At 65.4% G+C, this 57671-nt stretch carries 44 protein-coding genes, 1 other RNA gene and 1 pseudogene (1 of these 46 running past the window's edge); 19 read left to right on the top strand and 27 right to left on the bottom strand.

The annotated features are described in order from the left end of the window. The 3 genes from nrfD to AC5IJH_RS11050 all read right to left on the bottom strand — a co-directional run. On the bottom strand, window positions 1-750 hold the 5' portion of the coding sequence (gene nrfD / locus AC5IJH_RS11060; RefSeq protein ID WP_491902874.1) for an NrfD/PsrC family molybdoenzyme membrane anchor subunit. It extends 672 nt beyond the left edge of the window; 750 of the gene's 1422 nt are visible here — the first part of the coding sequence; the start codon lies at window positions 748-750; its stop codon lies off the left edge, out of view. Between the two features lie 15 nt (window positions 751-765). Beyond that, window positions 766-3909, bottom strand: coding sequence for a TAT-variant-translocated molybdopterin oxidoreductase (locus AC5IJH_RS11055; protein ID WP_491902873.1), 3144 nt, complete (start codon window positions 3907-3909; stop codon window positions 766-768). Window positions 3910-3976: 67 nt separating this feature from the next. Next, complete coding sequence (locus AC5IJH_RS11050; RefSeq protein ID WP_491902872.1) at window positions 3977-4867, bottom strand: cytochrome c3 family protein; 891 nt, start codon at window positions 4865-4867, stop codon at window positions 3977-3979. 274 nt (window positions 4868-5141) lie between these two features. Here AC5IJH_RS11050 and AC5IJH_RS11045 point away from each other — a divergent pair, with 274 nt between their 5' ends. From AC5IJH_RS11045 to AC5IJH_RS11035, 3 genes are all read left to right on the top strand, one after another. Next, complete coding sequence (locus AC5IJH_RS11045; protein WP_491902885.1) at window positions 5142-5831, top strand: DNA-3-methyladenine glycosylase family protein; 690 nt, start codon at window positions 5142-5144, stop codon at window positions 5829-5831. A gap of 103 nt (window positions 5832-5934) precedes the next feature. Further along, window positions 5935-8475, top strand: a complete 2541-nt coding sequence (locus tag AC5IJH_RS11040; RefSeq protein WP_491902871.1) for a DUF3536 domain-containing protein — start codon at window positions 5935-5937, stop codon at window positions 8473-8475. A 202-nt stretch (window positions 8476-8677) separates the two neighbouring features. Beyond that, window positions 8678-9277 (top strand): hypothetical protein, encoded by a 600-nt coding sequence (locus AC5IJH_RS11035; protein WP_491902870.1) that lies wholly within the window; start codon window positions 8678-8680, stop codon window positions 9275-9277. A 13-nt stretch (window positions 9278-9290) separates the two neighbouring features. Here AC5IJH_RS11035 and AC5IJH_RS11030 read toward each other — a convergent pair whose 3' ends face one another. Both AC5IJH_RS11030 and AC5IJH_RS11025 read right to left on the bottom strand, forming a co-directional pair. Continuing rightward, window positions 9291-9722, bottom strand: a complete 432-nt coding sequence (locus AC5IJH_RS11030; RefSeq protein WP_491902869.1) for a nuclear transport factor 2 family protein — start codon at window positions 9720-9722, stop codon at window positions 9291-9293. A 20-nt stretch (window positions 9723-9742) separates the two neighbouring features. Continuing rightward, window positions 9743-10849 (bottom strand): Rieske 2Fe-2S domain-containing protein, encoded by a 1107-nt coding sequence (locus tag AC5IJH_RS11025; protein ID WP_491902868.1) that lies wholly within the window; start codon window positions 10847-10849, stop codon window positions 9743-9745. A 135-nt stretch (window positions 10850-10984) separates the two neighbouring features. Between AC5IJH_RS11025 and AC5IJH_RS11020 the strand changes: the two genes are divergently transcribed. The 3 genes from AC5IJH_RS11020 to AC5IJH_RS11010 are packed head-to-tail and all read left to right on the top strand — an operon-like array spanning window position 10985 to window position 14349. Next, a complete protein-coding gene (locus AC5IJH_RS11020) occupies window positions 10985-12853 on the top strand; it encodes an ArnT family glycosyltransferase (RefSeq protein WP_491902867.1) in 1869 nt (622 codons plus the stop codon). Window positions 12854-12895: 42 nt separating this feature from the next. Next, on the top strand, window positions 12896-13444 hold the full coding sequence (locus AC5IJH_RS11015) for a GbsR/MarR family transcriptional regulator (protein ID WP_491902866.1): 549 nt from the start codon (window positions 12896-12898) through the stop codon (window positions 13442-13444). After that, a complete protein-coding gene (locus tag AC5IJH_RS11010; protein WP_491902865.1) occupies window positions 13441-14349 on the top strand; it encodes an SAM-dependent methyltransferase in 909 nt (302 codons plus the stop codon). The genes AC5IJH_RS11015 and AC5IJH_RS11010 overlap by 4 nt, the downstream gene beginning before the upstream one ends. On the opposite strand, the gene hpnI is transcribed toward AC5IJH_RS11010, so the two are convergent. The 5 genes from hpnI to rnpB all read right to left on the bottom strand — a co-directional run bounded on the left by hpnI (window position 14346) and on the right by rnpB (window position 19111). Next, window positions 14346-15587 carry a bacteriohopanetetrol glucosamine biosynthesis glycosyltransferase HpnI gene (gene hpnI, locus AC5IJH_RS11005; RefSeq protein WP_491902864.1) on the bottom strand — a complete coding sequence of 414 codons (1242 nt, stop codon included), beginning with the start codon at window positions 15585-15587 and terminating at the stop codon, window positions 14346-14348. The two genes, AC5IJH_RS11010 and hpnI, sit on opposite strands and share 4 nt — an antisense overlap. Before the next feature lie 63 nt (window positions 15588-15650). Further along, a complete protein-coding gene (locus AC5IJH_RS11000) occupies window positions 15651-16910 on the bottom strand; it encodes an ABC transporter permease (RefSeq protein WP_491902863.1) in 1260 nt (419 codons plus the stop codon). Window positions 16911-16920: 10 nt separating this feature from the next. After that, complete coding sequence (locus tag AC5IJH_RS10995) at window positions 16921-18147, bottom strand: ABC transporter permease (protein WP_491902862.1); 1227 nt, start codon at window positions 18145-18147, stop codon at window positions 16921-16923. A gap of 146 nt (window positions 18148-18293) precedes the next feature. Continuing rightward, complete coding sequence (locus AC5IJH_RS10990; protein WP_491902861.1) at window positions 18294-18554, bottom strand: GlsB/YeaQ/YmgE family stress response membrane protein; 261 nt, start codon at window positions 18552-18554, stop codon at window positions 18294-18296. A gap of 117 nt (window positions 18555-18671) precedes the next feature. After that, window positions 18672-19111, bottom strand: an RNA gene (gene rnpB, locus AC5IJH_RS10985) — RNase P RNA component class A. 88 nt (window positions 19112-19199) lie between these two features. Between rnpB and AC5IJH_RS10980 the strand changes: the two genes are divergently transcribed. The 3 genes from AC5IJH_RS10980 to AC5IJH_RS10970 are packed head-to-tail and all read left to right on the top strand — an operon-like array spanning window position 19200 to window position 20823. Next, window positions 19200-19535 (top strand): PadR family transcriptional regulator, encoded by a 336-nt coding sequence (locus AC5IJH_RS10980; protein ID WP_491902860.1) that lies wholly within the window; start codon window positions 19200-19202, stop codon window positions 19533-19535. Then, window positions 19532-20020 (top strand): hypothetical protein, encoded by a 489-nt coding sequence (locus AC5IJH_RS10975; protein WP_491902859.1) that lies wholly within the window; start codon window positions 19532-19534, stop codon window positions 20018-20020. The genes AC5IJH_RS10980 and AC5IJH_RS10975 overlap by 4 nt, the downstream gene beginning before the upstream one ends. Continuing rightward, a complete protein-coding gene (locus tag AC5IJH_RS10970; protein WP_491902858.1) occupies window positions 20017-20823 on the top strand; it encodes an alpha/beta hydrolase in 807 nt (268 codons plus the stop codon). Before AC5IJH_RS10975 ends, AC5IJH_RS10970 begins: the two co-directional genes overlap by 4 nt. Window positions 20824-20844: 21 nt before the next feature. Here the strand turns inward: AC5IJH_RS10970 and glyA are convergent, their stop codons facing one another. The 4 genes from glyA to AC5IJH_RS10950 form a co-directional block, all read right to left on the bottom strand. Next, window positions 20845-22134, bottom strand: a complete 1290-nt coding sequence (gene glyA / locus AC5IJH_RS10965; RefSeq protein WP_491902857.1) for a serine hydroxymethyltransferase — start codon at window positions 22132-22134, stop codon at window positions 20845-20847. A gap of 104 nt (window positions 22135-22238) precedes the next feature. After that, window positions 22239-23141 (bottom strand): reverse transcriptase family protein, encoded by a 903-nt coding sequence (locus AC5IJH_RS10960; RefSeq protein WP_491902856.1) that lies wholly within the window; start codon window positions 23139-23141, stop codon window positions 22239-22241. A 16-nt stretch (window positions 23142-23157) separates the two neighbouring features. Beyond that, window positions 23158-23574 (bottom strand): helix-turn-helix transcriptional regulator, encoded by a 417-nt coding sequence (locus tag AC5IJH_RS10955; RefSeq protein WP_491902855.1) that lies wholly within the window; start codon window positions 23572-23574, stop codon window positions 23158-23160. Window positions 23575-24305: 731 nt separating this feature from the next. Next, window positions 24306-25541, bottom strand: coding sequence for an alpha/beta hydrolase family protein (locus AC5IJH_RS10950; RefSeq protein ID WP_491902854.1), 1236 nt, complete (start codon window positions 25539-25541; stop codon window positions 24306-24308). A 184-nt stretch (window positions 25542-25725) separates the two neighbouring features. On the opposite strand from AC5IJH_RS10950, the gene AC5IJH_RS10945 reads away from it, so the two are divergent. Together AC5IJH_RS10945 and AC5IJH_RS10940 are read left to right on the top strand one after the other, a co-directional pair. Further along, window positions 25726-28650 carry a TonB-dependent receptor gene (locus AC5IJH_RS10945; protein ID WP_491902853.1) on the top strand — a complete coding sequence of 975 codons (2925 nt, stop codon included), beginning with the start codon at window positions 25726-25728 and terminating at the stop codon, window positions 28648-28650. A gap of 191 nt (window positions 28651-28841) precedes the next feature. Beyond that, the gene (locus tag AC5IJH_RS10940) at window positions 28842-30641 is read left to right on the top strand and encodes a pectate lyase-like domain-containing protein (protein ID WP_491902852.1); all 1800 of its coding nucleotides are present in this window, start codon (window positions 28842-28844) and stop codon (window positions 30639-30641) included. 66 nt (window positions 30642-30707) lie between these two features. Here AC5IJH_RS10940 and alr read toward each other — a convergent pair whose 3' ends face one another. Together alr and dnaB are read right to left on the bottom strand one after the other, a co-directional pair. Further along, window positions 30708-31880, bottom strand: coding sequence for an alanine racemase (gene alr / locus AC5IJH_RS10935; RefSeq protein WP_491902851.1), 1173 nt, complete (start codon window positions 31878-31880; stop codon window positions 30708-30710). Next, complete coding sequence (gene dnaB / locus AC5IJH_RS10930; RefSeq protein ID WP_491902850.1) at window positions 31877-33286, bottom strand: replicative DNA helicase; 1410 nt, start codon at window positions 33284-33286, stop codon at window positions 31877-31879. Before dnaB ends, alr begins: the two co-directional genes overlap by 4 nt. Before the next feature lie 119 nt (window positions 33287-33405). On the opposite strand from dnaB, the gene AC5IJH_RS10925 reads away from it, so the two are divergent. Then, window positions 33406-34008 carry a nuclear transport factor 2 family protein gene (locus AC5IJH_RS10925; protein WP_491902849.1) on the top strand — a complete coding sequence of 201 codons (603 nt, stop codon included), beginning with the start codon at window positions 33406-33408 and terminating at the stop codon, window positions 34006-34008. A gap of 3 nt (window positions 34009-34011) precedes the next feature. Here the strand turns inward: AC5IJH_RS10925 and mnmG are convergent, their stop codons facing one another. Both mnmG and AC5IJH_RS10915 read right to left on the bottom strand, forming a co-directional pair. Further along, window positions 34012-36003 carry a tRNA uridine-5-carboxymethylaminomethyl(34) synthesis enzyme MnmG gene (mnmG, locus tag AC5IJH_RS10920; RefSeq protein WP_491902848.1) on the bottom strand — a complete coding sequence of 664 codons (1992 nt, stop codon included), beginning with the start codon at window positions 36001-36003 and terminating at the stop codon, window positions 34012-34014. Window positions 36004-36079: 76 nt separating this feature from the next. Next, entirely contained in the window at window positions 36080-39322 is a 3243-nt protein-coding gene (locus AC5IJH_RS10915; RefSeq protein WP_491902847.1) for a TonB-dependent receptor, read from the bottom strand. A 205-nt stretch (window positions 39323-39527) separates the two neighbouring features. On the opposite strand from AC5IJH_RS10915, the gene obgE reads away from it, so the two are divergent. Further along, on the top strand, window positions 39528-40589 hold the full coding sequence (gene obgE / locus AC5IJH_RS10910; RefSeq protein WP_491902846.1) for a GTPase ObgE: 1062 nt from the start codon (window positions 39528-39530) through the stop codon (window positions 40587-40589). 4 nt (window positions 40590-40593) lie between these two features. Here the strand turns inward: obgE and lpxC are convergent, their stop codons facing one another. Beyond that, the gene (gene lpxC, locus AC5IJH_RS10905; RefSeq protein WP_491902845.1) at window positions 40594-41505 is read right to left on the bottom strand and encodes a UDP-3-O-acyl-N-acetylglucosamine deacetylase; all 912 of its coding nucleotides are present in this window, start codon (window positions 41503-41505) and stop codon (window positions 40594-40596) included. Between the two features lie 146 nt (window positions 41506-41651). Here lpxC and AC5IJH_RS10900 point away from each other — a divergent pair, with 146 nt between their 5' ends. Continuing rightward, on the top strand, window positions 41652-42815 hold the full coding sequence (locus AC5IJH_RS10900; RefSeq protein ID WP_491902844.1) for a M20 family metallopeptidase: 1164 nt from the start codon (window positions 41652-41654) through the stop codon (window positions 42813-42815). Here the strand turns inward: AC5IJH_RS10900 and AC5IJH_RS10895 are convergent. The 3 genes from AC5IJH_RS10895 to AC5IJH_RS10885 all read right to left on the bottom strand — a co-directional run bounded on the left by AC5IJH_RS10895 (window position 42812) and on the right by AC5IJH_RS10885 (window position 45430). Continuing rightward, entirely contained in the window at window positions 42812-43411 is a 600-nt protein-coding gene (locus AC5IJH_RS10895) for a Maf family protein (protein WP_491902843.1), read from the bottom strand. The two genes, AC5IJH_RS10900 and AC5IJH_RS10895, sit on opposite strands and share 4 nt — an antisense overlap. Then, window positions 43408-44352 (bottom strand): isoaspartyl peptidase/L-asparaginase, encoded by a 945-nt coding sequence (locus AC5IJH_RS10890; protein ID WP_491902842.1) that lies wholly within the window; start codon window positions 44350-44352, stop codon window positions 43408-43410. The genes AC5IJH_RS10895 and AC5IJH_RS10890 overlap by 4 nt, the downstream gene beginning before the upstream one ends. 91 nt (window positions 44353-44443) lie before the next feature. Beyond that, window positions 44444-45430 carry an energy transducer TonB gene (locus AC5IJH_RS10885; protein ID WP_491902841.1) on the bottom strand — a complete coding sequence of 329 codons (987 nt, stop codon included), beginning with the start codon at window positions 45428-45430 and terminating at the stop codon, window positions 44444-44446. Between the two features lie 207 nt (window positions 45431-45637). Between AC5IJH_RS10885 and AC5IJH_RS10880 the strand changes: the two are divergent. Next, window positions 45638-46402, top strand: a pseudogene (locus AC5IJH_RS10880) (manganese catalase family protein); the annotation flags it as partial. A gap of 121 nt (window positions 46403-46523) precedes the next feature. Here the strand turns inward: AC5IJH_RS10880 and AC5IJH_RS10875 are convergent. Then, on the bottom strand, window positions 46524-47102 hold the full coding sequence (locus AC5IJH_RS10875; protein WP_491902840.1) for a GNAT family N-acetyltransferase: 579 nt from the start codon (window positions 47100-47102) through the stop codon (window positions 46524-46526). Window positions 47103-47175: 73 nt separating this feature from the next. Here AC5IJH_RS10875 and msrA point away from each other — a divergent pair, with 73 nt between their 5' ends. After that, the gene (gene msrA, locus AC5IJH_RS10870; protein WP_491902839.1) at window positions 47176-47904 is read left to right on the top strand and encodes a peptide-methionine (S)-S-oxide reductase MsrA; all 729 of its coding nucleotides are present in this window, start codon (window positions 47176-47178) and stop codon (window positions 47902-47904) included. 136 nt (window positions 47905-48040) lie between these two features. Beyond that, window positions 48041-48736, top strand: a complete 696-nt coding sequence (locus AC5IJH_RS10865; protein WP_491902838.1) for a hypothetical protein — start codon at window positions 48041-48043, stop codon at window positions 48734-48736. 24 nt (window positions 48737-48760) lie between these two features. Here AC5IJH_RS10865 and AC5IJH_RS10860 read toward each other — a convergent pair whose 3' ends face one another. Then, window positions 48761-49081: a hypothetical protein gene (locus AC5IJH_RS10860; protein WP_491902837.1), complete on the bottom strand. Its 321-nt coding sequence runs from the start codon at window positions 49079-49081 to the stop codon at window positions 48761-48763. A gap of 286 nt (window positions 49082-49367) precedes the next feature. On the opposite strand from AC5IJH_RS10860, the gene AC5IJH_RS10855 reads away from it, so the two are divergent. Further along, window positions 49368-50669 carry a YXWGXW repeat-containing protein gene (locus AC5IJH_RS10855; RefSeq protein WP_491902836.1) on the top strand — a complete coding sequence of 434 codons (1302 nt, stop codon included), beginning with the start codon at window positions 49368-49370 and terminating at the stop codon, window positions 50667-50669. 68 nt (window positions 50670-50737) lie between these two features. On the opposite strand, the gene AC5IJH_RS10850 is transcribed toward AC5IJH_RS10855, so the two are convergent. Next, window positions 50738-51406, bottom strand: coding sequence for a cytidylate kinase-like family protein (locus AC5IJH_RS10850; RefSeq protein WP_491902835.1), 669 nt, complete (start codon window positions 51404-51406; stop codon window positions 50738-50740). Between the two features lie 67 nt (window positions 51407-51473). After that, window positions 51474-53948 (bottom strand): endonuclease MutS2, encoded by a 2475-nt coding sequence (locus AC5IJH_RS10845; RefSeq protein WP_491902834.1) that lies wholly within the window; start codon window positions 53946-53948, stop codon window positions 51474-51476. Between the two features lie 65 nt (window positions 53949-54013). On the opposite strand from AC5IJH_RS10845, the gene hemB reads away from it, so the two are divergent. Then, window positions 54014-55003 carry a porphobilinogen synthase gene (gene hemB / locus AC5IJH_RS10840; RefSeq protein WP_491902833.1) on the top strand — a complete coding sequence of 330 codons (990 nt, stop codon included), beginning with the start codon at window positions 54014-54016 and terminating at the stop codon, window positions 55001-55003. On the opposite strand, the gene AC5IJH_RS10835 is transcribed toward hemB, so the two are convergent. Then, window positions 54957-57554, bottom strand: coding sequence for an AMP-binding protein (locus AC5IJH_RS10835; RefSeq protein WP_491902832.1), 2598 nt, complete (start codon window positions 57552-57554; stop codon window positions 54957-54959). The genes hemB and AC5IJH_RS10835 overlap by 47 nt on opposite strands. Window positions 57555-57671: the final 117 nt, after the last annotated feature.

Here is a 57671-nt window from a genome sequence, read left to right as displayed (position 1 = left end):
AACCGTGTGCACCGAGAGCACCAGCGGCGTGGCCAGACCGGCCAGCAGCAGCGAGGCCGTCTCATAGCGCATCCAGTGGCGGACCGAGCCGCGCCAGCCAAGGGCCGCCAGCCCGAACATGTACTGCGCAAACGGCGTCTTCGCGCGATCGCGCATGGTCCCGAGATCGGGAATCATGCCGATATACCAGAACACGACCGAGATGGTGGCGTAGGTCGACACCGCGAACACGTCCCAGAGCAGCGGCGAGCGGAACTGCGGCCACACGTTCATCGTGTTCGGGTACGGGAACAGCCAGTACCCCAGCCACGGACGGCCGACGTGGATCAGCGGGAACATGCCGGCGCAGACCACGGCGAAGATCGTCATCGCCTCGGCGAACCGGTTGATCGAGTTGCGCCAGGTCTGCTTGAACAGCAGCAGGATGGCCGAGATCAGGGTGCCGGCGTGGCCGATACCGATCCACCAGACAAAGTTGATGATCGCGAAGCCCCACGCGACCGGGATGTCGAGACCCCAGATGCCGACGCCGCGCAGCACCAGCCAGGTGAGCGCGGTCATCAGGATGCTGACGCCGCCAGCCGCTACCAGCAGGCCAAGAAACCAGCCAACCGGGGTATACGGGGTGAGCACGATCCGGGAGATTTTCTCCGTGACCGATTTGAAGGTATGTCCCGGCGCAATGACCCGCACCTCGCCGGTGATCGGGTCGAGCATCGGATCGTTCGTCGCTAGATCTCTGGTCGCCATCTGATCTGCTTCTCCCTAGCTGCGCTCGGGCGCGTGTTCCACCGCCTCGGGCGTGAGCGCTGGGTTCGGGTTGGTGACTTCTGCGATGTAGGTGGTGCGCGGGCGGGTGTTCAGATCGGCGAGCACGCTGTAGTTCCGCGACTGCGCCTTGATCTTGGACACCTTGGCATTGGGGTCGTTGATGTTGCCGAAGACGATCGCCTCCGTCGGGCACGCCTGCTGGCAGGCGGTGACGATCTCGCCGTCCCGGATGTTGCGGTTTTCCTTGTCCGCCTCGATGCGCGCAGCCATGATGCGCTGCACACAGTAGGTGCACTTCTCCATGACGCCGCGGCTGCGCACCGAGACATCCGGGTTGCGCATCAGCTTCAGGCTCTCCGTCTCGTAGTCGGAGAAGAGCAGGAAGTTGAAGCGGCGCACCTTGTACGGGCAGTTGTTCGAGCAGTAGCGGGTGCCCACGCAGCGGTTGTAGACCATGGTGTTCAGGCCTTCCGGCGTGTGCACCGTGGCCGCCACCGGGCAGACCTGCTCGCAGGGCGCGTTCTCGCAATGCTGGCAGGTCATGGGCTGGAAGTGAGCCCGCGGCGCCTGCAGATCACCCTCGAAGTAGGTATCGATGCGGATCCACTGCATGTCGCGGCCGGTCTTCACATTGTGCTTGCCGACCACCGCGATGTTGTTCTCCGCATAGCAGCTCACGATGCACGCGTTGCAGCCGATGCAGGAGTTCTGATCGATCGCCATGCCCCAGGCGTTGTGCTCATACGTCCAGTTGGGGAACATGGTGGTGCTGCGATCCGGCGACTCGGGAGCGACACCCTCTTCCTGCGCGAAGTTCGGCTCCTTGCGGAACTCCTCGAGCGTGGTCGAGCGCACAATGCCGCGCGTGATAGCCTCGTCGCCTTCGAGCGAATGCGAGCGCATGTCGCCACCCGAGAAGCCGGTGCCGGCACGGGCGCGTTCACCGCGCTCATCCGAGTAGTGGCTCTTCGTGACAGCGACCTCGTAGGTCTCGCCCGTCTTCTTCACCTGCGCGCCCGTGACGACCGACGGCGCGTTCGAGGTGCGCAGCGGGAAGGCGTTGAAGCCCATCCCAGAGCCGACGCGACCCGCGTGCTGGCGGCCGTAGCCGAGGTGCAGCGTGAACGAGTTGTCCGGGTGGCCGGGAACCGAGAGCACCGGGCCACGCACCGTCGCGCCGTTGAGCGCGATCTCAATCACATCGCCCTCTTCGACACCGAGCTTGGTCTTGGTCGGGCCACTCATCAGGACGGCGTTGTCCCACGAGTTGTTGATGAGCGGCTTCGGCAGCTCCTGGAGCCAGCCGATGTTGGCGAAGCGGCCGTCATAGATCGACGGATCGGGGCGGAAGATCAGCTCGATCTGGTCGTCGGAGACAACGGGCGCCGCCGCTGCGCTGAGTGCGGAGGTGTTTGCGTTGAGCGACTTGGCCGGGAACGCCGTGTTTGCGGCGAAGCCATCGTGCAGCACCTTGCGCCAGGCCGACTCGAAGTCGCCCTTGAGGACGGGCTGCCAGGTGGCCTGCACTGCCGCAAACGGCGAGCGCTGCGGATTGTCGGTGAGCAGCTGCACGATGTCGTGCGCGCTCTTGCCCGCGTAGAGCGGCTCGATCATGGGCTGCACGACCGAGAGCGTGCCGTCATATGCGCGAGCGTCAGACCAGTTCTCGAGGTAGTGCGTGCCGTTGACGTGCCAGGTGGCGTACTGGGCGGTTTCGTCGACGTAATCGCCCAGGTGCACGCTGGTCGGCACCTTGCCCAGCGCCTCGAGGAACTTGAGATCCGCCGGCGCCGAGTAGACCGGGTTAACGTTCAGCATGAGCAGCCACTGCACCTTGCCGGCATTCATGTCGGCAACGAGCGATTTCAGATCGTCCGTCTGGATGGACGGCAGGGGGTCGATGGCTTCGGTGTAGACGACCGTCTTGCCTACGTTGCCGAGCGCCTGATTGATGGCGATGGCGGCCAGGTGGACGTCCGGGGTCTGATCCTCGCCCGGGATGACGACGGACTTGCCGCCGTGCGCCTTCAGATCGGCCACCACTGCCTGGAGGTACTGCTGCTGCTCACCAGTCCAGTTCGGCTGTGCGCCACCGCCGCCCGGAGCGCCCAGCGCCTGCGCCAGCGCGCGGGAGAAGGCGCCAACCTGGCTGGCACGCAGCTTGAGGCGGTGATCGGCCTTGAAGCCGGTGGTGCGGGGCGTGCTCTCGACTGCGTAGAGCCGGTTCATCTCGACCGACTTGTCCATCAGCTTGCGGCGGCCAATGAAGTCGTTCGCCAGCTTGTTGAAGCCGGGCTGCCGGATGCCGGAGAGGAAGTCCGAATCGAGCGAGACGACGACGTCCGCATTCGCGAGCATGTACTGCGCGTCGTAGAAGTCGCCGAAGGCCGCCTTCGAGGCGCGGCGTGCCGCATCCCGGTTGACCGGCTCGTACTGCACCAGCCGGGCCTGCGGGAAGCGCTTCTGCACGTCCTTCCACTGCGCGGCAAGGGTCGGCGAGGTGATGGTGGCGCTCAGGATGTAGAGGCCCTGGCCGCCGTTGAGCTTCGACGTATCGCGCTGCACCGCCTTCTGGAAGTCAGCCCAGGCGGTCGTCTCCAGGTGGTAGAGGATGCGCTGCGAGCGGTCCGGATCGTAGAGGCCAAGCAGCGAGCCCTGGCTGAGCGGATCGGAGCCGCCCTTCGACATCGGGTGCTCGGGATTGCCGTCGATCTTGATCGGGCGGTAGGCGTCGCTCTTGACCAGCAGCGGCAGCGCGCCGGTCGGAAACGGGAAGGCGGTCGCGAAGTAGTTGGGCTGGCCGAGGATCAGGTCTTCGGGCTGCTTGATGTACGGGTAGATCGGCTCGTCGGGCTGCTTGGTGCAGCCGGCAAGGCCGGCCATGGTGAGCGAGGCGCCCATCAGCTTCATGAAGCCGCGGCGCGAGACCGGGTCGACCCACTCGCTGGCATGCTCCGGGAACTCGCGCTCCACGCGCAGGCCGAACGCGGGGTCCTTGGCTGCCTCATCCACGCCCTGCCAGGCGTGGCTGCTGGTTTCGTCAAGCTCGGCGCGGGCGGCCGCGAGCGTGATGCCCTTCGCTGACTCAAGCACGGTCAGCTGCCCATCCTTCGCCACCATTCGATCTTCTGTGTCCATCGTTCCGCTTCTGCTCTCGTTCTGGTTCGTGTTGCCGGCTCTCACCCGTGGCTCCCGACGCCTGCCGCTAGCGATGGCAGGTCTCGCAACTGCTGATGTCGTTGGGATTCTTGATGTGGTACTGGCTGACCAGGTACTTGCCCAGGCCGTCCTGAGTGGTGAACTTGGTGTAGCTCACGTGGTCGGCGCCCGTTGGCCCGCTGGCCCCGTTCGGATGGGCGGCCACGTCGAGCAGGTGCCCCTCAGGCGTCGCCGTCGGCGGCAACATGTCGAGCGCTGCCGTCCTTGCACCCACCTGCTGCGGATCGACCGTCGTGCAGCTGACCGACTGGGCAGTCGGCGTGCCGTCCTTGTCGCCGAGGCTGCCGCACCACACTGGCTTATCCGTCGACGGGCCGGTCCAGGCCATGTTGTAGATCTCGTTCGCCGGGCGGATGTTCTTCACCGGGTTGCGATGGCAGTTCAGACACCACTCCATCTGCAGCGAGCCTTCCTGGTACATGATCGGCATCAGGTCGACGCGGCCGTGGCAGGAGGAGCAGCCCATGCCCTTGTTCACGTGGACGGAGTGGTTGAAGTAGACGTAGTCCGGCAGATCGTGCACCCGGATCCAGCGAATGGACTCGCCCGTCGCCCAGCTCTCACGCACCGGCTCAAGCAGCTGCGCATTGGTCCAGATCTGCGCATGGCAGTTGATGCAGGTCTTGGTCGGAGGAATGCCGGCATAGCTCGAGCGCTCGACCGAGGTGTGACAGTACTGGCACTGGATGCCGAGGCCCATCACGTGATGCTTGTGGCTGAAGGGTACCGGCTGATCCGCGCGCTGGCCTTGCCGGGTGACCCAGGGGGAGCGCTGCAGCTGGTCCAGCGTCACTCCCAAGGCAATGACGATCAATCCCGTGAGGATCAGGCTCATACGCGCCAAAGCGTTTGAGCTGCGGTCAAAAATCTGCGCCATCGATCCGTTCCTGCTTCCCGTGCTACGGCAATGAAGGGGGTTAGAGGTCCACTGCTTTCAACGATTTGCGACTACTCTGGTCGGGGTTTGTCGACGTGAGTAGGGGGCAAAGAAGGACTATAGCAGCAATTCTCGCGTGCTCCATAACGCGAGCCCGCAGGACGCCGTGATGTTGTCGAACGTGACACGCAACAAGCCGTTTAGCAGGCGCTTCGCGCGGCCGTTGACACTCCAGATACGCGCTCAATCCGTCGCCGCAGCTACACTCACCAGCATGCAGGATGGCCGCCGTGGGGTCCGTTACGACGTCGACGAAGCCGTGCGCGCGCTGAGCGCCGCCGACCCGAAGCTGGGCGAGCTGATCCGCCGCGCGGGGCCGTTCACGATGCGGCTGAAGAGCCAGCACTCACCCTTCGAAGCGCTGCTCGAGTCGATCATCTATCAGCAACTGCATGGCAAGGCGGCGTTCGCGATCCTCCATCGCCTGCTCGCGGCATTCGGCGATCTGCACCCACAGCCGGAGCACCTGCTCGCCGTGCCCGATGAGTTCCTGCGCGGGTGCGGTCTCTCTGCCAACAAGGCGCGGGCGCTGCGCGACCTCGCCGCGAAGACACTCGATGGCACGGTGCCGACGCTCGCCGCGATCCGCCGCATGCCGGATGACGAGATCGTGAAGCGGTTGACCGCTGTGCGCGGCATCGGCGTGTGGACGGTCGAGATGGTGCTGATGTTCCGGCTGGGACGCCCCGATGTGTTCCCGGTCACCGACTATGGCGTACGCAAGGGCTTCCTGCTGACCTTCGGGCGTCCCCCGAAGACGAAGCCGATCACGCCCGAACTGCTGCCCAAGCCCGACGTCATGCTGCGGCGGGCGCGGCACTGGGAGCCCTGGCGCTCGGTCGCGAGCTGGTACCTGTGGCGCGCCTGCGATCTTGCAGGGAGCGCGTCGCCGCCGCCCGAGTGAACGGGACCGCCAATGAACAGCCCGGGAGTGAGCCGGCGTGGGTGATCCGCCGGACCTTCGCGGCATGGCGCCGAACGGCCGGGCGCATAGACTGAAGATCAGCATGTCTGTTTCTCCAGCCCCGCCCTCGGCGGCCCCTCGCTACATCTGCATTCACGGGCACTTCTACCAGCCGCCGCGCGAGAATCCGTGGCTGGAGACGGTGGAGACGCAGGACTCGGCTGCCCCGTATCACGACTGGAATGCGCGCATCACAGCGGAGTGCTACGCGACCAACGGCGCGGCCCGGATCGTGGACAGCAAGAACCGCATTCTGCGGATCACCAACAACTACTCGCGGATCAGCTTCAACATCGGGCCGACGCTGCTCTCCTGGATGGAGGAGACGTCGCCGCTCACGTATCGCATGATCCTCGACGCGGACCGGGTGAGCCAGAAGCAGTTCGGCGGCCATGGCTCTGCGCTGGCACAGGCCTACAACCACATCATCCTGCCGCTGGCCTCGACGCGGGACCGCGAGACGCAGGTCGTGTGGGGCATCCGCGACTTCGAACACCGCTTCGGACGGAAGCCGGAAGGTATGTGGCTGGCCGAGACAGCCGCGGATCGCGAATCGCTCGATCTGCTGGCGAAGCATGGCATCAAGTTCACGATTCTCGCTCCCAACCAGTGTGCGCGCGTACGCCGCATCGAGGAGCTGGCGGGCGACACCGCGGCTGCGGAGAACGGACCGGCGACAAGCAGCAGGACGACTGCTGACGAGGAGGAGGCCGGCTGGACGCCGACGCCCGATGGCTCCGTCGACTCGACCCAGCCCTACCTGGTGCGCACCAGCCCCGGCCGCTCGATCGCGGTGTTCTTTTACAACGGCCCCGTATCGCGAGCGATCGCGTTCGATGGCCTGCTGAACAGCGGCGACGCGTTCTTCGACCGGCTGAGCAGCGGCTTCCACGACAGTGACATGCCGCAACTGGTGCATGTGGCGACGGATGGTGAAAGCTACGGACACCACCATCGCCACGGCGAGATGGCCCTGGCGTACACGCTGCAGCTGATCGACGAGAGCGCGGCGACGCTGACCAACTACGGCCAATTCCTGGAACTGCATCCGCCGTCCTGCGAGGCAGAGATCGTCGAAGGGAGCTCGTGGAGCTGCTTCCACGGGGTGGAGCGCTGGCGTGCCGACTGCGGCTGCAACGGCGGCAAGGCAGGCTGGAACCAGAAGTGGCGCGCGCCGCTGCGGGAGGCGCTGGACTGGCTGCGGGATACGCTTGCCCCCCAGGTGGAAGCGGCCACAAGCGCCCTGCTGGGCGATGCCGACGCGGCACGCAACGACTTCATCAAGGTGATCCTCGACCGGTCGCCGGCCACCGTCGACCGCTTCCTGGGCCGCCATGCCAGCCGCACGCTGAGCAAGGCGGAGCGCACGCGCGCCCTCCAGCTGATGGAGCTGGAACGGAACGCGATGCTGATGTATACGAGCTGCGGCTGGTTCTTCGACGACATCTCGGGTATCGAGACAGTGCAGATCATGACCTACGCGGCGCGTGTCATCGAGCTTGCCGGCATGCTCTTTCCCGAGACGAAGGGCCTGCTCGAGCGCAGCTTCACCGAGCGGCTGGCCGACGCGAAGAGCAACGATCCCGAATGGCACGATGGCCGCTTCATCTATGACGAGGCGATCCGTCCCATGGCGGTCGACCTCGAACAGGTGGTTGCGCACTACGCGATCAGTTGCGTGTTTCCGCACGCCGGCGATGCCGCGCCGTGGAAGCGTGACCGGCTGTTTTGCTACCGGCTCACGCACCTTTGGGAGACGCAGCTGCCGTATGGACTGGGTCAGCTACGGCTGGGGCGCGTGCGCATCTGCTCCGTGCTGACCGAGGAGTGCGAGGAGGCAGCCTACGGGCTGCTGCACTTCGGCGATCAGAACGTATCCGCGGCAGTGCGCCGGATCACGGCGGAGGACGAGACCGGTCTGGCCGGACTGGCGCGCGAGATCGAAGATGCGGTGGACGCGAGCAATCTGCCTGAGGTCGTCCGGCTGATGGATGACTACTTCGGTGAGAGCCGGTTCTCGCTCACGTCGCTGTTTGCCGACGAGCAGCGCCGCATTGTGAAGAGCATCCTCGACCCGGCGATGCGCTCGCTCGAGGGCTCCATGATGGAGCTCTATTCGAGCCATGCCTCGCTGTTTCATTTCCTGGGGCGCAACGGGCTGGCGCGTCCGGCGGCGATGCGGGTGGCGGCCCAGTTTGCAACCCATGCCCAGTTGCGGCATGCCCTTGAATCCAACCCGATCGACGTCCCAACGATTGAGCGGCTGCTGGCCCAGGCTCGAAACGATGGCACCGTGGTGGACGAGGCGACGCTGGGCTATCTGGCCGAGGAGCGGATGCACAGCGCGATGGAGCGGCTGGCGCACGCGGCCACTGACCCGGACGCGGTCCGCCATGCGCTGACCCTGGCGCAGGCTCTGCGTTCCCTGCCATTTCCGGTCGACCTGTGGCAGGCACAGAACATCTGGTACGAGCTGTCGCCGCGCATGATGGGGCAGGGCGAGGCGGTGCGGAACGACTTCAGCGAACTGGGCTCCGCGCTGAACATCCGGGTGGAGCGGACGGTGCGTGGTGCGGCTGACTAGTGAAAAGGAAGTGGGTCGCGGTTGGCAACAGGTGGTGGCCGGGCTGACGTCTCAACGCGAGTGGGATGCGGGTAGGCCCGTTTCGGACATCCCGATGGGCGCCGGGCAATCCGCTCTGGTTACTGCTCAGCGGATTACTCCCGACGCGCTTTCGAGCGCTTCCCGTCTTTGCCTGTGCGCGCTCCAGTGCGATGATCGTGGCATGAATCGTCTTCGGCAACTCGTCTCTGTCCCCGTCGCTGCGGCACTCGTCTCCCTGCTGGCCGCCGGAGCCTCGGCCTGCCTGGCGCAGAGCGTGAGCGCGAACGAGATGCGCGCGATGACGTCCACGGATTTCCGCCGCCACATCAAGGAAGAAGGCGCGGAGAACTTTGTCCGCCGGTTCGTCAAGGACGTCGATCCGCATAGCCCCGAGGAGCCGAACTACGACATCGTGCTCGAGCATGTGGCGGAGGGCAGCCCGGGGTGGCTCGAGGCCGCCGCCGAGATTGCGCCGTTTACCGATTCCACCTTCAGCCAGGGGCTGAGCGTCGCGATCGCCGATGCACTGGTCGTAAACCCGGCAGCCGTCCTGAAGCTGATCGGCAGCGAAGAGCACTTCAACGAAGCGTGCGGCTATCCATTCGTGCACCAGACGGATACGTACATGCTGCGGCACAAGCGCGAGGCGCTCGCCGCGCTGATGCGTGTGCACCAGCCGGCCCTCGCAGAGAAGAAGGAACAGTGCCGCAAGCAGTTACAGAATGTGCCGACGGCGACTGCAAGTGGGGCCAGCCGGCCACTGTTCGATTCGCGCGAGTAGTCTCGCCCGCTGGCTAATGACCCGGTCGCAGCGGTGTGTACTGGACGTGGACGAGCTTCCAGCCACCGCGCTCGTGGTGCGCGATATACGACGACCGCAGGGCGTTGCTCTGACCCGCCATGGTGTACGTCAGCCTCGCGATCACGGCGGCGGAATCGCCAAACGTGCGCACCTCAATTTCGTCCAGGGTCATGGGCGGCGCGGGCACTTTCTTATCGGGTGCGTAGTAGCCCAGCATCTTGTCATGCGGATCGACTTCGCCGAGCGGCGAGATCTCGACGTAATCGCTCGCAACCATGGATGTGATCGCCGGCAGATCGAACTCATGCCGCGCCTGCTCGAACCGCTGGACCAGTTCCTGGACCTGCTGGTTGGGGGTGGAGTGCGCCTTGGCGCCGCCGAACAGCAGCAGGACCGGCAGAAGAGCGAGGGTGAGCCTGCGCATGCCGAGCATCATACGACAGCCTAACTACGCCAGTGCAATGTCACCGGTCCGCTGAGCGGGTGCGTGTCTTCCCCGTTCAGCCGTGCCTGCTTCAGCGCGAAGTACCACTTGGCGGGCCGGTCTGCGTCGTCGATCAGCATCAGCGTCGGATTGTGGCGCAGGCCCTCCGCCTGCTCGATCATGGTCTGCTGATCCTGCCGCACGAAGCGCGCACCGAAGAACCGCGCCGCCATTGTGACAAATGGCACATGGTAGAAGACGTTCCACGCCGCCGCCACATCGATGCGGCAGGTCGACGCCGTGACGGGCGTGACAGTGGTCAGGCTGGAGAACCACTTCTCCCCGCAGCGGATCGTCTCGTAGCGCCGGTTCGGCAGAACGAAGTCGATGGTGGTGAGAATCGGCTCGCCGTAGACCCCGAGCAATTTGTATGGCGCGCTGTTGCCTGAAGGCGCGTGCGCCGACATGCGGAAGCCCTGCGGGATGGGCTCGAACTGCTTCTGCTTTTCATGGATGCTGGCCCGCGAGCGCCACCACCAGGCCTGGTGCACGAACGGCCCATGCGCCGGGTCCATCAGCCCGATGATGCCGTGATCGACGTTGCAGGGCAGGTCAGCCGCGAGGTGGGCGGCGCGGAATCGAGGGCTGAAGTGCGGCACCGCGGGCGGTGGTGGCAGATCTTCCGTGCGGACGCGCCCGCGCCCGGCGCTCGGAATGTAGACCCAGGCGTAGCCATCCTGCTCGAGGCACGGATACGCAGTGGCGTAGATGCGCGTGGGATCGAGCGTGTCCACGCCGGTGAGCGAAGGGATGTCGCGGCACTGGCCGCTGCCCGGCTCAAAGGCCCAGCCGTGGTATTTGCAGGTGACCGCATCACCATCGAACCAGCCGCACGAGAGCGGAATGCCGCGATGCGGACAGCTATCGCGCAGCGCGAAGATGGCGCCGTCGCTGCGACGGCCGAGCACGAGCGGAATGCCAAGCAGCATCGCGGTGTGCATGCGGCGCGGGCGCAACTGATCGGTGCGCAGCGCGGGATACCAGTCGTCAAAGATGAGCGTGGCGGCGGACCCGCTCCCGGCGGACGCCGGAGCAAGCGGCACGAGTTGTGAGGCGACCGGAGCCATTGGCTTGGGTCTACTTTAGTTCATCCCGGGTCTCGTCTTGGATCTCGTCTTGGGTCTGATCTTGGGTCAGATCGATTGCGCGCCAGGTCGCTCGCACGTCGGACGGATCGTGCTGTCGATGCGACAATCGCGTCGATGCTGTCCATCGCAGAGCCAACCGGACCTGGAACGCAGCGGCAACATGCGCGCATCCGCGGCTACGTGCTGATCATCGCGGTCTGGGTGCTGCTCTACGGCAGCTTTGCGCTCGTGCAGCCGCCGCTGCTCGACGATGCGGACTCTGTCCATGGCGAGGTGGCGCGCGAGATGGTCGCGCGGCACGACTGGGTCACGCTCTATGCGAACGGCATCCGCTATCTCGAAAAGGCGCCGCTGCTGTACTGGAGCATGGCGGCAAGCTTTCGCGCCTTCGGGCCAGAGACATGGGCAGCGCGCCTGCCGCTCGCGCTCTCCACGCTGCTGCTGCTGCTGGCGGTTGCGGCGCTCGGCCGCGCATGCTTTCTCAGCGAGAGTGCCGGGCTGCTGGGGGCGCTGGTGATGGCGACCAGCTTTGGCCTGTTCATCTTCACGCGCATCCTGATTCCGGACGCGATGGTCTGCCTGTGGCTCACGGTCGCCATGCTGTGCTTCTGGCGTTCGCTCGAGCAGCCCACGCGTGCGACGGCCGCCGGATACGCGGCGGCCTGCGCTCTGGGCGTGATGACCAAGGGACTGATCGGGCTGGTGTTTCCGCTGACGATTGCGGGTGCTTTTCTGCTGGCCACGCGCAATCTCTGGCATCTCCGCCGCTGGCACCCCTGGCTCGGAATCGCGGTGTTTCTCGCGATTGCTGCGCCATGGCATATTGCTGCCGGGCTCGCGAACCCCACGGTGGGGCATCCCGCTGGTGGACTGCTGAGCCCCGCGCCCTCGTTCGGCAATGTGCGCGGCTTCTTCTGGTTCTACTTCATCAACGAGCACCTGCTGCGCTACCTGAACCGCCGCGTTCCGCGCGACTACGACACCGTGCCGCTCCTGCTGTTCTGGGGACTGCTGCTGGTCTGGATGCTGCCGTGGAGCGCGTTTCTTGCGCGTGCCCTGTCGCGTGTTCCTCTGCGCGCATGGTGGCGGCGTGAGCCGCTGAGCGACAGCGCAAGGGCGCGGCTGTTTTTACTTGTCTGGACGCTCGTGCCCATGCTGTTCTTCAGCTTCTCGACGCGACAGGAGTACTACTGCCTGCCTGCGCTGCCGGCGCTTGCGCTGCTGCTGGGCGGCTCGTTTGCAGAGCAGGCGAATGCTCGCGACAAGAGCTTGCGCACGGCGTGGGCACTGTTCGCGGCGGGGTGCGCGGGAGCAGCAGCAGCGCTGTTCTTCGCACTGCATGGTCTCACTTGGCACGGTTTCACTTTGCGATGGGGAGCGCCACACGGAGATCTCGCCGCGGCACTCAGCAGCAATCCGGGTGACTATGCGCTGTCGTTCGGCCATTTTCTGGATCTGAGCACGCAGGCGATGGCGTTCTTTCGCGGGCCGCTCGTGCTCACTGCGATCGCATTGCTGGGCGGCACGGGCGCTCACCTGCTGCTGCGGCGTGCTGGCCGCGTGTGGAGTGCGCTGCTCGCGCTCGCTGCGGGAGGCGCGCTGTTCCTGATCGCCGCGCACTGGGCGCTCCTCACCTTTTCGCCAGTGCTCTCCTCCGCGCAACTGGCCGACGCAATGCGTCCGCAGCTTGGCACGGATGACGTGATCGTCATCGACGGTGAATATGAGAGTGGTTCGACGCTGGGCTTCTATCTACACCGCCGGTTGCACCTGCTGAATGGCCGCAGTTCCAACCTCTGGTACGGCTCGTTCTTCCCGGACGCGCCGCACGTCTTCGAAGACGATGCATCGTTTGCAGCATTGTGGCGTGGCCCGCGACGAGTGTTCCTGCTGACCGATCGTGCGGGACGACTCGCGCTGCCGGGCCCCGCCTATCCAGTCGCGACGGGTGGCGGCAAGCAGGTTCTCTGCAATCAGCCATAACAATTATTTCTGTCGCTACAGAAATGATTGTATGCTGGCGACATGGAGATGACTGGAGCGGTTCGCGACTTCGTCCTGCACTGGGGAGAGATGGGCACCCGCTGGGGGGTGAACCGGACGGTCGCCCAGGTGCATGCACTTCTGTTTCTCTCGCCGGAGCCGATGTCCGCGGAGGAGATCGGGGCAGCTCTTGTGGTGGCGCGCTCGAATGTCAGCACCAGCCTGCGCGAGCTGCAGAACTGGAATCTGATCAAGGTCACGCATCGCCTGGGCGATCGCCGCGACCTGTTCCACACCTCGCACGATGTGTGGGAGCTCTTCCTGACGGTGGTAGAGCAACGGGTCGCTCGTGAGATCGAGCCCACGCTTGCTGTACTGCGCCGCTGCTCTGCGGAGGCACGAGGCGAGCGCGGAACGCCAGCGGTGACCAGAGCCCGGATCCTCGCGATGTCCGAGTTTTTCGAAGAGACGTACGGCTGGTATCGCGAGATGACCAAGCTGCCGCCGGCAACTCTGCGCTCCATTCTGCGGGCTGGCGCCGGCATTACCCGCTTCCTGCCAGGGCCGCGGAAACGGGCGGTGAAGGCATGAGCGCCGTCGAACAAGTGCTGCTCGAAGCGACGGACCAGGTTTCCGGCGAAGCGCGGGTCGGCCTGGAGGAGTATTACTCCGAGGCTGGCCCGGACTATGCAGCATGGAGCGCGAACTTCAACATGCATTTCGGGTTCTATCGGTGGGGACTGAATCCCTTCCAGCGCGAGCGCATGTTGGAAGAGATGAACCTGCAGGTGCTTGCGCATCTGCGGGTGCCACGCGAAGGCGAGAGCCGCATTGTCGACCTCGGCTGCGGGTTGGGCGCGACGATGCGCACCCTGGCTGAAGAACGGCCCGCCGCGCACATGACCGGGATCACCCGCGTGCCCTGGCAGGTGGAGCAGGCGCGAATCCGCAATGAAGCAACTCGCAACGCCGATCGTCTCCGGGTCATCCAGGCGGACTACGAGCGGACCCCGCTGCAGACGCAGTCGTTCGACGCTGCCTATGCGCTCGAGAGCGCGTGCCATGCGCACAGCGCGAACAAGGCGGCTCTGCTGGCGGAGGCGCACCGCCTGCTCCGGCCAGGAGGACGACTAGTGCTGGTGGATGGCTTCTTACGTGGGCAGGGCAGGATGCTTCGCGCCCAGCACCGGATTTACAACAAGCTTTGCGAGTGCTGGGTCATCGAATCGCTTGGAGAACTGCAGGCTGTTACGGCAGAGATGGAGCGGCTTGGTTTCTGCGACGTGCATGTGCAACAGACACAGCTACGTGTTGCGCCCTCTGTGGCTCACGTTCCGTGGGTGACTTTGCGATTTCTGCTGAGCAACGTGCTGCTTGGTCGGGCGAAGATGACCAGGGCGCGCTGGAACAATGTGCTGGCACCGGTGCTGCTGCCGCTGGTGAGCATGCCGCTGGGCCCGATGGTGTATTGCATGGTCAGTGCGACGCGTCGCTAGACGCGAGTGAGCTGGCCGCGGCGCAGCAGGAAGCGTTCGCCGCGCCAGTAGACGATGTCGCTGGCGTAGCTCCAGGCCCAGAGCGCGAGGGCGCAAAGGTCGCGTGGCAGAAGCAGCCAGAGGTCGCGGAGCACCTGGCCGTCGCGCAGGATGCCGACGCCGACAGCGAGCGCGAGCGCAACGCGCACCACGAGCGCCAGGACGAAGAGCGCGATGCTTTCGAGACTGGCGCCGGCGGCGATCACGTTAAGCGCCGCCCAGGGCAGGCCGAAGGTAAACACGAGCCCCGCATAGCCCCAGCGCCGGGAGTCGCGCGTGGAGCGGGACCAGCGCAGCTGATGACGCAGGAAGCCGGCGAAGTCGTACGCGGGCACGCCGGTCTCGACCACCTCCGGTGCAAGCTCGACGGCATAGCCGGCCTTCGCGATGCGCGCGCCGAGTTCGTAATCATCCGCAAGCGTGCCGACCAACGCCTCAAAGCCGCCGATCGCAGCGAGCGCCTCGCGCGACACAGCCAGCGTGGAGCCAAGGCCGAAGTGAATCCCCTTCTCGAGATACCGCGCTGTAAAGACACCGGGGATGAAGTCGGTCGAGATGCCGAGCGCCTCCATGCGAGCCCAGACCGTGGCGTGCTTCCCGCGCTCTCTGTGGGCCAGTCCGCGATACGGCACTGTCACGAGGCCCACCGGACGGGGAGCGTGTGCGGATCCGACGCGACCGGGAGCAGGGCCTGGTGAGAACGTGCCCATCACTGTAGCCAGATATTGTGGCGAGACGACGATGTCGCTGTCATTCACCAGCAGATACGCGTAGCGCGCATGGGGCAGCATCTGCGCCAGGTTGCTGAGCTTGCCGTTGGGGCCGAGCACCTCTGGGCATTCGACGACGCGGATCGCCTGCTCCGGGAACTGCCGCTCGAGTTCGCGAATCACCGCGACGGCGGGATCCGCGAGCGACGACACGCCGAAGAGAATTTCGTACGTACCCGCATACTGCTGACGGCAGTGGCTGGCGAAGGCGGCCAGCATGTCGTGGTCAGCACCCTTAAGCGGCTTGAGGATCGTGACGTCCGGCGCAAACCGCGAAGGCGCACGGCGCAGGCTACGCAGGAAATCGCGCGCGCTCCACAACGCGAGCAGAGAGTAGCCGACACCCAGCCACGCCAGCAGGGTGGTCACTCCCGCTACGACGATGGGCAGGACGGCGAGAGTGGCGGCGAGTATGGGAGACAGGCTCAACGAAACTGAGTGTAGCGTGTGGCACTGGGCGCGGGGTCGGCGCACAGGCTCGACAGCGGCCCGCTATTCGTAGCGGAGTGCGTCGATGGGGTCGAGGTTCGCTGCCTTCCACGCCGGGTAAATGCCAAAGAGCAGCCCGATGACGCAGGAGACCGTGAACGCCGTGCCAGCCCAGAGCAGCGATACCTGCGCCGGCAGCACCGAGCCGAGAATCAGCTTGAGCAGCAGCGTCAGGAATGCGCCCGCGAGAATGCCGATGAAGCCGCCAAAGGCACAGAGCGTCATCGCCTCCAGCGTGAACTGCAGCAGGATGGTGCGCTTCGTCGCGCCGAGCGCCTTGCGCACGCCGATCTCGCGAGTTCGCTCCGTCACGCTGACCAGCATGATGTTCATCACGCCGACGCCGCCCACCATCAGGCCAACGCTCGACACACCGACCAGGAAGATGAAGAGGCCACTCGTGAGCTGGTTCCAGAGCTTGAGCAGGCCGTCGGAGCTGAAGATGGCGAAGTTGTCCGGCTTGTTCGGCGGCACCTTGCGCCGACGACGCAGCATCTCCCGAATCTCGTCCTCGACTGCGATCTTGTTCTTCGCGTTGTCGTACTTCACGCTGATCCAGTAATCGAGAATTTCAGGATGGATCTTGCGGAAGGTGAACAGCGGAAAGTGCGCGGAGTTGTCGGCCGGATTCTTGCCGCCACCGAAGGCCTGCTTCTGCTTGCCCAGCACGCCGATGACGGTGAAGACATCGCCTTCGATCTGCACCTCCTTGCCGATAGCGGGCTCCTGGCCGAAGAGTTCTTGAGCCGTGTCGTGGCCGAGCACAACGACGTTCGCGCGGCGATCTGTCTCCTGCCGCGTGAAGTAGCGGCCCTGGTCGAGCGTGATGTCGTAGAGATCGGGCAGTTGCTCGCAGTCGCCCTGCAGCAGCGTGTTCTGCACCTTGTGCCCCTGGTACTTGACGCCGATGTCGCCGATGCGACCGTTGGGAGTGCGGTATTGCTGCGCAGCGCAGACGGCGGACACGTGCGGCAGCGTGGCGAGCGCCATGGCGTCGTCGTAGCTCACCTGCTTGCGCGCCAACTCTTCGGTGGTGGGGCGCTTGCCGAAGACCTGGAAGCGAAAGACCCAGTACACATTGGTGCCGAGCGAGCGCACGACGTTGTCGACATTCGAGGTAAGCCCGGTGATCACCGACGAGATGAGGATCACGGTGGTGACGCCGATCATGATGCCGAGGATGGTGAGCCCGCTGCGCAACTTATTCGAGCGCAGCGTCTCGAAGGCCATCCGGACGGCTTCTTTGTAATCGGCAATGCGCACGGTGTTCCTCCTAGAGCTCAGACCGCAGGGCGACGATGGGGTCGAGCATCGCGGCCCGCCGGGCGGGGTAGACGCCGAAGAAGAGGCCCACTGCCGTGGCCACGCTCAGCCCGAGCACGACGGACCAGATCTTAATATCCGACGGGAAGCCGATCACGAGGGTGATGATCTTCGCCACCCCGATGCCTCCGATCACGCCGAGAAAGCCGCCGATCAGCGACAGCGTGGCCGACTCGATCAGAAACTGCGTCAGCACATCGGACCGCCGCGCGCCGAGCGCCTTGCGCACACCGATCTCGCGCGTGCGCTCCGTCACGCTGACCAGCATGATGTTCATGATCACGATGCCGCCGACCACGAGTGAGATTGCGGCGAGCGAGACGAACACCGCGGCAAAGCTCGAGCTAATGCTCTGCCAGATGCCGACGAAGGTCTGGTTGGTATCGAGGGAGAAGCTGTCCTCTTGGCCGGGCCGGTCATGGCGGATCGAGCGCAGAATCACGCGCACCTGGTCAACCGCCACCTCGAGCGGATCACCGGTGCCGCCAGCGCGCGCGTAGAGGACCAGGCTGCGATTGGAGCCGTGGGTATCGAGGTACGCGGTCAGCGGGATTGCGACCCAGTTGTCCTGGCTCTGGCCCAGCGTCTTGCCCTTGCGCTCGCCCACGCCGATGACGGTGTAGTGCTCGCCGTCGACCCGAATCTCTTTGCCCAGCGGGTCCTCACCCGGGATCTGATTGTCCGCAATGTCCGGGCCGATGATGGCCAGGTGCATGCGGCGCGTCTCTTCTGCGGGCGTGATGCCGCGGCCGCGTTCGATGGCGATGTCATTGATGGCCGGCATTTCAACTGTCCACCCGCGCACGCTGACGTCCGTGGCGGAGTGTGTGCCGTAGACCACCGAGCCGGTGGACTCCGCAAGCGCGCCAGTCTGCGTGCAAGCCGTGCAGCGCTCGGCGATCGCTTCATACGCGTCGAACTTCAGATCTTTGCGCTTCTGGAACTTCGAGTACTCGGCATCGCTGAAGACGACGCTGGGCTGCTTGGAGGCGGTGAAGACATCAGCCCCGTAGCCGTAGACCTTGGTGGCGACAAACTTGTTCGCGCCGGCCACCAGGGTGATGACCATGATGACCGACGCGACGCCGATCACCACGCCGAGCAGCGTGAGAATGGAGCGCAGCTTGTTCGCCCACAGTGATTGCAGCGCGATCTGGATGGCTTCGCGAAAGGCCATGAAGGGGTCTCGTAGAGTGAAACGAGTCTAGCAGCGCGGCGGTTCCCGCCAGACGCGAGATATTCCCTGCCATCCCGGAATGGGTTGCGCTAGGCGAAATTCGCCGCACTTACGGCCTCACAATGCCAGCAACGGAGGCGTCGGAACTAGGCGGTCGCCGTTCTGCCTTTAATCAGCCTGTAGAGGAAGAGCAGGATCAGCGCGCCGATGACCGACATGATGAAGCCCGCGCTCTGGCCGGGCTGGTACAGATGCAGCGCCTGGCCGAGCCAGGTTGCCAGCAGGGCGCCTGCGATGCCGATCAGCATGGTGATGAAGATGCCGCCCGGATCCTTGCCCGGCATGATCAGCTTTGCGAGCGCGCCAATGATGAGCCCGATGATCGCTTCCCAGATAATGTGCAGCATGCTTAGCCTCCAGATCATTTCGATGCAGTGGAGTCGCGAGCTTAAGGGGCGACTCGCGCGTGCTGCTGATGGTACCCCGGATGGCTTAATAGGGTGGTAAAGATAAGCGACAGAACCGATGCAGGCGGGCCTGTAAGCCGAATTTTGTCGAGGACGGCCATTCCTCTAGACGCGGCATTACTGCCGACGTTCAACAGCGACCTACCCGGAGGTTTCCGCCTCGCCAGCTTGTGACTGACGAGTAGCCCACGTGGGCGCACCGGGCCGGCACGCGACCGTCGGCACTGGGCCGGCCGGCGGTCTTCCTCCCTATTTGGTCTTGCTCCGTGTGGGGTTTACCCTGCCACCGACCTTACAGCCGGCGCGGTGCGCTCTTACCGCACCTTTTCACCCTTACCCCCGTGCTTGCGCGCGGTGGCGGTATCTTCTCTGTGGCACTGGCCGTCTCGGCGCCTTGACGCGCCGATCCCGGACGTTATCCGGCACACTGCCCTGCGGAGTTCGGACTTTCCTCCCCCGGATGACAAGCATCCGGCAGCGGCCGTCCAGCCCGCCTGCAGATTCAATTCTACGCGGTTGCACTGGGTTTGCGGCGTATGCGCGATTCTGCTTGCACGGTTCAGCAAGGCGTGCGATGACTACGTCATGCGTAGTACGCGGAACGTAGATGTCCGCGGGCAGGACGGGTTAGGGCAGTTCTCCGATCCCCCGCTGCTGGTCCTGGCCAGCCTGGCGGGTGGGGAGAAGCACGGCCACGCCATGATTGAGGACATCGTCGGGCTGTGCGGCACCCGGCTTGGACCGGGCACACTGTACGGCGCCATTTCCAGGTTGGAGGAACAGGGCTGGATTGCGCCGCTGCCGCCTGAAGAGCGTCGTCGGCCCTATCGCATCACGGCGCAAGGTCTGCGGGTGCTACGAGCGCGACTGAACACGCTGGCGCAGTTCTCCCGGGCAGGACTGGCGCGGGTGGCCGAGTGACCAGCCCCCGCGTGGCGCGGTGGCTCGTGCGGCTGTATCCGCGGCGCTGGAGGGAGCGTTACGGCGAGGAGTTCGCCGCTCTGCTCGAAGCGGACAACGGCTCCGGCCTGAGGGCAGTGACCGATGTCATGCGAGCGGCGTTAAGCGAGACTTTGTTTCCAACACTGGAGGATGCTGTGAGCGATCGCGATACTTCCCTGCGCAAGCTGTTAGGAGAGCCCACTGCGTTTCTGCCGATTTCGATGTCTCTCGGGGCGCTCGCAGTCGTTCTCTTCGCGATATCGATAACTGGCGTGCGGCATGGCGGCGATGAAGACACGGCGGCGCACCTGTGGCAGTTGCTGATGGCAGGGCAGGCGCCGCTGCTGCTCGCGTTTGTGCTGGGCGCCGTGCGCCGCGCACCCCGGCCGATGCTTGGCGTGCTGGCCTTGCAGGCCGGTGCTGCGCTGGTTGCAATGGCACCGGTGTTCCTGCTGGGGCTGTGAGGCCGCACCTGCTGCAGAAGCTCGCTTTTAGCGGGAGCATCACTCTGGGCAGCGCCATTCTGATTGCATACGGTCGGCTCCGCCGGGCACGTCGACACCGGCCGCCCGCCGCAAATGCTCGCCGAAGGAGATATTTTATTCCAAGCGGTACCGGAAACCTGGACGCCTGCTTGGTCGAACCTGCCGTGCAGAGATCTTCGAGTGCGCTGCTCATCTGTCACGGAATCGGTGAACTCGTCGAGGACTGGTTTGAGGTGCAAACACTGCTTGCTGAAGCGGGGTGCGCATCGCTTGTATTCGACTACTCCGGTTACGGGCGAAGCACCGGGCGCATAGACTCTCAGCAAATGGAGCACGATGCGATCGCTGCATTCGGCTCGCTCAGCTCGCAGACACCCGGACTCGCCCACGGTCTGCTCGGCTTCTCGTTGGGGAGCGGGGTGGCTGCCGCGATTCTTTCCCGCACAACACCGGACCACCTCGTGCTGTGCGCGGCTTTTCCTTCGCTGCGCCAGGCGGCCGTATGTGCGGGTGCTCCGGGGTGGAGCGCCCGCATCTTCGAGGGTATCTGGCAATCGCGAGAACGCCTGAGAGAAAATGTGATTCCGGTGACGATTGTGCACGGCGAGAAGGATCGCTTGTTCCGGCCGGAGCTTGCGCACGAACTCGCAGCCGCCTGCAGCGGAGCGTACGAGCTGATCATCGTTCCTGGGATGGCGCACAATGACCCGATCTTCAGGGCCGATTCGGCGAACTGGGCAGCGATCGCGGCGCGCATTCGAAGTAGCCGGACGGGCGCCTGACTGGATCGCTGACGCGTCCCCCTAATTCTCGCGCAGCCAGTCGTAGAGCGGGAAGCTGTCCGCCAGCTCGCGGACCTGGCCGCGGATGCGGGCCAGTGCGGCTTCGTCACTGCGCTTGTCGAGCGCTTCGGCGATCCAGTGCGCGATGGTGCGCATCTCGGCTTCGCGCATGCCGCGCGTGGTGAGGGCGGGCGTGCCGAGGCGGATGCCGCTGGGCTTCAGCGGCGGGTTCTGGTCGAACGGCATCGCGTTCTTGTTCGCCGTGATGCCTGCGGAGTGCAGCGCGTTCTCGGCTTCCGAACCGAGCATGCCCTTCGCGAACACATCGATCAGCAGCACATGCGTGTCGGTGCCGCCGGAGATGACGCGGAAGCCCTCCTCGGCGAGCGCGGCAGCGAGCGCCTTGGCATTGCGCACGATCTGGGCTGCGTACTCGCGGAAGCTGGGTTCGAGCGCCTCACCGAAGGCCACGGCCTTGGCAGCGATTACGTGCACCAGCGGTCCGCCCTGCTGACCGGGGAAGACGCACTTGTCGATCGCGGCAGCAAACTCCTGCTTGCAGAGGATCAGGCCGGAGCGCGGTCCACGCAGCGTCTTGTGCGTCGTGGTGGTCACGATATGGGCGTGCGGCACCGGCGAGGGATGTGCGCCGCCCGCCACCAGGCCGGCGAAGTGCGCCATGTCGATCAGCAGCAGGGCGCCAACCTCATCGGCGATAGCGCGCATGCGTGCAAAATCAAAGGTGCGCGGATACGCAGAGCCGCCACCGATGAGCAGCTTCGGGCGCTCGCGGCGCGCGATGTCGGCGAGCTCGTCATAGTCGATGACCTCGGTATCTTTGCGCACCTGGTACGAAGCGACCTTGTAGAGCTTGCCCGAGAAGTTGAGCTTGTGGCCGTGCGTCAGGTGGCCGCCGTGCGCCAGGTCGAGCCCCAGGATCGTGTCGCCCGGCTGGATGATCGCCATGTAGGCGGCGGCGTTGGCCTGCGAGCCCGAGTGCGGCTGCACGTTCGCGTGCTCCGCGCCGAAGATCTGCTTCGCGCGGTCGCGCGCAAGGTTCTCGATCACGTCGGCGAACTCGCAACCGCCGTAGTACCGTTTCCCGGGATAGCCCTCTGCGTACTTATTCGTGAAGACGGACCCGGCGGCCTCAAGCACAGCGCGGCTGACGAAGTTCTCGGACGCGATCATTTCGAGTCCCTCGTGCTGCCGGGCAACCTCCTGGGCGAGCACGGCGGCCACGAGCGGATCGGCTTCGGCAAGCGGGCGGGTCAGCGTGCGGTCGACAGCGGGCGTGGTCTGGCTGGGCATAGCGCAATTCTAGTGCCGGAGGGCTGGGGTTGGCAGCCCTGTTCGTGCGCGATGGAAACGCGGCGGCCCCAACCAGGGGCGAGGAGCTCTTCCGGAGAGGCGCCCTATATGCGAGGCCCCGACGAGACAGGGACAGCCGACAATAGACGGCGGCTCCGGACGAGCGTGGGATGCTCGATGGAGCGCGCCTGCAAACATTCCAGAGCGACTTCCAACTGTCTTTCCAAAGGCAAAGCATCCCTGGGGCAGATCGATCTGATGTGAGCGATTTTGCCGCGCAGGCTTTCGATATCCTTTCGAAGACCGCGATCAGTTACATGACCTTGGGCCAGATGGTGAATACCAGCACGTATGTCCCTAGCCTTTAACTTGCAAGCCCGTATCCTGCCCCTTCCTATCCGGACACCAGTCACAACCTTGCTCATCACCGAGTTCAGAATCTTCCGCTTCCCTCGGGAATCCTTCAACCCGCTGGCAGCAAGTGTTTGTCTTACGAGCTCCATCATCGCCCTAGCCTGTGGACCGGAGAAGGTGAGGTCATCCACCCACACCGTCGCTGTGACACCTTTCTCGCGGCAGGCGTTGAGGACCGGGCCGTAGATAGAAGCGATGAAGAGATTTGCAAGCGCAGGACTGGTGGGAGCCCCCTGGGGAAGGCGATGCTCAAAGGTTGTGAGTTGGGTGAGCAGGCGTGCCACTCGAGGGGAGCAGCCCAGCACATTCGACCACACTCGAAAAATATGAGCATTCGTAAGACTCGGGTAGTAAGCTTTGATGTCCATCTTTACCATCATCGAGTTCAAAGAACGCAGGTGCGCGCCCGCATGGGTGCGGACGCTCTGCTTACGGATGGCTCCATAGAGAAACTCTGGCGAGCTTAGCGGCACCAGTAGTCGCTGCCGAATCCGAGATTGGACTAGCTTCAATGCCCTAGAGGGATTGTCGATCTGTCGCAGTTTAGGGGTTGAGACCTGTCTAGAATACGGTTTGCTCGCTTTTGCGAGCATGAACGGCTTGTACTGATTAGGCAGTTCGCTTGCGAGCCTCCGGAGTTCGTCTAGAGGCACCCCGAGTAGAAACGCCAGTTCGCGGAAGCTTTTTAGAGGAGCCCGGTCGAGAGGAAGACGTTGATGGATCATTTTCTGGAGAGTCATTTTTCTCGGGTGTAAGTAGCAGCGTTGTAAGCGCCAACGAGAGGCTTTCAATATGCCCGGGATTAGCGTGCCTTATCTCCGCCTCCTCACTGCCAAGTAGACTCAGCAGATGAAATGGCATTTTAAGAACGGCGGCAATCTTCTCGATAGTCTCCAATGATGGCTGCCGCTTCCCTGACTCGATCAGGGAAAGATAGCTACGATCGATATCGGCTCGATCAGCTAGCTCCCCCTGAGACAGGTCAGCTAATGATCGAGCGACGCGGATCGCCTTCGGATAGTTCATGAGTGCACCTGCCTAAGGGTTAGGAAAAAACGGCTCCCTTGAAACTCACGCCCCGACTCCAGAGTTCACAATTTCGTAGACTACTTCGGTGATGCGACTTACCACGGTGAATACATGCTCCCGTGTAAAGTTTCTCGCCCTTCGTAGTCGCTTGAGTTCGCGAACGCCTTGCATCAGGGTGTTCCGCTGTTCCGACGTCATTTCGTTGTTGGGATCTCCAAGCATCTGCTTCATGGATTCGATGCAGGAGTCGATATGCCTTGACGTGTGCATACTTTACCTCTTCTCCCGGTTATGCCGGGGGCGGCGGTCGGCAGAACCAGAGAAGGAACGAACGACGTCGGGAGCCGTTTCTCTGTGCGACCAAGCGAATATGGGGCGGCTTGGCTGCCAGAAGGTCAGGACGAGCCTTCCCGTCTGGGCTTGAATGGCAGAAGTAGAACCTGCCCAGGTGTCACTTACTGGACACCTATTTACGCCTATTGCTAGGCACCTGATTCCGTAGAACTGCGCCGGAGGATTGTCAAAGAGCAATCAAACATCGGCAGTACCGCCGATCCAAGTTAAAGACTAGAGTCCCTGAAACCCTTTGTCAACAGAAAATGACTGACAGTAAACTTTTACGCGCATAAGGCACGGGCGTCGAGCCCGACGTGAAGGTGACGGCGGCTGACGCTCTGACCACCGCGCAAAAACTCGCAGCGCAGAAGCTGGACGGGAAGTAGGCGCGGCTACTTCGACGCGAGTGCGCGTTGCGGCTGCGCAGCGGGGCGCAGGCCGCTCGCGGCGAGGTCGCGGAAGGCTCGGTAGACGAACGAGCCGAGAAACCAGCCGTCCATGAACTTGTATGGCGTCTCGCCGGTGGTGTAGTGACCGCAGGGCAGCACGCGCGATTCGAAGTCGAGGTTGTGATCGCGGAAGGCGGCGAGCACTTCGAGCGAATAGTGGCGGACAAACGTAAGGTCGTACGTCGCATGCACGACCAGCGACCGGCGCGGCGGCGCGGCAAACTCATGCATGAAGCGCACCGGGCTGACGCATCCCCAGATGGCATCGAGCCGATCCTGCGTCATCACCGGCTCGAGCGCAGCGCGCACGTGCCGCGTGCTCTGGCCCGTCCACACCACGTCGCCAAAGGACATGGACGCATGGTTGAACGCGCAGACCTGCAGGCGCGGATCCATGGCGGCAGCGATGAAGGCATAGCAGGAGCCGAGGCTGGTGCCGAGAATGCCGAACTGCTCGTAGCCCTGCGTCGTAAGCCAGTCGAGGCAGCAGCGAATATCGACAACGGCCTGGCGGCAGGCGGCGATGGTGCGGCCGAGGTTCGAGCTGACAGCGTAGTCGGAGCGCTCGAGCTCAGCCGGGCGGCGGATGTCGTGGTACGGCTTCGACAGCCGCAGTGCGGAGATGCCGAAGCGATTGAAGATGGTGCACAGCGCGTTGTGGCTGAACGCGTCCGCGTTCCACTGCGGCATGACGATGATGGCCTGGCGCGGCTTGCCCCGCTGCAGCTTGGCCGGCGCGGGAAACCAGCGCGCGTTGACCAGGTCGTTCTCCGGATACGGCGTGCGCACGGGTGAGGTAAAGCGAAGGAAGGGCGCGGTGGCCGCGCGACCACTCTGCGCGGCGGCGCGAAGCTGGGCATCGCGGCGCAACGTCTCGCGCCGCACATTCGTGGGGTAGAGGAGCGGAAAGCGCTCTTCAAGCAGATAGTCCTGGGGTGGCGCGTAGCCGTAGAATGCATCGCGGTCGCGCAGGATCGCGTCGTTGATGGCGAGCAGCGCAGCCTCGGCAGCGGCGGGATCGCGCTCGATGTTGCTGCGAGGCATCAGCCCGCGCGGACGGGCGAAGTCCTCAAGCCAATCGAATCCCCATTCGACCGGACGCACAATCCGGTTGGTGTCCTGCGTGGTGAGTACGGTCTCCCATGCAAACATCCACCGCGCATACAGGTTGCGAAGCATCTCTCGTTATCCTAAATGGGTGTCCTTGCCCCGGAGATCGCCGGGTCTGCGGTATCGTTCCCATGAGGGGTATCTGCTTTTTACATCCCTGCGCTGAACTTTTCCACGGCGTTCCACGTCCATCGCAGCAAGCGCTCCCGCAGCCCCGGGCGAGCGCTCCTCAAATCTCTCTTCCAGGATGCTGATGACGCGTCTCTCCCGCAACGGCTGGTCGTGTGTTCTCCCGCTTCTGCTGATGCTGCCGCTGGCTGCGGCACAGGGCCAGAGCAGCAGCTCAGCCGATACGGCGGCGCAGTCGCCCGCTGCCAGCGGCTCACTGCATGGCCAGGTCGCTGACCCTTCGGGCGCGATCATTCCCGGAGCAAACCTGCAGCTCACCGGCAAGCCGGGCACATACTCGGCAACGTCCGACAGCGGTGGGGCCTACAACTTTCCCAGCGTGCCGGCCGGCACTTACACGCTGGACGTGGACGTCAGCGGATTCACCCAGTTCTCCGAGACAAACGTCTCGGTGGTCAGCGGCACCTCACGACTGCTGAATGTGCCGCTCACGATCGCGACGCAGGAACAGCAGATCGAGGTGACGGCGGACACGACCCAGCTGGACACGTCGCCCGAGAGCAATGGCAATGCCGTCGTCATCACCGGCAAGGATCTGGATGCGCTCTCTGACGATCCGGACGAGATGCAGAACGAGTTGACCGCCCTGGCCGGTCCGGCAGCAGGCAATGGCGGCAGCCAGATCTACATCGACGGCTTCACAGGCGGGCAGATGCCGCCCAAGTCCTCGATCCGCGAAGTCCGCATCAATCAGAATCCGTTCTCGGCCGAGTTCGACAAGCTGGGCTACGGACGCATCGAGATCCTCACCAAGCCGGGCACGGACAAGCTGCACGGGCAGCTCGAGGTCAGCGGCAACGACTCGGCCTTCAACACCAGTCACTTCGTTACGAGCACGCCGCCGTACCACCAGTTCTTCGTGAACGGATCGTTGGGCGGCGCGCTGGGCAAGAAGGCGTCGTACTTCCTCTCTGTGTTCGGGCGCAACTCGCAGAACATCCTCATCGTGAACGCTGCCGGCACTCCGGAGGATCCGAACTACACGCAGACGCATGGCGGCAACTTCGTACAGGACCTGAACAATCCGCAGACACGGCTTCACATCTCGCCGCGCTTCGACTACCAGCTCACGCCCACGAACACGCTGACGGTGCGCTATGAATACTTCCGTGGTGTGGATACCGGCGATGGTCCGGGACAGTACGGGCTGGCCTCGCAGGCGTACAACACGCACAACACCGAGCACGAGATCCAGATCAGCGATTCGCAGGTGATCAATGCGCACCTGGTGAACGACACGCGCTTCTCCTTCCAGCACGATGAGGACCTGCAGACCCCGCAGAACACGTCGCCCACGATCACGGTGCAGGGCGCGTTCACGGGCGGCGGCAACAACGACGGCCTGTCCCGCACGACGGGCAATCATTACGAGCTGCAGAACTACTCGACCGCAACCCTGGGCAAGCACTCGCTCCGCTTCGGTGCACGGCTGCGCGCCTATCGCGAGTCCGACACCTCAAATGCCGGCGCGAACGGCAACTACATCTTCAACAACCCAGCCGATTATCAGGCTGGCCGGCCATCGCAGGGCAGCGTAACCGTGATCGCCAACCCGACGGCGCGCGCAACGCTGTTCGACGCGGGGCTGTTCTACCAGGACGACTGGAAGATCAACCAGAAGTTCACGTTCGACTACGGCCTGCGTTTCGAGGCGCAGAACCGCATTCGCGACCATGCCGACTGGGGCCCGCGCTTCGGGCTGGCGTACGCGGTGGACGGCGGCGGCAAGCATCCGCCGAAGACGGTCATTCGCGCGGGCTACGGCTGGTTCTACAATCGCTTCTCAGACGCGCAGATCATCCAGGCCATTCATCAGAACGGCATCAACGAGCACCAGGTGGTGTACACGAACCCGGTGTACACGCCCGGCATGCCGCCGAGCGGCGCAGCAGAGACGAATCCCCGCTCCGCCACGTACAGCCTGAGCCCGCACCTGCGCGCCGCGCTCGACATGCAGGCCGCGGTCGGCGTGGATCGCACGCTGACGAAGGCGATCACCGCGAATGTGACTTATCTGTACAGCCGCGGCATTCATCAGTATCTGAGCGATAACATCAACGCGCCGGAGTACGACTACGCGACGGACACGCCAGGCGATGCGCCGCTGCCGGGCGCGGGCAATCTGTATCAGTACCTGTCCGAGGGGATCTACAAGCAAAGTCAGCTCATCACCTCGATCAATGCGCGCGCGAAACGGTACACCATCGCGGGCTTTTACGTATTCGGTCACTTCAACACCGACACGACCGGGCCGAACTACTTTCCATCGCGCCAGGATCCGAGAAACCAGAACAACGTGTCGTTCGATTACGGCCGCTCGTCGAACGATGTGCGGAATCGGGTGGGGCTGATTCTCAGCACTGTGCTGCCCTACAAGGTGCAGGCCTCGATGTTCATGATTGCGAACGGCGGCGCACCGTTCAACATCACCACGGGGCAGGACCGCAATCGCGACAACCAGTACAACGAGCGCCCCGGTATCGTGGCCGCCAGTGAGTGCGTGGCCGGCAGCACACGCTTCTACAACACAAGCTACGGGTGCCTCGACGTCCAGCCGACAGCAGGCGAGACGATCCTGCCATTCGGCAGCGGCCGCGGCCCGGCGAACTTCAGCACCGACCTGCGGCTGAGCCGGAACTTCGGCATCGGGCCGAAGGTGGCGGGGCGTGGACCGGGCGGCGGCGGGGGTGGCTTCGGCGGCCGCGGCGGACCCGGCGGCGGCAGAGGCGGTCTCGGGCCAGGCGGGCTGAGCGGCAACGGTGGCGGTGGCCCGCCGGGCGGCCCGCAGGTGAAGCAGGTCGCGCGCAAGTACAACCTGAACTTTTCGGTCGTCGGGCACAACATCTTCAACGTGGTGAACCTGTCGCAGCCCAGCAATGTGCTCACCAGCCCGAACTTCAACCAATCGCTCGCCCTGGCTGGCGGCTTCTTCAACCGCAACCAGTCGACGGTACGGACGGTGGATCTGCAACTCAGCTTCAACTTCTGAAGCCGCGCCGGGCACCAACGGCTGGCCTCTAGTCGCAGCCACTGCTACATGGGCCTGGCGTGGAGTCATTATGACGCTACACATACATCCTTCAGAACAATCGTTTAGTCGCGGAAATTGCTGTTTGACACCTGACGAATCCGAAGACTAGATTGGCGCTCGCACTTCGTCGTGGAGTGCGGGAGGCCGTAGTGACTTTTTCGATTTTCGCGTCCGCAAGGACGATCAACGTATGCCGTGCCGCGGGAGCGCTCCTGTTCAGCGCAGGCCTGCTGACCAGTGCGGCTGGAGCACAATCCAGCCTGGGACCGAACGTACTGGTCTTTGACCCCAGCATGCCAACCAGCCAGATCCAGGCGACCGTCAACTCGATCGCCAACCAGCAGGTCAGCAATCAGTTCGGCCCGCAGCGCTATGCCCTGCTCTTCAAGCCGGGCGTATACGGCGCCGACACTCCGCTCATCATCCAGGTTGGCTTCTATACGGAGGTCGCGGGCCTGGGCGCGTCGCCGACAGATGTCACCATCAACGGGCACGTGGACGTGTACAACCAGTGCGATAGCAGCGGCTGCATCGCGCTCGACAACTTCTGGCGCTCCGTCTCCAATCTGACCATTAATGTGAAGGGCTTGTCGGGCTGCTATTCGTCCGGCGACTTCTGGGCTGTGTCGCAGGCCGCACCGATGCGGCGCGTGAAGGTCACGGGCGGCAACCTGACCCTGATGGACTACTGCACCGGGCCCTCGTTCGCGAGTGGCGGCTTCATCGCCGACACGGCAACGCAGTTCATCGTCAACGGATCGCAGCAGCAGTTCTATGTGCGCAACAGCACCATCACGGGCTGGTCAAACGCGCTGTGGAACCAGGTGTTCTCGGGAGTGCCCGGCGCCCCTGCCCAGGGCTATCCGAACCCGACCTACACCACGTTGGCGACCACCCCGGCAAGCCGCGAGAAGCCCTTCCTGTATGTAGACCCGGCAGGCAATTACAACGTGTTCGCGCCAGCGCTGCAGACGAACTCTGCGGGCACGACCTGGAGCACGGGGTCGAGTGCCGGCCGTTCGCTGCCCCTGAGCAGCTTCTTCATCGCAAAGCCGGGCACGAGCGGCCTGCAGATGAACGTGGCGCTCGCCTCCGGGAAGAACCTTCTGCTGACCCCGGGCGTGTACCAGTTGGAGCGCTCACTCGAAGTGCGACGGCCGGACACAGTCGTGCTTGCGCTGGGGGATGCGACGCTGGTGCCACAGAACGGGACGCCGGCGATCACGATCGCGGATGTCGATGGCGTTCAGGTGGCTGGGCTGATCGTCGATGCGGGTCCGGTTTCGTCACCTGTACTGTTCCAGATTGGCAATCCGAACGTAGCTAGACCCGCGAATGCGCAGAACCCCGTGACGCTGAGCGACGTCTTCTTCCGGATCGGCGGAGCGACCGTAGGTAGCGCGAACACGAGCCTGCAGGTGAACCATGACAACGTGATCCTCGACGACATCTGGGCGTGGCGCGCCGATCACGGCAATCCAGGCACAGTCGGCTGGACGGTGAACACCGCCAACCACGGCCTAGTCGTGAATGGGAACAATGTGACGGCGACCGGACTCGCCGTCGAGCACTACCAGCAGGAGCAGGTGCTCTGGAACGGCAATGGCGGAACCACGCTCTTCTATCAGAGCGAGCTGCCGTATGACGTGCCAAGCCAGGCGGCGTGGTCCGACAACGGCGCGAACGGCTACCCGTCCTACGTGGTGAGCAGCAACGTCACGACACACACCGCATACGGTCTGGGTATCTACTCGTTCTTCAACCAGGGGCTGCCGATCATCGAGGACAACGCGATGACGGTACCCACGGGCAGTGGTATCGCCATCCACGATGTGGGCACGGTTTGGCTCGCCGGCAGCGGCGAGATCGCGAACGTGATCAACGGAGTGGGTGGGTCGGCGAGCAGCAGCAATCCGGACACAGTCGTGCCTGTTGTCTCGTATCCGTAGGGCGCAACGCAGACCAACAAAAGCGGCGGGGTGACCCGCCGCTTTTACTTGCCCGAAGAGATGCGATCAGGGTGCGTCGATCCAACGGCGCGGCACGCGACTCCCGATCGCGCACAACACTTCGTAAGCAATGGTGTGGGTGCGCGCTGCCATATCATCTGCATCAAGAACGGCATCGTGCTGACTCCCGAGCAGGACTGCTTCGTCACCCGGCGCAACATCCGGAATGTCCGTAACGTCGATCATGATCTGGTCCATCGTGACGCGACCAGCAATGGGCGCGCGATGTCCGCGGATGAGGACCTCGCCTTTGTTCGAGAGCAGACGATTGTAACCGTCGGCGTATCCAACCGGCAGAAGCGCGATGCGCGTCTGCCGCGTGGTGCGGAACGTCGCGTTGTAACTGACCGTCTCTCCGGGAGCCAGGGTCCGAATGGAACTGATCTGCGTCTTCCAGGCGAGCACAGGCGAGAGCTTGTCTGCTGCATTCTCGACACCATATCCATACAGTGCAATGCCCGGTCGAACCAGCCACTCAGCCTTGTGCGCCCGCGCGATCTGCCGCAATGCGCTGCCCTGCGGCTCGCTCAGCGCGGTAGCCGAGTTGCCGACGTGCAGCAATGGCGGGGCGCAGCCAGCAGCGCGCAATGTGCCAAGCGCGGTGCGGAAGCGCTCGATCTGTTGATCGGTTTGCGATGACGCTTCATCTTCAGGCGAGGCGAAGTGCGTCATCACGCCCTCGAGCAGAAGCTGCGGCGTACCACGCAATGCGGCGACGAACGCCGCCAGCGCGGGCTGATCGTCCCAGCGAATGCCCTGGCGCGCCATGCCGGTGTCAATCTCGAGATGAACCCGGAACGGCTCACGAGACGCAGCGACGAACGACGCGAGCGCAGTCAGCGGCTCGCTCGAGCTGAGCACGGGCGTGAAGCCGTGCTCGACGCACGGCTCTGCCTCGCCGGCATACAGTCCGGAGAGCAGCAGCAGCCGCGCACTTCCCAATCTCCCGGCAAGGGCGCGGGCTTCATCGAAACAGGTGACAGCGAACCAGCCGCAGCCTTCAGCAGCAAGCGTGGCATGCGCCTCCGCCGCCCCGTGTCCATACGCGTCAGCCTTGATGACGCCGATCAGGCCCGCATCGTGACGCGCCGCGCGATCACGAAGTGTGCGGTAGTTGCTGCGCAGTGCGCTCCGCGAGAGCTCCACCCATGTGGGCCGCGTTGTGCAAGGCGCGCTCATTCGTAACCGGAGGCCTCGCCGCCTTCGTGAGCCAGGTTTTCAAAGCGCGTGATTTCGCTGAGGTACGCGAGGTGCACGGAGCCGGTGGGGCCGTTGCGCTGCTTCGCGATAATGATCTCCGCCTTGCCCTTGCTGTCGGGATCTTCGTCGCCGTTCTCGTCCTTGTTGTAATAGCTCTCGCGATGAATGAAAGCGACCACATCCGCGTCCTGCTCAATCGAACCGGACTCGCGCAGGTCAGAGAGCATGGGCTTCTTGTCGCCACCGCGCTGCTCGGATGCACGGCTGAGCTGCGACAGCGCAATCACCGGCACATTGAGCTCCTTGGCGAGCGCCTTCAGACCGCGCGAGATGGCGGACACTTCCTGCGTGCGGTTCTCATGCCGTCGCCCGCCATTCGCGCCGGGCAGCGATGCAGACATCAGCTGCAGGTAGTCGACCACGATCAGGTCGAGTCCGCGCTGCTGCCGGAGACGGCGCGCCTTCGCGCGCATCTCCGCGAGCGAGATGCCGGGCGTGTCGTCGATCCAGACATTCGACTCCGTCAGGCGGCCTGCGGCTTCGATCAGCGCGTCCTGGTCGTCGCGACTGATGAAGCCGGACTGGATCTTGCGCATGTTCACAAAGGCCTCCGAGGCGAGCATGCGTCGCAGCAGCGACTCGCTCGACATTTCGAGCGAGAAGATGCCGACGACTTTGCCGTCTTCGAGTGCGGCGCGCTGCGCGATGTTGATAGCCCACGCCGTCTTGCCCATCGAAGGACGGGCCGCGATGATGATCAGTTCGGCGGGCTGCAGGCCGCTGGTCATGCGGTCGAAGTCTTTGAAGTGCGTGGCCAGTCCGGTAACTTCGCGCTTCAGCTTCCAGATGCTGTCGATCGTGCCGAAGTGCTGCTTGACGATCGATGGAATGCTCGAGAAGTCGCGCGTAACCCCGCGCTCGGAGACTTCCAGCAGGGCACTCTCCGCCGCGTTGAGCACCTCGAGCGCATTCTCCGACTGATCGGCCGCCTGCGTCATCGCTGTGTTGCAGACGTGGATCAGCTGGCGGAGGAGCGACTTGTCTTTGACGATGCGGACGTACTCTTCGATCGAGACGCGGCGCGGCAGTCCCTCTGTCAGAGACGCGATGTACGCGACACCACCGACCGACTCAACCTCCTTGCGGCGGGCAAGCTCCTCAACCAGTGTCACGAGATCGACGTGGCGGCCCGCACTGATGAGCTCGTCCATCCGCCCGAAGATGCGGCGGTGCGAGTCGAGCGAGAAGTCGTCCGCAGTGAGCTTCTTCTCCGCGGCTTCGTGGTAGTGCCCGTTCTCGAGCAGGATCGCGCCAAGGATGGAGCGCTCCGCGTCGGGGCTGGCGGGCATGCCGCGCTCGAGGGCGATATCTGGGAATGCGGCCATGGGTCTATGGTGCGCTATCGGCAAAGCGCTGCGCTATAGCTGTGGATCGAAGCAGAGTTGTGTTGGTAAATGACGTCAATCGCCGCCTTGTAAAATGCGGCACTGGAGTGAGCTGTCCCATGATGTTTCGCCACCTGAGCTTCGTCCTGCCCCTGGCCCTTCTCGGATCGGCCTCCTTGCTTGCGCAGTCCGCGCCCCCGGCACCAGAGGTCGCGACCATGCAGGCGGTGGAAGACACCTGGGATTCGGCGGTGACGAAGCACGATCAGTTCGCGCTCGAGAACCTGCTGGGGCATGACTTCGTCGGCATCGGCGCGACCGGCGATGTAACCACGCGCAATCAGCAGATCGCCCACCTCTTTGTGCCGGGTGAGGAACCCGTGTCACTCTCGCAAAAGGTGATCGGCGCACGCGTGATCGGCGACATCGCCATCGTGAACGGCACCTACGTGATGAAGTGGAAGGGCGACAGCGCAGCCGCGCCGGTGGATGAGAAGGGCGTGTTCACGCACGTCTTCCGCAAGAACACGGCGGGCGCATGGCAGTGCATCAACTCGCAGCGCACCGTGGTCGCGACCGAGGAAGAGCGCAAAAAGAAGCAGCAGCAGGTCGCTCGTCCGAAGAGCAATGCAGAGCTGCCGATGCATATCCCGCTGGTCTACACCGGACCGAAGAGCACACAGGCGACGCCACCGGCGAACACAGACAAGCCGCAGCCGTAGCGTTCAGGCGCCGACGACCGTGCCGCTGGCCGCCTCCGCGGCTGCTTGCCGGCGACGGGACTGAATCTCGATGTAGACGTGCAGCAGGGAGAGCGCCGCCGGCGTGACCCCGGGAATGCGGCTCGCCTGGCCGACCGTCATGGGGCGCACGCGAGAGAGCTTCTCCTGCATCTCGCGCGAGAGCCCGCTCACCGATTGGTAGTCGAACCACTCCGGAATGGGCTGCCCTTCTGCGCGCTTCAGCCGCTCGATGGACCGGCGCTGCTGGTCGAGGTAGCCGGCGTACTTGATCTCGGTCTCCACCGCGCGCAGCTCGTTGCGGGCGCGTGCCGTAAGACCGTCGCGCGCGCCGAGCAGCGGCTCCAGGACGATGCTGGACTCCTCCGTCATCGGCAGAGACGCGAGCAGCGGCTGCAGGCGATCGATCGTGATCTCCGGTCGCTTGAGGAGCTGCGCGTACGTCTGGCCGGCAATGACGTCAGGATCCAGCTCGAGCTCCGGCAGCGCGCTCGAGCATCGATCCGCATGGATGCGCGTGGTCGAGAGCAGCTTGTCCAGCGCGACCGCGCGCTGCTGGCGCGCCTCATACGCATTCCACGTGCCGGTATCGATGAGGCCAAGGCGACGGCCATACGGCGTGAGGCGGCGGTCTGCGTTGTCGATGCGCAGGTGCAGGCGAAACTCCGCGCGCGACGTGAACATCCGGTAGGGCTCGTTGGTGCCCTTGCTGATCAGGTCGTCGATGAGGATGCCGGTATACGCCTCGGTGCGGTCGAGAGTGAAGCCTGCGTCACCGCGCACGGCGAGCGCCGCGTTGATGCCGGCCATCAGCCCCTGGCAGGCGGCCTCCTCGTAGCCCGAGGTGCCGTTGATCTGGCCCGCGAGATAGAGCCCGGGAATCGACTTGACGCGCAGCGTGCGGTCGAGCTCCGTGGGATCGATCGCGTCGTATTCGATGGCGTAGCCGGGGCGCAGCATCTCCGCATTCTCGAGCCCCGGAATCGAGCGCACCACTTGCCACTGCACATCCATCGGCAGCGACGTCGACATGCCGTTGACGTACACCTCGTGCGTGTCCAGGCCCTCCGGCTCGAGGAAGAACTGGTGCTGCTCCTTGTCCGGAAAGCGGACGACCTTGTCTTCGATCGACGGACAGTAACGCGGGCCAACAGCCTGGATCTGCCCCGAATACATCGGCGAACGCGCAACGTTCTCGCGGATGATCTGCAGCGTCTCTGGCGTGGTGTGCGCGATGTGGCAGGAGATCTGCCGCTGCGGCAGGTGCGTGGTGCGGAAGCTGAACGGTGTCGGATCGGCGTCGCCGGGCTGCTCCTGAAAGCGCGACCAGTCGATCGTGCGCCCGTCGAGCCGTGGCGGCGTGCCGGTCTTCAGCCGGCAGCCGCGCAGGCCGAGGCGCTTCAGGCTCTCGCCAAGCAGCACGCTGGGCGGCTCCCCGCTGCGCCCGGCGGGGTACTGCTCTTCTCCGCAATGGATCAGCCCATTCAGAAAGGTGCCTGTCGTGATGACGATTGCTGCGGCCTCTACCGTGCGGCCGTCGCGCAGCTTCAGTCCGTGAGCGCGGCGGGTGCCGTCATCTGCCGTATCGAGCAGCAGGTCCACCACCTCGGCCTGCTTGATGGCGAGCCCCGGCTGATTCTCGAGCAGGTGGCGCATGTGGATGCGGTACTGCTGCTTATCGCACTGCGCGCGCGGCGACCACACAGCCGGCCCGCGCGAGGTATTCAGCAGCCGGAACTGGATGCCGACCGCGTCCGCCACCTCTCCCATGATGCCGCCCAGCGCATCGATCTCGCGCACCAGGTGGCCCTTGGCGATGCCACCGATCGCCGGATTGCACGACATCTGCGCGATCAGATCGAGATTGAAGGTGTAGAGCGCCGTCCGGAGCCCCATGCGGGCAGCAGCCACGGCAGCCTCGCAGCCCGCGTGGCCGGCGCCGACCACCACCACATCGTACTGTTCGGTAAAGGGCATCTCGCCCTCTTATTGTAGAGCAGCGGGCCACGGCGAATGCAGCGTTCACCGCGTCGGCGGCGCGCTCCCGGTTTGCTTAGAAGCGCAGCCGCGCGACGAGCTCGAGCTGGCGCTCGCGGAACAGATTCGTGCTGTTGCTGTTGGTCACCGTGCCGAAGGTGGACTGGTAGGTCAGCACCGGATCGCTGTCCGCGCTCGAGGCGCCATTGATCGTGTAACCAGTCGTGCTGATGTTGGTGACATTCTGATGATTGAGCACGTTGAAGCCCTGCATCATGATCTCGAGTGGCACGCGCTCGGTGAGCGAGAACGTCCGCGAGGCGCGCAGGTCGATGCTGTACGTCGCCGGGTAGCGGTAAGTGTTGCGGCCAAGCTCCGGGATGCGCGCGTCGCCGCCTGAGCCGTTGATGCTCGCGCCCAGGCCGCTCAGCTTCTGCACGTGGCCGAACTCGTCGGTGTAGCGAAGGAACGGAATCGCTCCGGAGGTGCGCAGCGAATACGGCAGTCCGGTCTGGGCCATCGCTGTGGGCGCAAGCGCGTAGCCGTGCGTGAGCGCGCCGAGCCAGCCATGACCGCGCCCCGGAATGCGCATCACCATGCCGCCGGTGGCCCGCTGGCGCACGTCGAAGTTCGAATCGGCGAACTCCAGGTGCAGATTGCTGGGGTCGAGCACATCGTTGGTGTCGGAAAACGTGGTCTCGTTCTGGTTGTCATCCTGCGCGTGCGCGTAGGTATAACTGGCGTGCAGGTGCAGCCAGCGCCCGTCATGGTGCACCACCTTCACCACCAGCCCCTGGTAGCGGGATCCGGTGATGCTGGCGATATCCGTGATCGTGCCGTAGGCCGGGTTCAGCCGCCTGGTAAACAGGTGCGTGGTGTACGTCGACTGGTGCAGCGGGCCGAGATGCTGCGGGTCCCGGACCGTGTAGGTGATCGGCACGGCAGTGGCAGCGTCGATATTCCGGTCGAGAAAGTTGGGCAGCGAGTCGCCCGTGCTGTGCAGAAAGCTCACCGTGATCTCGGTGTCACGGCGAACACGCTGCGCGATCGATGCTTCGAATTGCACGATCCGCGGGTTCTGAAACTTCGGGTCGAACGCGACCGCATTTGGTTTCTGTGGAACGACCACGCGCCCGGAGAAGATGTACGGAAACGCGGGTGCGCCTGCATCGCCGGGACGGAAGTAGTAGCCGAGCTGGCCCGCGCTCGACCCCGTCTGCGTAATCGCCGCGAAGATGGTCGAGTTCACGATGCGGCCGTAGTAAACGCCGTAGCCGCCACGCACCACCGTGTTGCCTTTGCCGGTAAGGTCGTACGCCATGCCAAGGCGGGGCCCGTAGTTATTGCGATCGCTGGGCAGCGTGCGGGTGGCCGGCAATGCGGGATTCGGCAGCAGCTTGTTCTGCGGCGGCAGCTGCTGCCACTCGTAGCGCACGCCCAGCGAGAGCGTGAGCCGGTGGCCAGGCTTCCAGTCGTCGTTCAGAAAGCCGCTGTAGTCGTTGGTGTTGAAGGAGAAGGCTTGCGGGCCCAGCAGTTGCGTGTAGTAGCTGTAGCAGGGCGAGTTGCCCAGCCCGCTGCCCTTCGCGTCGCAGTGGCTGGGCGCGAGCGCGTCGGAGGCGAAGTCGAGCAGGCTCGAGTAGGTGTACGTGCCGTTGCCGTTGTAAATGCTGGCGATGCCATCAAGCACGTGGTTGAAATCGTAACCGATCTTGAACAGATGACGTCCGCGCGCGTACGTCAGCGTGCTGGCGATCTGCGTGCGACGCTCATCCGGCATGGCGGCGCGATCGAGCGACGCCGGCTTGCCGATGCGCAGGCCGATCCCGGAGCTGACCAGCGTGATCTGCGGCGAGCGGCCATAGCTGTTGTGGCTGAAGGGCTGCTCAAACACCGAGGGCGGCCCGCTGAGCTCCGATTCGAAATCGCGCCCGTACTGCACCCGCAGCTCATGCATCAGGTTCGCAGTGAGAAAGGTGTTCCAGCGGCCAATCACGACATCGTCCGCGACGTGATCGTCGCCAAAGCTGGCGACACCGTAGCTCGTCGCAGTCTGCGTCAGCGCGCCGTGCGGCGAGTTCCAGCGCAGGTAGTTGTACTCAATCGCAAAGTGATTGCGGTCGTTCGCCTGCCAGTCGAGCTTGGGGAAAAGGATGATCTGGGTAGCCGTGCGCGGCACCACGCCCGTCTCGCCGATCAGCCCGGAGACGAACTGCTGGTACTGCTCGAGAGCCATGCTGGGTAGCGGCAAACCCAGCCGCTTGCGCAGCGTCTCGAGTTGCGAAGAGGTCAGTGCCCGATCGAAGAACTTGGGGATGTTGCCGGGGCGAGAGATCGCCGGAAAGTCGCGGCGGTACTGGTCGACGGTGAGGAACCAGAACAGGCGCTGCGGCCGGAGCGGGCCACCCGCCGCCCCGCCCCACTGCTGGCGCGAGTCCACAGGTGCGGTCGGCACGGCTGCGACGCTTCCGTCCTTCTGCACCTGTGCCAGTTGCGTGAATGCATTGTGCGCGCTCCAGCGGTTGTCGCGGTCGAACAAGAAGAGGTTCCCGTGAAAGTGGCTGGTGCCACTGCGGGTCACCGTGTTGACCACGCCGCCGGCAGCGCGGCCGTACTCCGCCGAGTAGTTCGAAGTGTTCACCTGGAACTCACGCACAGACGCCTGGCTGGCGAAGTAGGCGGTGCGGGTGCGGCCGCGCTCTTCCGAAAAGAAGGCCTGATTGTTGTCTGCGCCATCGAGCGTGTTGTTGTTCAGCAGCACGCTGATGCCACGGAAGCTCAGCAGGCCATAGCCCTCCTGGTCCGGCGTGACGGCGGGTGTGAGCAGCGCAAAGTAGGTCCAGCGCCGGCTGTTGCTGGGCAGCCCGTCGATCGTCTCTTCGTCGATGTTGGTCGAGAGTGCGGGTGTGCTCAGGTCGAGCACCACCCCGGGCTCGCGGACTTCGACCGTCTCTTCCGCACGCGCAACGACGAGGCCAGCCGAGAGTGGCGTAAACCTGCCGACCTCGACCACCACCAGCGGAACATGCAGCCGCGCAAAGCCAGTCGCGGTTACCCAGGCGTCGTACGTCCCGGCGGGCAGGCCTGGCATGCGGAAGCTGCCATGTGCGTCGGTGTGCGCCTGGTAGACCTGGCCGGTGTCGCCGCTGGTGAGGTCGATCTCTGCATTGAGCAGGGCTGCGCCCTGCGCATCCACGATGGCGCCGCCGACCAGGCCGCCGGTGGTGGACTGCGCGAGGGCGAGAGGCGCCATGAGCGCGCCCAGCGTACCGAGAATGGTGGCCCGGCAGATGGCTGCCCAGCGCCCGCCGGGTTGCGGCATGAACCTCTGCTCCCTCGGGTCGCGCGTAGTCCCGTGCTGCTCTTGGCAGCTCCGTGCTTCGCCGGCAACTCCGGAGGTCGCGGCGAGACCCGGGCGATCCTGTCACCATCATGGGCACAGAAGGCGGCGCTCTCCATGCCCCTTTGGTGGTGCGGACCAGCAGCGGCAAGGAGGTCTGGACCGCGCGATTTACACTGAAAGAGCGATGTTTATTGATGAAGCGAGAATCCGCGTCAAGGCCGGCGACGGCGGGAATGGCTGCATGGCCTTCCGGCGCGAGAAGTTTGTACCCCGGGGCGGGCCCTCGGGCGGCGATGGCGGCCGCGGCGGCGACGTGGTCATGGAATCCAGCCAGCGGCACAACACCCTGATCCACTTCCGCTTCAACCCGGAGCACAAGGCGGAGCGTGGACGGCACGGAGAAGGCTCCAACTGCACCGGCCGCGAGGGCGAAAGCCTCGTTCTCAAGGTGCCGGTCGGTACGGAGCTCTACGACGACGTGACCGGTGAGCTGATCCACGACTTCGCGCATCCGGATGAGCGCATCGTGGTCGCGCGTGGCGGGCGCGGCGGGCGCGGCAATCAGCACTTCGCCACACCGACGCACCAGGCGCCCCGCGAGCATGAGCTGGGTCGTCCCGGCGAAGAGCGCGCCTACCGGCTCGAGCTGAAGCTGCTGGCGGATGCCGGGCTGGTCGGGTACCCGAACGTGGGCAAGAGCACGCTGATCTCGCGGCTCTCCGCGGCACGGCCCAAGATCGCGGACTACCCGTTCACCACGCTTGAGCCGAACCTCGGCGTCGTCACCGTGGGCGATCCGCCGCACGAAGAGAGCTTCGTCGTCGCCGACATCCCGGGACTGATCGAGGGCGCCAGCGACGGGGCCGGCCTGGGCGTGCAGTTCCTCCGGCACATCGAGCGCACGCGCCTGCTGGTGCACCTGGTCGACGTGTCGGACGGCAGCGGCCGCGAGTCCCCGGTCGACGACTTCAAGGTGATCCAGACCGAGCTGAAGAACTCCGGGCATGGCCTCGAAGAGAAGCCGATGATCGTGGTCGCGTCGAAGGTCGACGTGGCGAATCCGGAGAAGCTGAAGAAGCTGCAGGCGATGGCGAAGCGCAGGAAGCTGCCGTTCTACGCGATGTCGGCCGTGACCGGCGAAGGTGTCCCGGCGCTGAAGTATGCGATCGCGGAGGCGGTCAAGCAGGCGCGGGAGGCCGAAGGCAGCAGCGCGCCGGCGGGCATTCGCGTGGAGCGGATCGGCTAGTCGTTTAGACCTGGACGGGAGCGAGGCGGGCAGCGCGGGACGGGCGCCGCACCACTTCCGTCTGCGGCCACGTCACGAGCTCCCACGCAGTGCGGTCCGCGAGCAGGCGCGAGACCAGCGCGGTGTGCATGGCGTGTCCGGCACGCTCGGCGACAACGCGGCCGAGGATGCGGCGTCCGGCGAGCGCGAGATCGCCGATCAGGTCGAGCACCTTGTGACGCACAAACTCATCCGGAAAGCGGAGTTTGCCGTTCTGCACGCCATTGCGGGTCAGGATGATGGCGTTCTGCTCCGACGCGCCGCGAATGAGCCCCATGTTGCGGAGCATCCGTTCGTCCTCGCGAAAGCCGAAGGTGCGGGCAGCGGCAATCTCTGCGCCGTAGGCCTCAGCCGCCAGATCGACCGTGATCTCCTGCCGCCCGATGGGCCGGGGAAAGTCGATCTCGTAGGTGATCGCGTAGCCCTCGCCGGGGTAGACCCCGATGAACTTGTCACCCTCACGGACCTCGACCTTGCGCAGAATGCGGAGGTATTCGCGGCGGCGGCGCTGGACCTTGATGCCGACCCGCTGGAAGGCTTCGACGTAGGGCAACGCGCTGCCGTCCAGGATGGGCAGTTCCAGATTGTCGAGCTCGACGGTTACGTTATCGATGCCCATCCCGATACACGCAGAGAGCAGGTGCTCCGTGGTCGAGATAAGCACGCTCTGGCGCATCAGGCTGGTCGCGTAGGAGACCTTCGCGACGTTGCGACTGATCGCGGGTACCTCGAAATTGTCGAGATCTGTGCGGCGGAAGACAATGCCAGTCCCGGCAACAGCCGGCAGAAGCTTCATGTGCACGGGTGCGCCGCTATGCAGCCCGACCCCGGACAGGACGATGCTGCCGGCAATGGTCTGTTCCAGTTGTGCCTGCATACGGCCCCGGGCACCCCTGCCCGACAGTCAACACTCGGAATAGACTACCCACAATTGGAAAAGTTTCGCTGTTGCTAAGATGCAACAGAAAGGTGCTCCTCGTGACCGGAATACCACAAGTAGGAGACTCCCTAGCCGCCACACAAGTGTCTGGAAAATCGAGAGTTGCGCGCCACGGCCAGTGGCTGGGCGAGCTCGCCGGGCAGATCGACGGCACGCTCGAAAGGGTAGCTGCTCTGGTTCGTCTGGAGAGTCCTACATCCTTCCCGGAGGGGGTCAGCGAGGCGCAGTCGCTCTGTGCAGAGTGGGCGAAGGCTCTGGGCGGTCGCGTGCTCCGCCACCTCCCGACGGGCAAGGCGGGGGTGCTCGAAGTGCGCTGGGGAGACTGGGAGGACGCACGAAAGCCCGTGTTGCTGCTGGGCCATCTCGACACCGTCTGGCCGGTCGGCACCCTGGAGCAGATGCCGTGGCGGAGAGAAGGCAATCGCGCGGCGGGGCCGGGCGTCCTCGACATGAAGGCGGGCGTCGTCATGGCGTTCGAAGCGGTGCGGCTGGTGCGCGCAACGGATCCCCTCCGCCCGGTCGTGCTGGTGCTGTCCGGCGACGAGGAGACGGGGAGCCATCACTCGCGCCAACGAATCGAAGAGGTAGCGCGGGGCTGCCGGGCAGTGTTTGTCCTTGAGCCGGCGCAGGGTCCGCAGGCCGCCTACAAGACGGCGCGCAAGGGCGTCGGGCAATACCGGCTGGAGGTGACCGGCTTGGCCTCGCACAGCGGCGTCGACTTCGCGGCCGGCCACAGCGCGGTGCGTGAGCTGGCATGGCAGATCGAGCAGATCAGCGCGCTGACGGACCTGGACCGGGGCACAACGCTGAACGTCGGCGTGATCGGCGGTGGCACCCAGTCGAACGTGGTCGCGGCGGCGGCCTGGGCCGACATCGATCTGCGCGTCACCAGTGTCGCGGACGGTGAGGCGATCGATCGCAGGTTGCGCGCCCTTCAGCCGCGGGATGCAAGTTGCAAGTTATTGATCACCGGCGAGCTGAATCGCCCCCCAATGGAGCGCAGCGCAGGCACCGTGGCGCTGTTCACCCAGGCCCGGGAGATCGCGAGCGAGCTCGGGTTTGTGCTCGAAGAGGCAGCGACGGGTGGCGGCTCGGATGGTAACTTCACGGCCGCGCTCGGCGTGCCGACGCTGGACGGCATGGGTGCGGTCGGCCGGGGTGCGCACGCGCCGGATGAGTCGATCGACATCGACGCGCTCGCGCCGAGGACCGCCCTGCTGGCCGCGATGATTGCTGAGACGGTTTAGCTCTTCGAGCTCGGCGGGATGGCCGGCTGCATCGCTTCGATCATGCTGCTGACCAGCGCGAGCGGCAACCCGACAACATTGAAGTAGCAGCCCTGGATGCGGGGAATCCAGCGCGCGGCCCGGCCCTGGATCGCGTAAGCGCCAGCCTTGTCCGACGGCTCGCCGGTCGCGATGTAGGCCTCGATCTCCGCGTCCGAGAGGGTGGTGCACTGCACAAACGTGACTTCGGCTGCGCTCTGTTGCCGATCTCCCGCGAGCAGGCACACGCCGGTAATGACGCGGTGCGTGCGGCCGGCGAGCAGGCGCAGCATGCGGGCCGCGTCGGCTGCATCCCGCGGCTTTCCGAGCACCTCCTCATCGACGACGACGACGGTGTCCGCAGCCAGGATGAGCGAGCTTCGCGCCTCCGGGTGCGCTTTGGCAACGGCCTCTGCCTTCTCTCGCGCGAGGCGTGTGGCGAAGCGGATCGGCTCCTCCCCCGGCGTTCGCACTTCGGGAATGTCGGCACTGACGACGGTGAAGGCATAGCCCGCCTGCGTCAGCAGTTCGCGGCGGCGCGGCGAGGCAGAGGCGAGGATCAGCGGCAGCGGCGTCATGCTTCGATGCCGACCTGCAAACCCTCCTGGCTGCAGATGCCCCACGCCATGCGCGGTGTGTTGTGCGCCATGCCGTAGCGGCCATCGGGCCCGAGCAGGATGATGCCGCCGTGGCCGCCCAGCCGGCGGAAGAGGTACGCAATCGCGGCCTGCGCGGCATCGGCGGGCGCGTCGCCCCCGAGCACTCGATCGACAGCCCACTTGCCAAGCACCAGCTTCATGATGGGCTCGCCCCAGCCAGTCAGCGACACCGCCGCGCTGTGATTGTCGGCATAGCAGCCGCAGCCGATCAGCGACGAGTCGCCGACGCGGCCGGGTGCCTTATTGAGCGTGCCGCCGGTCGAGGTGGCCGCGGCCAGATTGCCGCCGACGTCGAGCGCCACCGCCCCGACCGTGTCGTGCGAATCGAGATGTGCCGTCGGCGCGAGGCTGCCGGAGAAAGTCTGGTCGGGGAGTCCCGCGCGCTCGTTGGCCTGCGCTTCGGCCAGGCGGTTGCGCTCGCGGTCGAGCACCAATTCGCTGTTCTCGATCAGCGGCATGCCGTGCTCGGACGCGAACGTCTCCGCATCCCGGCCCACGAAGTACACATGCGGGCTCTTGTCGAGGACCAGCCGAGCCGCCCGGATGGGATTGCGCAGGCGCTCCACACACGCGACGCCGCCGGCACGCATGGTGCCGCTCGCGCCGCCATCCATCAGCAAGGCGTCCAGCTGCACGCGGCCATCGCGGGTCAGGAACGATCCCCGGCCGGCGTCGAACGCCTCGTCGTCCTCTAGAACGGCGACAGCGGCCTCGACCGCATCGACAGCAGAACCGCCCCGATCGAGCAGGGCATAACCGGCCAGCAGCGCCGAGCGAACCCCGCTGCGGTGCGCGTCAACAGCGTCATCCGGGATAGCCCAGGCGCCGCCGTGAATCAAGAGGATGGGTGGGTTGGGCATGCGAACTGACTATCGTACATGGCCTGTTCGAACGCTCGGACCGCAACCTGGACCGCTGCAGCCTGGCCCCCCCGCTGAAGCAGCCGGAGAATCACTCCGGGCGAAAGCTCCTGACAATGTCGGTCGGCACCGGTGTGCTGCCGCACATCGCAGGGTGGAACTTCCAATGCGCCAGTGTCTGCATCACGATGACATCGAGCGGAGGATTCTCCGCCATCGGCACCACGTTGGCGACATCCCCCTTGGCGTCGATGGTCACCTCATACGTCAACTGCAGGCCGGTGCTGGAGCGGGCCCACTGCGGCAGATCGGGGCGCGTTGTCGTGATCGCCTTCAGGCCATCCGTGTCATCGCACCAGGGCCGCACCTCTGCCTTCGGGAACGGCTGAAATAGCTTCGCGTCCTTCGGCAGGTTCAGTTCCACGGTCTCGATCGCAGCCGTGGCGAAGCTCTTCCCCTTCCAGAAATGCTGGATCGTCCCAGGGACAAATCTGGTCCCCAGCGGTTTGTAGCCGGCGAACTCGATGCGATCGTCGTAGCTCTTCAGGAAGTGAGCGAGAGGCAGCCCGCTGGTCGCGTCGAAGCACCAGTTGCTCTCTTCGCCGCTGCCGCTCAGGTACACGCATTCAGCCGCACTGCGGCCGATCGTGCGACTGCTGACGCGGCCGGCCTTCAGGTGCAGCGCGTCCGGCAGCAGCCGCAGGCTGGCGGCCACGTCCCGCCGGGCCGCCGGTGGCGTGAAGTTCGGTGCGCGCAGGCGGTAGAGCTGGCCGTCCAGAAAGAGCGCCGACTCGCTGTAGTAGCCCGCCATGCGCAGCTCGCGCCGCCACTGCTTCGCGGACTGCCAGTACACGTCGTCGACGCCCGTGATGTCCTTGCGCTCCAGAAAGTCGTGCATCTGCAACTGCGCATGCATGTGGTACGGGCCGCCCTCGCGCAGGTCCGTCAGCTCCAGTCCGCGGCGGACCAGGTCCATCCCGTCCGGCTTCGCATCCTTTGCCAGTGCGGCTGGCGCAGCCAACGTGAAGAATGCAATGAGGGGGAGCAGCAAACGTCGCCCGTGCAGTGGCACATGCATGGTGGCGAGCCTACCCCAGCCGGGGCCCGGGCCGGAGCAGAAATGTAACGGTTAGCGCATCCGAAGTCACTACCTGAAGCCATCAGGAGCTCCGCGCCAACTCTCAAAGTTCCCGGACAACCACACGCGGCGCCGCGAATAAGTTTTCTCGTCGGCGAACGTCTCTGCCGGGGACCTCCATCCCACCAAGGGAGACAGGAGGTTTCGATGTATCACCACGTCAAGAAGCTGATGTACGACGTCAATGTCGGCACACCCGACGTTCGCTTTGGCCGCATCTTGCTGGAACAGTTCGGCGGCGCGAACGGTGAGCTGGCAGCGGCGATGCAATACACCATCCAGGGCTGGAGCTGCGACGACCCCGAGCGCAAGGACCTGCTGATGGACATTGGTACCGAGGAGATCAGCCACCTCGAAGTCGTCGGCGCGTTGATCCGCATGCACATGGCGCCGATCAAGAAGGCGATGGAAGACGCCGAGCAGGATCCGCTCGTCGCGGTTACCGGCGGTGGCGGGCTCAACCTGTTCAACTCGGCCGGCAATCCCTGGACCGCCGACTACCTCAAGATCTCCGGTGAGCTCGATGTCGATCTGCGCAACAACATCGCAGCCGAAGCGCGCGCCAAGATCACCTACGAGCGCATCATGCACCTGACCGACGACCCCGGCACCAAGTCGGCGCTGCAGTTCCTGATGACGCGCGAGATCACGCACATGAAGGCGTTCACCGCCGCGCTCGACTCGCTGGGCCGTGGCCGCTTCCAGATCGGCCTGCTGCCGCCCACCCAGGGCATCGTCGACGAGTACTACAACGACTCGACCGGCAACGGCCCGCTCGGCACCGACGGCGTCGGCAGCTGGATCGGCCAGGACGGTCTCCGCGTCGCCGACACTCCGCAGTTCGTGCACGAGATCGCGAACAGCCTGCAGCAGGGTGAGGAGTTGGCGCGCCGCTCGGCCTCCATGCCGCCGACCCCGGTCGCGGCCGGTGACAGCAAGGTCGCCTGATCCCTCGTCAGCACCGCAACTGACCCGGGCCGCGCGGAACCCTTCGTCGCGGCCCGAAGTCTCTTTTCTGCCAAGCTTTTTGGTTCTAGACCGGCTTGGTCATGCAGATAAAGTGGCCCGGCGCGACCATCTTTGCCGCCAGCTCCTCGGGGTACGGCTCGGTGCCCTCCACCCGGTAGCCCAGGCGGTCGTACAACGGCACCAGCTTCGTCTCGCGCGGGCTGACGACGCGCAGATCCACTGCAAAGCAGCCCGCGGACCGCGCATACTGCTCGGCTGCCTCCATCATGCGGCGTCCCAGCCCTGCCCGCTGCCGTGCGGGATCGATCGCGAGCATGCCCAGGTAGCAGTGGCCGATCCGGCCACCGTACCCCGGCTCAAGATAGACGGACGCCGCCAGCGTGCCGTCCTGGTTCGTTCCATCCTGGTTCGTCTTGTGTTGGTCCGTGCGCTTGTGTTCGCAGACAAGGAAGACGCCCCGGGCCATCAGCATCTCAAGCTCGCCGTCCTCGGCCAGCCGCTCGCGGCCGCCCTTGTTCAGCGGCCGCTCCAGCACAAACGCGGCGTTCACCAGCGCAAAGATCGCGTTCCGGTCGGCTGGCCCTGCGAGCCGCACCGTGCCGGCGGCCGCATCCGCCAGCCGGGTCTGTGTCGTACTCTCCATACCCTTATTGTGCCCGGCCACAGTTCCTGTAACCAGCGGCGGGGTGCCGTCTTCTAATCGGGAGGAGACATCCATGCCAGCCCTTCGCCGTTCGCTTGTCGCCCTTGCCTCCTCCGCCGTTGTCTGCGCTGTCGCCCTGCTCGCCGGCTGTACCGTGAACGCCGCCACCGTGCAGCCCATCCCCGCGCCCCACGCCGATGTGGCTTTGGCCTCGGTGGGTGGACACGCCACCGCCGTCTTTGCCGGCGGCTGCTTCTGGGGCACGCAGTCCGTGTTCGAACACGTGCGTGGCGTCACTCACGTCACGGCAGGCTATGCCGGCGGCGCCGCCGCCAACGCCAGCTATGAGCAGGTCTCAACCGAGACGACCGGCCACGCCGAGTCGATCCAGGTCACCTACGATCCGGCGAAGATCACCTACGGCCAACTGCTGCAGGTCTTCTTCGGCGTGGCGCACGATCCAACCGAGCTCAACCGCCAAGGGCCGGACGAGGGCAGTTCCTATCGCAGCGCGATCTTCTACTCGAACGACGAGCAGCGCCGCGTGGCTGCGAGTTACATTCAGCAGCTCGAGGGCGCACATGTCTTCTCGCGCCACATCGTTACCGAACTGACCCCGCTCAAGGGCTTCTTCCCGGCCGAGCCGTACCACCAGGACTACGCGCTGCACAATCCCGACAACCCGTACATCTTCATCAACGACCGGCCCAAGGTGGCGGCGCTCAAGCAGGAGTTTCCCGCGCTCTACACCGACTACCACGGCCACACGCCGATGGAAGTCACGGAAGCGCGCACCAAGTAGCCCCCGCGCAGCGCGGGTGCTGCTCTGCATCTCATCGGAAGAAGAGGGGCGAAACGGACGGCACACGCCGTCCAGCCCTGGGATGATGACGACATCCCTGTCCGCGTGACGCGAGCAGATCGACGAGGGGGTGCCCATGCTTTTCAGTGACAGCAAGCAGGACAAGCGGCGCAAGGCCGACCAGCAGCGCAGGAAGAAACAGGACGAGGAACGCCGGGCAAAGGCCAGGGTGAAGCGTCGCACCAAGCCGCTCGCCGGACTGGCCGCGGGCCTGGTCGGCGGACTCGTGGCGACGTGGGTGCTCGACAACTACCATCGCGGCGCCGCTGCGGCTGCGCGTCTCGGTTCGGGCGATCCTGCCGAAGAGTCCGCGTTCCACACCAGCACCTCCCCGGCACCATCCTCGACCGCTCCGCTCCATGGCGATGCAGCGACGGGCCGTGCGGAGAGCTCCGCGTTCGGAAGAGCGGATGCGTCCGCGGTGTCCACGCCCCCGTCGCGGCCGGGTCTGCCGGTCGGCTCGACCGTGCCCTCGATCCCGCTGCTGCCGGCCAAGCCGCAGATGCGCTACCTCACTGGCGCACTCGCCGGCGCGATCTATGGCATCTCTGTGGAGTTGGTCCCGATGGCCCGCTCCGGCTACGGCACCGGCTTCGCCAGCCTGCTCTTCCTGGGCGGCCCGGACGTGCTCGCACCCTTCCTGCCGAGCGGCGTTCTACCGGGATCCGAGGCAAAGACCGGCAAAGACGCCCTGCCCGGCGGCATCTCCGCGCATCTGGTCTACGGCGCCACCCTCGAAACAGTACGGCGCATGCTGCGCTGGGTGTTGTAGAGGCGCAGAAGAGGTCCGACTCGCTCAGGCCGCTGGGTCGCGTCGAGTCTTCTTCGGTGCGCGCTTCGACTCTCGCGTGAGCGCCTGGTGGATCAGCATCTTCAGGTAGGTCTGGTAACGCAGACCACGTTCCGCGGCCTGCATCCTGGCTCGTTCGAGGTCCGCGGGATCGAGCCGGATCGTGGTCGTCGGCGTCACACCGCGACGTGCCAGGGTTCCGGTCCCCATCGCGCCCGATTTGGCCGCGGACCTGAAGCGCTCGAGCATCGCATCCTGATTTTTCGCAAACCAGGCCGCCTCCTCTGCCTCGTTCTGGAAGTCTGGAATTTTCAGTTCACTTTTCATCGAGCTCCCTCCTTTGGTCGACATAGAAGCGCCGAAGCTTCCTGTTCGCAGGAAACGAAGTTCTTCCGCACCAGCGACTTACCTCCAGACCACCGGGTAGCCGGAGGGGACGGGCCCCGGGTCACGTTACCCGCGCAACTTTCCCCCAGAAGTGCGGTCTTCACCAATGTCCCTCGAGCGCATGCTGGCTTGAGAGACCGGAAAGTAAGCCGGACTGAGAGTCGGGCCCGCGGCAGGTGAGAAGCGGGCCGGCAGGGACTCAGCAGACGGCCAGGGTGAAACCGTCATGCGCATCGCCACCGCAATCCGCTCCATCGTGCTGGCAGCGACCATCGGGTCTGTCCCCGCAGCGTCCTTCGCGGGTGTGTTCGTGTCGGTCAGCATCGGCGCACCGCCCGTGCTGCCGGTGTATGCCCAGCCCATCTGCCCCGCCGCCGGCTACATCTGGACGCCCGGCTACTGGGCCTACGACGAAGACGACGGCTACTACTGGGTACCCGGCGCGTGGGTGCTTGCGCCCTACACCGGCGCACTCTGGACGCCGGGCTACTGGGGCTGGGGCGATGAGGGCTACCTGTGGCATGCCGGCTACTGGGGGCCGCACATCGGCTTCTACGGTGGTGTGAACTACGGCTTCGGCTACTTCGGCCACGGCTTTGAGGGCGGCTACTGGGATCACGACCGCTATTACTACAACCGCTCCGTGACCAACGTGAACGTGGTGAACATCACGAATGTCTACAACAAGACCGTGATCAACAACTACGGCGGGGACCGCACCTCCTTCAGCGGTGGCCAGGGCGGCGTGCAGGCGCGCCCGACGCCGCAGGAGATGGCCTTCATGAACGAGCACCATGCGGCTCCTCTGGCAGCGCAGCAGCAGAACGAGATGCGCGCCGCGCAGAACCGCATGCAGTTCGCCAACGTGAACCATGGGCGGCCGCAGAACCTGGCGCGCCCCGAGCCGGTCACCTTCGACCGCAACCTGCCCGTCACCCGCATGCCGGCCTCTGGACCGATGCAGACCCGCGGCCCTGTCAGCACTGCGACGAGCCCGCGGACGGCGACCATGAACAATAACGCAGGCCGCATGCCGGAGCCGAACCGTCCGGTAGCGCAGCCGATGAGCCCCGGCCGTCCGGTGCAGCCGATGCAGCCCACGATGGCCAACCGGCAGCCGTACCCGACGCCGCAGCAGGGCAACACCTACGGCCAGCGGCCGTCACCGTACCAGGGTGGAGTCCAGGGTGGCGCTCCGGTCATGCAGCCGCAGCGTCCTGCCCCCGCGGCCGGCCCGGTCTACCGTCCGGGCATGAGCCAGGAACCGCAGCCCCAATACCGGCAGCAGCCACAGCCGCAATATCGGCCCGAGCCGCAACCGCAGTACCGGCAGCAGCCGCAGCCGCAATACCGGCCGGAGCCGCAGCCGCAATACCGGCCCGCGCCACAGCCGCAGCCGCAGTACCGGCCGGAGCCGCAGCCGCAGTACCGGCCCGCGCCACAGCAGTCACGGCCAGAGCCGCAGGGTCCGCGCGGTGGTGGCCCCATGATGCCGCACGATGGCGGTGGTCACGGCCACGGTCGCTAAGCGGCTCACCAAAACAAGAAGGGCGGACCCATCCGGGTCCGCCCTTCTGCATTGCTGGCTGGTCGAGATCAGCCCTTGCGCGCGACCGCTCCGGTCGATTCGTCGCTCGCCTGGACGCTGTGCTGCAGGCCCGCGGCCTCGAGCGTGGAGCCGATCATCGCCGGGATGCCCATGCAGGAGTTCAGCATGAGCTGGTAGAGCCGGTGGTCGTCCCAGTCCTGGTTGTAGAAGCGGCGGATGTACTCGGAGCGCCGGCGGTCTGTGGCTTCGAGCTCCTGCTCCGCATCGCCCGGGCGGTCCGGGAAGTGCTCGCGAAACCAGGCAAGCTTGCGGCTGGTGGACGCATACACGAAGACGTGGAAGGTGCCCGGCACATTGGCCAGCGCCGCGGCCGCGCCACGCCCGACCACGACGCAGTTGCCTTCGGCAACGCGCTCCTTCAGGTACTGGCGGACCAGCGTGCTCATGCGCTCGCTGTCGAAGACCTCGGATGACGTCATGATGGCCGGCAGCCGCTCTACGCTGGCGTGCCAGAACGATTTGCCGATGCGGTAGTACCAGGGATCGAGCCGCTCGTCGCAGTTCGCGACCGCGTGCTTGTCCATGCCGATCTTGCGCGCGATCTCATCGACCAGGCACTGATCGATCAGCCGCCACCCGAGATACTCCGCCAGCCGGTGAGCGAACTCGGCGCCGCGGCTGCCGTACTCCCGCTCGACTGTGATAACCCGCACCATATGCTGCCGCCTCGGCACGGAGAGTATCACTGCGCCATGAAGCTGACTAGATGGAATGAGCCTTGTTCTACTGTCTCAGGTCGACGATGGTCGCGCCCCCGCCACCCTCGGCCTGCGTGGCCTCGACCACAGTGGCCACATGCGGATGCTGCGCGAGCAGCGCGCGGATCGCCCGCCGCAGCACACCCATGCCGGTGCCGTGCACGATGCGGACGCGGGCCAGCCCGGCGAGAAAGGCACGGTCGATAAAGCGCTCCACCTCGGCGCTGGCGTCTGCCGCTGTCTGGCCGATGACGTTGATCTCGGAGCGCATGTCGTCGTTCGAAGTGGCCGTCGTCACGGAGAAGCCACGGCGGCGAGCCGCTTCGATCGGGTTCAGCTCCATCTCTCGTGCGCGGCGGCTCGACAGCACCTCTGCGATGTCGGTGCGCGCGACGCGCATCTTCATCGGGCCGATGGCGACTTCGAAGGTGTTGGGATCGACCTCGCGCTCGATCACAGCGACGCGTCCGAGCGACTTGAGCCGCACGCTGTCTCCCGCGCCCACATTGCGCGGCACATGTGGCTGCGCTGCCGGATCGCCCTTGTCCGCGCCGGTGTGCTGCGCGACGGCGGTGGCGTTGAACTGCTCGGAGAACTCGCGCCGCAGCCGGGCGATGCGCCGCTCCGCTTCCTTCGACAGCTTCTGCTGCTGCATGCGGTCGTCGACCGCTTTGACCGCCTCGCGCATGCGGAACTCGAAGTCCTTGAGCAGCGTGGTGAGCTGCTTCTCGAGCTCGCGGACCTTGTCTTTCCACTCTTTCAGGCCTTCAGTCTCGAGCTTCTGCCGCTCGCGCTCGACCTCGGCTTCGCGTGTGCGCAGCGCGGCACGTTCGCGATCGGCGGCGGCGAGGTCGGCATGCAGGCGATCGAGAAAATGCGCGATGTCCTCGGTCTGGTGCGAGAGCTGGCGGCGCGCTCCGGCGACGATCGCCGGGTCGAGCCCGAGCCGCTGCGCGATGTTGATGCCCGCGGATGCTCCCGGCACGCCGAGGCGCAGTGCGTAGGTCGGGGCGAGCGTCTCCTCGTCGAAGCCGACCGCTGCGTTGAGCACGCCGGCATGCTGGGCGGCGTACACCTTGAGCGAGGTGTGATGGGTCGAAATGATCGACCAGGTGCGCGCGTTGAGGAAGTGCTCAGCGATGGCGACCGCGAGTGCCGCGCCTTCCTCGGGATCCGTCGCCGAGCCGAGCTCATCGAGCAGCACCAGCGAGCGCTCGTCCGCCCGCGCCGCAATGTGGTTCAGGTTCACGATGTGCGCGGAGAAGGTGGAGAGGTTCTGCTCGATCGACTGCGCGTCGCCGATGTCCGCGAGGAAGCAGCCGAAGACGGGCAGCACGAAGCGCTCCGCGGGCACCGGGATGCCGGCCTGCGCCATCATCGCGAGCAGGCCCGCTGTCTTGAGCGCCACTGTCTTGCCGCCGGTGTTGGGGCCGCTGATGATGAGCTGCCGCGCGTTCGACTCGAGCCCGAGCGTGAGCGGCACGATCGCGAGCTTCTGCCTGCGCAGGCGCCGTTCGAGCAGCGGATGCCGGCCCCGTTGCATGAGCAGCTCCGGCGCATCTTCCGGTGCAAACGTAGGTGCGGCGCATTCATAGCTGTCGGCGAAGCGCGCACGTGCGGCCAGCGCATCGACCTCCGCAAGAATGCCGGCGCCGAGATCGAGCGCATGCGATTCGCGGCCGAGCTCGCCGGTCATCTGGACGTAGACGCGATGCACCTCGGCCTGTTCGTCGTCGAGCAGGCGGATGAGCTCGTTGTTCTGCTCGATAGTCTCAAGCGGCTCGACGTAAACGGATTGGCCGCTGGAGCTGGCGCCGTGGACCACGCCGGGGATGCGGCGCTTGAACTCGGCCTTCACGGGGATGACGAAGCGTTCGCCGCGAATCGTGATGAGCTCGTCCTGCGCCGCGCCTTCGCCGGCGAAGCGGCGCAGTGCCTGGCGCAGGCTGCTCTCGATGGCGCGCTGCTGGCGCTCGATGTCGCGGCGGATGCGGCGCAGTTCGGGCGACGCGTCGTCGGTCAGCGAGCCGTCCGGGTTCATGCGTGCGCGCAGCGAACGCGCCACGTTGGCGAGCTGGTTGCCGCGCAGTGGCTCGACCATGCCGCGCAGGCCGGCGATGCGCGGCGCGAGATCGTCGGGCGGCTCGAACATCGCGGCCTGCCAGGCGACAACATCGTCGGCCAGCGCGAGCAGCGGCATCAGCTCATCGGCTTCGAGCGCAGTGCCCGGGATGCGTGCCTTCGCCAGCAATTGACTGGGGTCGATGACGGCAGCCAGCGCTGGCCGCAAGCCCGAGGCGAGCGCGATGCGCATCTCCGCGATCAGCGTGTGCTGCTGCGTGATCCAGTCGCGGTCTGTCGACGGAGCAAGGGCGGCGATCCACTCGCGCGCGACGGCGGACTGCGCATGCTCGGCGACGACGACGAGCAGGCCGTCCCACTCAAGCGTGGCGCGGCTCGTCTCGACGACAGGTTGCGGAATGGACGGCAGCAGGCCCATGTCTCCACTTTACAAGCCCGCCGGTGGCGCGCACTGGCGCGTGTGCGCCTGACTAGAATGGGGCTATGGACTTCCCGCAGACTCGCCTGCGCCGGCTGCGCACGACCGCTCCCATGCGCGCCCTGGTGCGCGAAACGCACCTCCATCCCGGAGCGCTCATTCTCCCGCTGTTTCTTTGTCCCGGCGAAGGCGTCCGGCGGGAGATTTCGTCGATGCCCGGCGTCTTCAACGTGTCAGTCGACGAGGCGGTGAAAGAGGCCGAGCAGGCGGCAGCGCTTGGTCTCGGTGGGCTGCTGCTCTTCGGACTCCCCGCGACCAAGGACGAAGACGCGAGTGGCGCGTACGACGCGGACGGCATCACGCAGAGGGGTCTGCGCGCGCTGAAGCAGACTGCCGCGGCGAAGAAGCTGGTGCTGATCGCGGATGTCTGCCTGTGCGAGTACACATCGCATGGCCACTGCGGCGTGGTGCGCGGCGACGCGGACGACTTCCACGTGGACAACGACGCGACGCTGGACCTGCTGGCACGCACCGCGTCATCACTGGCCGAGGCGGGCGCGGACATCGTGGCGCCGTCGGACATGATGGACGGTCGTGTCGCCGCCATTCGCGACGAGCTGGACGAGGACGGCTACACGCACGTGCCGATCCTGTCGTATGCGTCGAAGTTTGCATCGGCGTTCTACGGGCCGTTTCGCGAAGCAGCGGACTCTGCGCCGCAGTTCGGCGACCGGCGCACGTACCAGATGGACGGCGCGAACCTGCGTGAGGCGATGCGCGAGATCGAGCAGGACCTGGGCGAGGGCGCGGACATGATCCTGATGAAGCCGGCGATGCCGTACCTCGATGTACTACATGCCGCGCGCGGCCGCTTCGATGTGCCGATGGGCGCGTACCAGGTCTCGGGTGAGTACGCGATGCTCGAGGCGGCGTTCGAGCGCGGCTGGCTGGAGCGCGATCGTGCCGTGCTCGAATCGCTGGTGTCGATTCGTCGCGCAGGCGCCGACTTCATCGTGACGTATTTTGCGCAGGCGGCAGCGAAGCTGCTGGCTTAGCCAGCGCGCGGAAGCGGGCTTCGAGGCGCGCGGTGAAGGCCTGCGGCGTCTCGTCCGGCTGCGGCAGCAGCGGTTCTGCCACTGTGATGGTGACCGTTCCGGGGCGGAACCAGCGGCGGCGACGCTGTTTGATCTCGCCGAGCCCTGTGGTGAGCACCGGGAGCACGGGCACACCCGATTCGCGTGCCAGCAGACCGATGCCGGACTGGAACGGCGCGAGCGCGCCGTCGGGCGAGCGGCGGCCCTCCGGAAATAGCAGGACAGACATGCCGCGATCGAGTGCCGCGCCGGCATGCGCAAAGCTGCGTCGGAAGCCAGCGCCCTGCGGCAGCGGAAACACGTTGAACAGCGCGGTCACCAGCCAATAGGTGAGTGGCGCAAGCGGACGCGTCCACGGATGGCGCTCGACACGCGCGTGACGCCAGCCGCTGAGCAGGCCGCCCGCCATCGCGACCGCGACATTGCGCCGCAGCGCTGGCGGCAGCGCGGCGAGCACGATCGGAAGATCGAACGCGGTGACATGGTTGGCAACGATGAGCATGGGCCTTCGTGATTCCAGTGCGGCCCGCGCCATGCGCGGAGCGAGCAGCAGGTGCGTGAGCGGTAGCGAGATGCACTCGAGGAACGCGTTGCGTAGCCAGCGTATGGGTGCGGACCAGGGCCAGAGGGGGTAGTCGTCGCGATCGTCGGTTCGAGCAGGTGCTGCTGCAGCAAACGTGCCTGTTGAAGAGACGAATGCGGAAGCGGGCGTGACCAGGTGACGGAGATCGCCGATGGTGTGGACGTTTTGCCAGGCCGTGTCCGGGAGTTCGAGCGCGAACTGCTGCTCGATGGCGCTCTGCAACTCGAGCATGCCGAGGCTGTCGATAGCGACATCCTCGCTCAACCGGCTGCTGTCGCTCGCATTCGCGAGCCGTACGCCCGGGATGCCGCTGAGCAGTGCAAGCAGCGGATCGCGCCCGGTCGCCACGGGTGCGTCAGAGGCGAAGGCGAGCTGCGCGCGCGCGGCGACTTCGCGGCGCTTCACCTTGCCGGTGGTGGTGCGGGGCAGGTCGGGGTCGGGCCAGAGCAGCCACCGGCGGATCTGCTGGTAGTCCGCGAGGCGGCTGTTTGCGGCGGCGATGGCGCGCTCGGGATCGGCGTCTGCAGCGACGAGCAGCGCTGCCGCGGGCTGCGGACCGGCCGGGCTGTCATAGGCGAACACGCACGCAGCGCGCACACCGGGCTGCGCGGTGATGGCGGCCTCGAGATCCTGCGGGTGAACATTGAGACCGGCCGCGGTGACGATGACATCGCTCTTGCGACCAGCGAAGACGAGGTCGCCTGCGCTGGTCCGCGCCGCGAGGTCGCCCGTGCGGAGCCAGCCTTCGTCACTGGAGCGGGGCTGCGCGCGGCCGCCGCGCCACTCGGTAGCCGCAATCGATGCACCACGGACGAGGATCTCGCCATCGTCGGCGACGCGCACCTCACGGCCGGCGAGCGGCTTGCCGATGGTGCCGCGTGCGACGTGGAAGGGATGGTTCAGCGTGACCAGCGCGGTGGTCTCGGTCATGCCGTAGCCCTGGATCAGCGCGAAGCCAAGACGCATCCAGAACTGCTCCAGGTCTTCGGGCAGGGTCGCCCCGCCGCAGACCAGCGCCCAGAACTTCAGTCCGAACAGGCGATGCTGCCGACGAAACTGCCACCAGCGCTTCAGTGCTGAGAGCTGCGACGCATCGGCGACACGAGCAGCGAGCGTCGCGTCCTGGCGAACCACGTGAGAGCGCAGCAGCTCGAGCACGCGGGGCACGGCGGCAAGCACGGAGATGCGTTCGCGCCGGATGAGCTGGATGAGGCGTGGGCCCTCGAGCCGGCCTTCGAAGTGGACCTCTGCCGCGAGCAGCGGCGGCACCCACAGCCCCATGAACTGGCCGAAGACATGCGAGAGCGGCAGCGTGTGGAGGAAACGCAGCGGATGGAACGGACGTTCATAGCGCCGGTAGCGCGCCATCTCGCGCTCGATGGGATCGAGCGACGCAAGAACGTTGCCGTGAGTATGAACAATGCCCTTTGGTTCGGACGTGGTGCCGGAGGTGAAGATGATCTGCAGGGGCGTCGTGCGGCCAAGGTCGGCCAAGGGTACCGGGTTGGGCGGCGGCAGTGCGTTGTCGAACGCTGTGCCGGGCGGATCGAGCGGCAGCCGTGGAATATCGAAGGTCGGCAGCCGCGCGAGAAGCGCCATGTCGCCGATGATGAGTCGTGGTGTCGTCTCGGCGATCACACGCGCGGCGAACGCCGCGTCACCGGCTGCATCGAGTGGAACGACCAGTACACCGCGCAGCACGCAGCCGTAGAAGGCGGCGATCCAGGCAGCGGAGTTCTGCCCCCACAGCAGCACGCGTTCGCCGGGTCCGATGCCACGCCGTTCGAGCTCCGCCGCGACGCGGGCTGCGCTTTCGGCAAGTGCGCCGTAGGTGGTGGGCAGGCTGCGATTGCCGGTGTGGCTGACGAGGGCGCGTTCACTTGCGTGAGAGCGAAAGTCATCCAGCAGCGTGGCCAGGTGGGGACGCACCGCGATAGTGTTGCACACGCGTAGAATGGAGTGTTTGGCCCGGGTAGGCGTTCAGGCCGGCAGGGAGTGACGATTGGCAGAGATTATCTACGACATAGCGATCATCGGCGGGGGCCC

Origin of the sequence: Candidatus Dedyshia acidiphila, from assembly GCF_051025295.1 — a bacterium.
In the GTDB taxonomy this organism is placed as follows: domain Bacteria; phylum Acidobacteriota; class Terriglobia; order Terriglobales; family Acidobacteriaceae; genus KBS-83.
This window is presented reverse-complemented; position numbering and strand designations above follow the sequence as displayed.

Bases quoted from the DNA above. Each gene is read 5' to 3' on its own strand.
- AC5IJH_RS11055 (WP_491902873.1), bottom strand. From the start codon at position 3,909: ATGGACACAGAAGATCGAATGGTGGCGAAGGATGGGCAGCTGACCGTG.
- AC5IJH_RS11050 (WP_491902872.1), bottom strand. From the start codon at position 4,867: ATGGCGCAGATTTTTGACCGCAGCTCAAACGCTTTGGCGCGTATGAGC.
- AC5IJH_RS11045 (WP_491902885.1), top strand. From the start codon at position 5,142: ATGCAGGATGGCCGCCGTGGGGTCCGTTACGACGTCGACGAAGCCGTG.
- AC5IJH_RS11040 (WP_491902871.1), top strand. From the start codon at position 5,935: ATGTCTGTTTCTCCAGCCCCGCCCTCGGCGGCCCCTCGCTACATCTGC.
- AC5IJH_RS11035 (WP_491902870.1), top strand. From the start codon at position 8,678: ATGAATCGTCTTCGGCAACTCGTCTCTGTCCCCGTCGCTGCGGCACTC.
- AC5IJH_RS11030 (WP_491902869.1), bottom strand. From the start codon at position 9,722: ATGCGCAGGCTCACCCTCGCTCTTCTGCCGGTCCTGCTGCTGTTCGGC.
- AC5IJH_RS11025 (WP_491902868.1), bottom strand. From the start codon at position 10,849: ATGGCTCCGGTCGCCTCACAACTCGTGCCGCTTGCTCCGGCGTCCGCC.
- AC5IJH_RS11020 (WP_491902867.1), top strand. From the start codon at position 10,985: ATGCTGTCCATCGCAGAGCCAACCGGACCTGGAACGCAGCGGCAACAT.
- AC5IJH_RS11015 (WP_491902866.1), top strand. From the start codon at position 12,896: ATGGAGATGACTGGAGCGGTTCGCGACTTCGTCCTGCACTGGGGAGAG.
- AC5IJH_RS11010 (WP_491902865.1), top strand. From the start codon at position 13,441: ATGAGCGCCGTCGAACAAGTGCTGCTCGAAGCGACGGACCAGGTTTCC.
- AC5IJH_RS10995 (WP_491902862.1), bottom strand. From the start codon at position 18,147: ATGGCCTTTCGCGAAGCCATCCAGATCGCGCTGCAATCACTGTGGGCG.
- AC5IJH_RS10990 (WP_491902861.1), bottom strand. From the start codon at position 18,554: ATGCTGCACATTATCTGGGAAGCGATCATCGGGCTCATCATTGGCGCG.
- AC5IJH_RS10980 (WP_491902860.1), top strand. From the start codon at position 19,200: ATGCGTAGTACGCGGAACGTAGATGTCCGCGGGCAGGACGGGTTAGGG.
- glyA (WP_491902857.1), bottom strand. From the start codon at position 22,134: ATGCCCAGCCAGACCACGCCCGCTGTCGACCGCACGCTGACCCGCCCG.
- AC5IJH_RS10960 (WP_491902856.1), bottom strand. From the start codon at position 23,141: ATGCTCGCAAAAGCGAGCAAACCGTATTCTAGACAGGTCTCAACCCCT.
- AC5IJH_RS10955 (WP_491902855.1), bottom strand. From the start codon at position 23,574: ATGAACTATCCGAAGGCGATCCGCGTCGCTCGATCATTAGCTGACCTG.
- AC5IJH_RS10950 (WP_491902854.1), bottom strand. From the start codon at position 25,541: ATGCTTCGCAACCTGTATGCGCGGTGGATGTTTGCATGGGAGACCGTA.
- AC5IJH_RS10945 (WP_491902853.1), top strand. From the start codon at position 25,726: ATGACGCGTCTCTCCCGCAACGGCTGGTCGTGTGTTCTCCCGCTTCTG.
- alr (WP_491902851.1), bottom strand. From the start codon at position 31,880: ATGAGCGCGCCTTGCACAACGCGGCCCACATGGGTGGAGCTCTCGCGG.
- dnaB (WP_491902850.1), bottom strand. From the start codon at position 33,286: ATGGCCGCATTCCCAGATATCGCCCTCGAGCGCGGCATGCCCGCCAGC.
- AC5IJH_RS10925 (WP_491902849.1), top strand. From the start codon at position 33,406: ATGATGTTTCGCCACCTGAGCTTCGTCCTGCCCCTGGCCCTTCTCGGA.
- mnmG (WP_491902848.1), bottom strand. From the start codon at position 36,003: ATGCCCTTTACCGAACAGTACGATGTGGTGGTGGTCGGCGCCGGCCAC.
- AC5IJH_RS10915 (WP_491902847.1), bottom strand. From the start codon at position 39,322: ATGCCGCAACCCGGCGGGCGCTGGGCAGCCATCTGCCGGGCCACCATT.
- obgE (WP_491902846.1), top strand. From the start codon at position 39,528: ATGTTTATTGATGAAGCGAGAATCCGCGTCAAGGCCGGCGACGGCGGG.
- lpxC (WP_491902845.1), bottom strand. From the start codon at position 41,505: ATGCAGGCACAACTGGAACAGACCATTGCCGGCAGCATCGTCCTGTCC.
- AC5IJH_RS10895 (WP_491902843.1), bottom strand. From the start codon at position 43,411: ATGACGCCGCTGCCGCTGATCCTCGCCTCTGCCTCGCCGCGCCGCCGC.
- AC5IJH_RS10890 (WP_491902842.1), bottom strand. From the start codon at position 44,352: ATGCCCAACCCACCCATCCTCTTGATTCACGGCGGCGCCTGGGCTATC.
- AC5IJH_RS10885 (WP_491902841.1), bottom strand. From the start codon at position 45,430: ATGCATGTGCCACTGCACGGGCGACGTTTGCTGCTCCCCCTCATTGCA.
- AC5IJH_RS10875 (WP_491902840.1), bottom strand. From the start codon at position 47,102: ATGGAGAGTACGACACAGACCCGGCTGGCGGATGCGGCCGCCGGCACG.
- msrA (WP_491902839.1), top strand. From the start codon at position 47,176: ATGCCAGCCCTTCGCCGTTCGCTTGTCGCCCTTGCCTCCTCCGCCGTT.
- AC5IJH_RS10865 (WP_491902838.1), top strand. From the start codon at position 48,041: ATGCTTTTCAGTGACAGCAAGCAGGACAAGCGGCGCAAGGCCGACCAG.
- AC5IJH_RS10860 (WP_491902837.1), bottom strand. From the start codon at position 49,081: ATGAAAAGTGAACTGAAAATTCCAGACTTCCAGAACGAGGCAGAGGAG.
- AC5IJH_RS10855 (WP_491902836.1), top strand. From the start codon at position 49,368: ATGCGCATCGCCACCGCAATCCGCTCCATCGTGCTGGCAGCGACCATC.
- AC5IJH_RS10850 (WP_491902835.1), bottom strand. From the start codon at position 51,406: ATGGTGCGGGTTATCACAGTCGAGCGGGAGTACGGCAGCCGCGGCGCC.
- AC5IJH_RS10845 (WP_491902834.1), bottom strand. From the start codon at position 53,948: ATGGGCCTGCTGCCGTCCATTCCGCAACCTGTCGTCGAGACGAGCCGC.
- hemB (WP_491902833.1), top strand. From the start codon at position 54,014: ATGGACTTCCCGCAGACTCGCCTGCGCCGGCTGCGCACGACCGCTCCC.